This is a genomic window from Clostridium brassicae (genome assembly GCF_026738875.1).
GTDB lineage: Bacteria > Bacillota > Clostridia > Clostridiales > Clostridiaceae > Clostridium_H > Clostridium_H brassicae.
In genome coordinates this window covers 173,015-230,685 of the sequence record NZ_JAPQFJ010000004.1, presented here as the reverse complement: position 1 = coordinate 230,685, position 57,671 = coordinate 173,015, and the positions used below count along the sequence as shown (strand labels likewise).

The 57,671-nt window shown below is 28.4% G+C and carries 59 protein-coding genes and 9 tRNA genes (2 of these 68 running past the window's edge); 48 read left to right on the top strand and 20 right to left on the bottom strand.

Translation table 11 applies throughout. The features are described from left to right. The 6 genes from gyrB to dnaA all read right to left on the bottom strand — a co-directional run. Positions 1-1,544, bottom strand: the 5' portion of a protein-coding gene (gyrB, locus tag OW729_RS06305) for a DNA topoisomerase (ATP-hydrolyzing) subunit B (RefSeq protein ID WP_268060623.1). Its footprint begins 373 nt before the window's first position; only the first 1,544 of its 1,917 coding nucleotides appear in the window; its start codon is at positions 1,542-1,544; the stop codon falls past the left edge of the window. A 15-nt stretch (positions 1,545-1,559) separates the two neighbouring features. Beyond that, positions 1,560-1,829 (bottom strand): extracellular matrix regulator RemB, encoded by a 270-nt coding sequence (gene remB, locus OW729_RS06300; RefSeq protein WP_268060622.1) that lies wholly within the window; start codon positions 1,827-1,829, stop codon positions 1,560-1,562. A 25-nt stretch (positions 1,830-1,854) separates the two neighbouring features. Beyond that, a complete protein-coding gene (gene recF, locus OW729_RS06295; protein WP_268060621.1) occupies positions 1,855-2,940 on the bottom strand; it encodes a DNA replication/repair protein RecF in 1,086 nt (361 codons plus the stop codon). A gap of 55 nt (positions 2,941-2,995) precedes the next feature. Beyond that, positions 2,996-3,202 (bottom strand): RNA-binding S4 domain-containing protein, encoded by a 207-nt coding sequence (locus OW729_RS06290; protein WP_268060620.1) that lies wholly within the window; start codon positions 3,200-3,202, stop codon positions 2,996-2,998. A gap of 21 nt (positions 3,203-3,223) precedes the next feature. Continuing rightward, positions 3,224-4,327 carry a DNA polymerase III subunit beta gene (gene dnaN / locus OW729_RS06285; RefSeq protein ID WP_268060619.1) on the bottom strand — a complete coding sequence of 368 codons (1,104 nt, stop codon included), beginning with the start codon at positions 4,325-4,327 and terminating at the stop codon, positions 3,224-3,226. Positions 4,328-4,587: 260 nt separating this feature from the next. Further along, on the bottom strand, positions 4,588-5,937 hold the full coding sequence (dnaA, locus tag OW729_RS06280; protein ID WP_268060618.1) for a chromosomal replication initiator protein DnaA: 1,350 nt from the start codon (positions 5,935-5,937) through the stop codon (positions 4,588-4,590). Positions 5,938-6,504: 567 nt separating this feature from the next. Between dnaA and rpmH the strand changes: the two genes are divergently transcribed. The 9 genes from rpmH to noc all read left to right on the top strand — a co-directional run bounded on the left by rpmH (position 6,505) and on the right by noc (position 13,943). After that, positions 6,505-6,639, top strand: a complete 135-nt coding sequence (rpmH, locus tag OW729_RS06275) for a 50S ribosomal protein L34 (RefSeq protein ID WP_268060617.1) — start codon at positions 6,505-6,507, stop codon at positions 6,637-6,639. A gap of 71 nt (positions 6,640-6,710) precedes the next feature. After that, positions 6,711-7,052, top strand: a complete 342-nt coding sequence (gene rnpA / locus OW729_RS06270) for a ribonuclease P protein component (protein WP_268060616.1) — start codon at positions 6,711-6,713, stop codon at positions 7,050-7,052. Between the two features lie 10 nt (positions 7,053-7,062). Further along, positions 7,063-7,272, top strand: a complete 210-nt coding sequence (gene yidD, locus OW729_RS06265) for a membrane protein insertion efficiency factor YidD (RefSeq protein WP_268060615.1) — start codon at positions 7,063-7,065, stop codon at positions 7,270-7,272. 60 nt (positions 7,273-7,332) lie between these two features. Next, positions 7,333-8,019, top strand: coding sequence for a membrane protein insertase YidC (locus tag OW729_RS06260; protein WP_268060633.1), 687 nt, complete (start codon positions 7,333-7,335; stop codon positions 8,017-8,019). A 73-nt stretch (positions 8,020-8,092) separates the two neighbouring features. Further along, positions 8,093-8,722, top strand: coding sequence for an RNA-binding cell elongation regulator Jag/EloR (gene jag, locus OW729_RS06255; protein ID WP_268060614.1), 630 nt, complete (start codon positions 8,093-8,095; stop codon positions 8,720-8,722). Positions 8,723-9,116: 394 nt separating this feature from the next. Continuing rightward, positions 9,117-10,496 carry a tRNA uridine-5-carboxymethylaminomethyl(34) synthesis GTPase MnmE gene (mnmE, locus tag OW729_RS06250; protein WP_268060613.1) on the top strand — a complete coding sequence of 460 codons (1,380 nt, stop codon included), beginning with the start codon at positions 9,117-9,119 and terminating at the stop codon, positions 10,494-10,496. Between the two features lie 12 nt (positions 10,497-10,508). Next, positions 10,509-12,401: a tRNA uridine-5-carboxymethylaminomethyl(34) synthesis enzyme MnmG gene (gene mnmG, locus OW729_RS06245; RefSeq protein ID WP_268060612.1), complete on the top strand. Its 1,893-nt coding sequence runs from the start codon at positions 10,509-10,511 to the stop codon at positions 12,399-12,401. A 4-nt stretch (positions 12,402-12,405) separates the two neighbouring features. Next, positions 12,406-13,137, top strand: a complete 732-nt coding sequence (gene rsmG / locus OW729_RS06240) for a 16S rRNA (guanine(527)-N(7))-methyltransferase RsmG (protein WP_407647643.1) — start codon at positions 12,406-12,408, stop codon at positions 13,135-13,137. A gap of 26 nt (positions 13,138-13,163) precedes the next feature. After that, positions 13,164-13,943 carry a nucleoid occlusion protein gene (noc, locus tag OW729_RS06235; RefSeq protein WP_268060611.1) on the top strand — a complete coding sequence of 260 codons (780 nt, stop codon included), beginning with the start codon at positions 13,164-13,166 and terminating at the stop codon, positions 13,941-13,943. 95 nt (positions 13,944-14,038) lie between these two features. Here noc and OW729_RS06230 read toward each other — a convergent pair whose 3' ends face one another. Continuing rightward, positions 14,039-14,881, bottom strand: a complete 843-nt coding sequence (locus OW729_RS06230; RefSeq protein ID WP_268060610.1) for an MBL fold metallo-hydrolase — start codon at positions 14,879-14,881, stop codon at positions 14,039-14,041. Between the two features lie 374 nt (positions 14,882-15,255). On the opposite strand from OW729_RS06230, the gene OW729_RS06225 reads away from it, so the two are divergent. The 3 genes from OW729_RS06225 to OW729_RS06215 all read left to right on the top strand — a co-directional run bounded on the left by OW729_RS06225 (position 15,256) and on the right by OW729_RS06215 (position 17,519). After that, positions 15,256-16,029 carry a ParA family protein gene (locus tag OW729_RS06225; RefSeq protein WP_268060609.1) on the top strand — a complete coding sequence of 258 codons (774 nt, stop codon included), beginning with the start codon at positions 15,256-15,258 and terminating at the stop codon, positions 16,027-16,029. Further along, the gene (locus OW729_RS06220; protein ID WP_268060608.1) at positions 16,029-16,886 is read left to right on the top strand and encodes a ParB/RepB/Spo0J family partition protein; all 858 of its coding nucleotides are present in this window, start codon (positions 16,029-16,031) and stop codon (positions 16,884-16,886) included. Before OW729_RS06225 ends, OW729_RS06220 begins: the two co-directional genes overlap by 1 nt. Positions 16,887-17,021: 135 nt before the next feature. Next, complete coding sequence (locus OW729_RS06215) at positions 17,022-17,519, top strand: DUF4446 family protein (RefSeq protein WP_268060607.1); 498 nt, start codon at positions 17,022-17,024, stop codon at positions 17,517-17,519. Positions 17,520-17,569: 50 nt separating this feature from the next. Here the strand turns inward: OW729_RS06215 and yyaC are convergent, their stop codons facing one another. Beyond that, complete coding sequence (gene yyaC, locus OW729_RS06210) at positions 17,570-18,184, bottom strand: spore protease YyaC (protein ID WP_268060606.1); 615 nt, start codon at positions 18,182-18,184, stop codon at positions 17,570-17,572. 197 nt (positions 18,185-18,381) lie between these two features. After that, positions 18,382-19,032 carry a LysE family translocator gene (locus OW729_RS06205; RefSeq protein WP_268060605.1) on the bottom strand — a complete coding sequence of 217 codons (651 nt, stop codon included), beginning with the start codon at positions 19,030-19,032 and terminating at the stop codon, positions 18,382-18,384. A 169-nt stretch (positions 19,033-19,201) separates the two neighbouring features. Between OW729_RS06205 and OW729_RS06200 the strand changes: the two genes are divergently transcribed. From OW729_RS06200 to OW729_RS06155, 10 genes are all read left to right on the top strand, one after another. Then, complete coding sequence (locus tag OW729_RS06200; RefSeq protein WP_268060604.1) at positions 19,202-19,405, top strand: DUF951 domain-containing protein; 204 nt, start codon at positions 19,202-19,204, stop codon at positions 19,403-19,405. Between the two features lie 185 nt (positions 19,406-19,590). Next, positions 19,591-19,878: a 30S ribosomal protein S6 gene (gene rpsF, locus OW729_RS06195; RefSeq protein WP_268060603.1), complete on the top strand. Its 288-nt coding sequence runs from the start codon at positions 19,591-19,593 to the stop codon at positions 19,876-19,878. 11 nt (positions 19,879-19,889) lie between these two features. Then, positions 19,890-20,357 (top strand): single-stranded DNA-binding protein, encoded by a 468-nt coding sequence (locus tag OW729_RS06190; RefSeq protein ID WP_268060602.1) that lies wholly within the window; start codon positions 19,890-19,892, stop codon positions 20,355-20,357. Positions 20,358-20,383: 26 nt separating this feature from the next. After that, complete coding sequence (gene rpsR, locus OW729_RS06185) at positions 20,384-20,614, top strand: 30S ribosomal protein S18 (protein ID WP_268060601.1); 231 nt, start codon at positions 20,384-20,386, stop codon at positions 20,612-20,614. 201 nt (positions 20,615-20,815) lie between these two features. After that, positions 20,816-21,133 (top strand): MazG-like family protein, encoded by a 318-nt coding sequence (locus OW729_RS06180; protein ID WP_268060600.1) that lies wholly within the window; start codon positions 20,816-20,818, stop codon positions 21,131-21,133. Further along, on the top strand, positions 21,133-22,146 hold the full coding sequence (locus OW729_RS06175; protein ID WP_268060598.1) for a DUF2232 domain-containing protein: 1,014 nt from the start codon (positions 21,133-21,135) through the stop codon (positions 22,144-22,146). The genes OW729_RS06180 and OW729_RS06175 overlap by 1 nt, the downstream gene beginning before the upstream one ends. 1 nt (position 22,147) lies before the next feature. Then, positions 22,148-24,139: a DHH family phosphoesterase gene (locus OW729_RS06170; protein WP_268060597.1), complete on the top strand. Its 1,992-nt coding sequence runs from the start codon at positions 22,148-22,150 to the stop codon at positions 24,137-24,139. Continuing rightward, entirely contained in the window at positions 24,139-24,579 is a 441-nt protein-coding gene (gene rplI / locus OW729_RS06165) for a 50S ribosomal protein L9 (protein WP_268060596.1), read from the top strand. The genes OW729_RS06170 and rplI overlap by 1 nt, the downstream gene beginning before the upstream one ends. 104 nt (positions 24,580-24,683) lie before the next feature. Next, positions 24,684-26,555 carry a Lon family ATP-dependent protease gene (gene lonC, locus OW729_RS06160; RefSeq protein WP_268060631.1) on the top strand — a complete coding sequence of 624 codons (1,872 nt, stop codon included), beginning with the start codon at positions 24,684-24,686 and terminating at the stop codon, positions 26,553-26,555. Next, positions 26,555-27,889 (top strand): replicative DNA helicase, encoded by a 1,335-nt coding sequence (locus OW729_RS06155; RefSeq protein ID WP_268060595.1) that lies wholly within the window; start codon positions 26,555-26,557, stop codon positions 27,887-27,889. The genes lonC and OW729_RS06155 overlap by 1 nt, the downstream gene beginning before the upstream one ends. A 142-nt stretch (positions 27,890-28,031) precedes the next feature. Here the strand turns inward: OW729_RS06155 and hsp18 are convergent, their stop codons facing one another. Continuing rightward, positions 28,032-28,475 (bottom strand): heat shock protein Hsp18, encoded by a 444-nt coding sequence (hsp18, locus tag OW729_RS06150; protein ID WP_268060594.1) that lies wholly within the window; start codon positions 28,473-28,475, stop codon positions 28,032-28,034. 385 nt (positions 28,476-28,860) lie between these two features. Between hsp18 and OW729_RS06145 the strand changes: the two genes are divergently transcribed. The 7 genes from OW729_RS06145 to thrC all read left to right on the top strand — a co-directional run bounded on the left by OW729_RS06145 (position 28,861) and on the right by thrC (position 35,805). Further along, positions 28,861-28,936: transfer RNA gene (locus tag OW729_RS06145), tRNA-Thr, on the top strand. Positions 28,937-29,302: 366 nt separating this feature from the next. Continuing rightward, positions 29,303-30,115 carry a molybdate ABC transporter substrate-binding protein gene (modA, locus tag OW729_RS06140; RefSeq protein ID WP_268060593.1) on the top strand — a complete coding sequence of 271 codons (813 nt, stop codon included), beginning with the start codon at positions 29,303-29,305 and terminating at the stop codon, positions 30,113-30,115. Positions 30,116-30,124: 9 nt separating this feature from the next. Next, on the top strand, positions 30,125-30,796 hold the full coding sequence (gene modB, locus OW729_RS06135) for a molybdate ABC transporter permease subunit (RefSeq protein ID WP_268060592.1): 672 nt from the start codon (positions 30,125-30,127) through the stop codon (positions 30,794-30,796). Positions 30,797-30,944: 148 nt separating this feature from the next. After that, positions 30,945-31,577, top strand: coding sequence for an ATP-binding cassette domain-containing protein (locus OW729_RS06130; RefSeq protein ID WP_268060590.1), 633 nt, complete (start codon positions 30,945-30,947; stop codon positions 31,575-31,577). Positions 31,578-32,295: 718 nt separating this feature from the next. Further along, positions 32,296-32,493: a hypothetical protein gene (locus tag OW729_RS06125; RefSeq protein ID WP_268060589.1), complete on the top strand. Its 198-nt coding sequence runs from the start codon at positions 32,296-32,298 to the stop codon at positions 32,491-32,493. 497 nt (positions 32,494-32,990) lie between these two features. Then, entirely contained in the window at positions 32,991-34,286 is a 1,296-nt protein-coding gene (locus OW729_RS06120; RefSeq protein ID WP_268060588.1) for a homoserine dehydrogenase, read from the top strand. 25 nt (positions 34,287-34,311) lie between these two features. Continuing rightward, positions 34,312-35,805, top strand: a complete 1,494-nt coding sequence (gene thrC, locus OW729_RS06115; protein WP_268060587.1) for a threonine synthase — start codon at positions 34,312-34,314, stop codon at positions 35,803-35,805. 134 nt (positions 35,806-35,939) lie between these two features. Here the strand turns inward: thrC and OW729_RS06110 are convergent, their stop codons facing one another. Both OW729_RS06110 and OW729_RS06105 read right to left on the bottom strand, forming a co-directional pair. Then, positions 35,940-36,719 (bottom strand): EFR1 family ferrodoxin, encoded by a 780-nt coding sequence (locus OW729_RS06110; RefSeq protein WP_268060586.1) that lies wholly within the window; start codon positions 36,717-36,719, stop codon positions 35,940-35,942. Positions 36,720-36,953: 234 nt separating this feature from the next. Continuing rightward, positions 36,954-37,895 (bottom strand): 3-hydroxyacyl-CoA dehydrogenase family protein, encoded by a 942-nt coding sequence (locus OW729_RS06105; protein WP_268060585.1) that lies wholly within the window; start codon positions 37,893-37,895, stop codon positions 36,954-36,956. Positions 37,896-38,375: 480 nt separating this feature from the next. Between OW729_RS06105 and OW729_RS06100 the strand changes: the two genes are divergently transcribed. Continuing rightward, positions 38,376-39,737, top strand: a complete 1,362-nt coding sequence (locus tag OW729_RS06100; protein WP_268060584.1) for a TIGR00366 family protein — start codon at positions 38,376-38,378, stop codon at positions 39,735-39,737. A 111-nt stretch (positions 39,738-39,848) separates the two neighbouring features. Here OW729_RS06100 and OW729_RS06095 read toward each other — a convergent pair whose 3' ends face one another. Continuing rightward, on the bottom strand, positions 39,849-40,244 hold the full coding sequence (locus OW729_RS06095; protein WP_268060583.1) for a CoA-binding protein: 396 nt from the start codon (positions 40,242-40,244) through the stop codon (positions 39,849-39,851). 270 nt (positions 40,245-40,514) lie between these two features. Here OW729_RS06095 and OW729_RS06090 point away from each other — a divergent pair, with 270 nt between their 5' ends. Beyond that, a complete protein-coding gene (locus OW729_RS06090) occupies positions 40,515-41,501 on the top strand; it encodes a biotin--[acetyl-CoA-carboxylase] ligase (RefSeq protein WP_268060582.1) in 987 nt (328 codons plus the stop codon). Positions 41,502-41,593: 92 nt separating this feature from the next. Further along, entirely contained in the window at positions 41,594-41,806 is a 213-nt protein-coding gene (locus OW729_RS06085) for a DUF3006 domain-containing protein (RefSeq protein WP_268060581.1), read from the top strand. A gap of 36 nt (positions 41,807-41,842) precedes the next feature. Here OW729_RS06085 and OW729_RS06080 read toward each other — a convergent pair whose 3' ends face one another. Then, positions 41,843-43,099: a glutamate-5-semialdehyde dehydrogenase gene (locus OW729_RS06080; protein WP_268060580.1), complete on the bottom strand. Its 1,257-nt coding sequence runs from the start codon at positions 43,097-43,099 to the stop codon at positions 41,843-41,845. A gap of 152 nt (positions 43,100-43,251) precedes the next feature. Next, a complete protein-coding gene (gene proB, locus OW729_RS06075; RefSeq protein ID WP_268060579.1) occupies positions 43,252-44,379 on the bottom strand; it encodes a glutamate 5-kinase in 1,128 nt (375 codons plus the stop codon). Positions 44,380-44,599: 220 nt separating this feature from the next. On the opposite strand from proB, the gene proC reads away from it, so the two are divergent. The 4 genes from proC (at position 44,600) to OW729_RS06055 (ending at position 49,155) form a co-directional block, all read left to right on the top strand. After that, a complete protein-coding gene (proC, locus tag OW729_RS06070; RefSeq protein ID WP_268060578.1) occupies positions 44,600-45,406 on the top strand; it encodes a pyrroline-5-carboxylate reductase in 807 nt (268 codons plus the stop codon). A gap of 86 nt (positions 45,407-45,492) precedes the next feature. Next, a complete protein-coding gene (locus tag OW729_RS06065; RefSeq protein WP_268060577.1) occupies positions 45,493-46,017 on the top strand; it encodes a GNAT family N-acetyltransferase in 525 nt (174 codons plus the stop codon). 292 nt (positions 46,018-46,309) lie between these two features. After that, on the top strand, positions 46,310-47,719 hold the full coding sequence (locus OW729_RS06060; protein ID WP_268060576.1) for an NAD(P)/FAD-dependent oxidoreductase: 1,410 nt from the start codon (positions 46,310-46,312) through the stop codon (positions 47,717-47,719). Positions 47,720-47,871: 152 nt separating this feature from the next. Then, complete coding sequence (locus OW729_RS06055; RefSeq protein WP_268060575.1) at positions 47,872-49,155, top strand: adenylosuccinate synthase; 1,284 nt, start codon at positions 47,872-47,874, stop codon at positions 49,153-49,155. Positions 49,156-49,236: 81 nt separating this feature from the next. Here OW729_RS06055 and OW729_RS06050 read toward each other — a convergent pair whose 3' ends face one another. Then, on the bottom strand, positions 49,237-49,815 hold the full coding sequence (locus tag OW729_RS06050; protein WP_268060574.1) for a hypothetical protein: 579 nt from the start codon (positions 49,813-49,815) through the stop codon (positions 49,237-49,239). 65 nt (positions 49,816-49,880) lie between these two features. Beyond that, the gene (locus OW729_RS06045) at positions 49,881-50,357 is read right to left on the bottom strand and encodes a hypothetical protein (protein WP_268060573.1); all 477 of its coding nucleotides are present in this window, start codon (positions 50,355-50,357) and stop codon (positions 49,881-49,883) included. Between the two features lie 194 nt (positions 50,358-50,551). Between OW729_RS06045 and OW729_RS06040 the strand changes: the two genes are divergently transcribed. The 3 genes from OW729_RS06040 to OW729_RS06030 all read left to right on the top strand — a co-directional run bounded on the left by OW729_RS06040 (position 50,552) and on the right by OW729_RS06030 (position 52,174). Continuing rightward, the gene (locus OW729_RS06040) at positions 50,552-50,743 is read left to right on the top strand and encodes a DUF1858 domain-containing protein (protein WP_268060572.1); all 192 of its coding nucleotides are present in this window, start codon (positions 50,552-50,554) and stop codon (positions 50,741-50,743) included. Positions 50,744-50,882: 139 nt separating this feature from the next. Further along, positions 50,883-51,632: an acyl-[acyl-carrier-protein] thioesterase gene (locus OW729_RS06035; RefSeq protein ID WP_268060571.1), complete on the top strand. Its 750-nt coding sequence runs from the start codon at positions 50,883-50,885 to the stop codon at positions 51,630-51,632. 242 nt (positions 51,633-51,874) lie between these two features. Further along, positions 51,875-52,174, top strand: a complete 300-nt coding sequence (locus tag OW729_RS06030) for a hypothetical protein (RefSeq protein ID WP_268060570.1) — start codon at positions 51,875-51,877, stop codon at positions 52,172-52,174. Between the two features lie 304 nt (positions 52,175-52,478). Here OW729_RS06030 and OW729_RS06025 read toward each other — a convergent pair whose 3' ends face one another. Further along, positions 52,479-53,723: a BaiN/RdsA family NAD(P)/FAD-dependent oxidoreductase gene (locus OW729_RS06025; RefSeq protein ID WP_268060569.1), complete on the bottom strand. Its 1,245-nt coding sequence runs from the start codon at positions 53,721-53,723 to the stop codon at positions 52,479-52,481. A 417-nt stretch (positions 53,724-54,140) separates the two neighbouring features. Between OW729_RS06025 and OW729_RS06020 the strand changes: the two genes are divergently transcribed. The 9 genes from OW729_RS06020 (at position 54,141) to OW729_RS05980 (ending at position 55,774) form a co-directional block, all read left to right on the top strand. Next, positions 54,141-54,953 (top strand): pyruvate, water dikinase regulatory protein, encoded by an 813-nt coding sequence (locus OW729_RS06020; RefSeq protein ID WP_268060568.1) that lies wholly within the window; start codon positions 54,141-54,143, stop codon positions 54,951-54,953. A 160-nt stretch (positions 54,954-55,113) separates the two neighbouring features. Next, positions 55,114-55,188 (top strand) — tRNA-Glu (locus OW729_RS06015). A gap of 6 nt (positions 55,189-55,194) precedes the next feature. Then, positions 55,195-55,270 (top strand) — tRNA-Val (locus OW729_RS06010). A 6-nt stretch (positions 55,271-55,276) separates the two neighbouring features. After that, positions 55,277-55,353, top strand: a tRNA-Asp gene (locus OW729_RS06005). A gap of 3 nt (positions 55,354-55,356) precedes the next feature. After that, positions 55,357-55,432: transfer RNA gene (locus OW729_RS06000), tRNA-Thr, on the top strand. 23 nt (positions 55,433-55,455) lie between these two features. Continuing rightward, a tRNA-Glu gene (locus OW729_RS05995) sits at positions 55,456-55,530 on the top strand. A gap of 6 nt (positions 55,531-55,536) precedes the next feature. After that, positions 55,537-55,612 (top strand) — tRNA-Val (locus OW729_RS05990). Positions 55,613-55,618: 6 nt separating this feature from the next. Further along, a tRNA-Asp gene (locus OW729_RS05985) sits at positions 55,619-55,695 on the top strand. A 3-nt stretch (positions 55,696-55,698) separates the two neighbouring features. After that, positions 55,699-55,774: transfer RNA gene (locus OW729_RS05980), tRNA-Thr, on the top strand. A 170-nt stretch (positions 55,775-55,944) separates the two neighbouring features. On the opposite strand, the gene OW729_RS05975 is transcribed toward OW729_RS05980, so the two are convergent. After that, positions 55,945-56,931 carry an ATP-binding protein gene (locus OW729_RS05975; protein WP_268060567.1) on the bottom strand — a complete coding sequence of 329 codons (987 nt, stop codon included), beginning with the start codon at positions 56,929-56,931 and terminating at the stop codon, positions 55,945-55,947. Next, a protein-coding gene (locus tag OW729_RS05970) for a DnaD domain protein (protein WP_268060566.1) crosses the window boundary here: on the bottom strand, positions 56,924-57,671 show its 3' portion. It continues 242 nt past the right edge of the window; the window shows 748 of its 990 coding nt (coding positions 243-990); its start codon lies beyond the right edge, outside the window; it ends in the stop codon at positions 56,924-56,926. The genes OW729_RS05975 and OW729_RS05970 overlap by 8 nt, the downstream gene beginning before the upstream one ends.

Here is a 57,671-nt window from a genome sequence, read left to right as displayed (position 1 = left end):
AAAAATGTTAATAATAATGTTCTTATATGAGCACCATCTACATCAGCATCGGTCATTATTATAATGCGATTATATCTTATTTTTTCTACATCAAAATCTTTTCCTATTCCAGCTCCAAAAGCTGTAATCATTGCTCTTATTTCTTGATATCCAAGTATTTTATCCAATCTTTGCTTTTCAACATTCATAATCTTACCTCTTAATGGTAAGATGGCTTGAAATTTTCTATCCCTTCCTTGTTTAGCAGACCCTCCAGCTGAATCTCCTTCGACTAGGTATATTTCACATTCTTCTGGATTTTTTGAAGAGCAATCTGAAAGCTTTCCTGGAAGTGAAGTACTTTCTAAAGCTGTCTTTCTTCTTGTAAGTTCTCTTGCTTTTTTAGCCGCTTCTCTAGCTCTTGAGGCAACTAAACATTTTTCAATAACAATTTTACCTACACCTGGATTCTCTTCAAGGAAAGTACTTACACTTTCACTTACAATACTATCAACAATACCACGTACTTCTGTATTACCAAGTTTTGTTTTAGTTTGACCTTCAAACTGAGGTTCTGTAAGTTTTACAGATATAACTGCAGTCAGACCTTCTCTTGTATCATCTCCAGATAAGTTTTTATCATTTTCTTTTAAATAACCATATTTTCTAGCATAATCATTTAAAACTCTAGTTAAAGCCGTTTTAAATCCTGATAAATGAGTTCCACCTTCTATTGTATCTATGTTGTTTGCAAAAGAGAATATATTTTCGCTATAAGTATCGTTATATTGAAGAGCTAATTCTACAATGTAATCTTCCTTTATCCCTTCAACATAAATAGGCTCTGGATGAAGCCTTTGCTTATTTCTATTTAAGTAAGACACAAATGACTTAATTCCACCTTCATAATGAAACTCATGTTCTTTCTCACTACCTTCTCTTTCATCCTTTAAAATTATCCTAATTCCTTTGTTTAAAAAGGCTAATTCTCTTAATCTTTGAGCTAGTGTATCATAATCAAACTCTACTTCTTCAAAAATTTCATTATCAGGAATAAAATAAACTTTTGTTCCGTGAGAGTCACTATCTCCTATTATTGCTAAATCACTAGCTACTTTACCTTTTCTAAATTCTTGTTTCCATATATGACCTTCTCTTTTAACTTCTACCTCACAATACTCTGAAAGAGCGTTAACTACTGAAGCTCCAACACCATGAAGCCCCCCAGAAACCTTATAGCCTCCTCCACCAAATTTACCTCCAGCATGAAGAACAGTCATAATAACTTCAACTGTTGGTCTTTGCATCTTGTGATGTATTCCTACAGGCATACCTCTACCATCATCTATTACTGATATTGCATTATCCTTATGTATAACCACCTGTATATTTTTACAATAACCTGCTAATGCTTCATCAATACTATTGTCAACTATTTCATAAACTAAGTGATGAAGCCCTCTCATCCCCGTACTTCCAATATACATTCCAGGTCTTTTTCTAACAGCCTCTAACCCTTCTAGTACTTGTATTTGAGACTCATCATAAACTTGCTTCTTTTCCATTTATATCCTCCTAACTTACTCACGAGAATCATAGAACATGCTTTCGGTTCTTTTTGTTAATGTAGTAGAAGATATGGGTGATAAATATATCTTACTTTTTTTATCTACCTCTGCAACAACAAAGGACTTAGGATTATCTTTAGTAATCCTCTCTACAAATCCATCTTCTTCAGCCATTCTTAAAAATTGAATCGTATCTGTACTATACATCGTTGTTTCTAAATCAAATATACCTATTATGTCTTTTAATGGAACTACTACATTTTCTCCCAAGTGCAAAAACATAAATTATCCTCCTTAAAACTAACTTCTAGCTAACTGTTCCATCTTTAACATTGAATATTTTAACATGTTCATCTAAATAATCCTTTATATCCATTATTCCAGTACATGTTATTATAGTTTGCACTTTATTTATAGAATTTAATATATATTTTTGTCTGTTCAAATCCAACTCTGAAAGAACATCATCCAGTAAAAGAACAGGATACTCACCAATTTCATCTCTTATTATCTCTAGTGATGCAAACTTTATAGATAAAACTGAGGTTCTCTGTTGCCCTTGAGAACCGAACTTTCTAGCATCTATATCGTTTATATTTATTGAAAAATCATCTCTATGAGGACCTATAGATGTGACTCTCTTTTCCATGTCTTTTTCTCGACTTTGTGCTAAAAGATTGAATAATTCCTCTTCAATGTTATTATGATTTTTTATTGATGTAATGTAATTAAATTGTATATTTTCACTATTAGATGTTATATCTCTATGAATAATTTTTCCCTTTTCATTGAGTTTTTGTATATACTTTAATCTTTCTCTAATAATAAAATTTCCAAACTTACTCATTTGTTTATCATAAATTTCAATTATATCTGTATTATTGCCATTCCATTTTCTTAAAACAGCATTTCTGTCATTTAAAACTTTATTGTATTGAACTAGGTTATGATAATATTTTTTATTCAACTTACATAATTCAATATCCAAGAACCTCCTTCTAAATATTGGAGATTCCTTAACAATCTTCAAATCTTCTGGCGAAAAAATAACAACATTAAAAATTCCAATCAAATCTGATATAGTGTTTAATTTGATTGAATTAATTCTAATTCCTTTTTTCCCTTCTTTAAAGATTTTTATATCTATTTTTTTATCTAACCTATTTTTACAAACATAAGTGCTTATATAAGATTCTTTTGCATCCCATCTTATAAGTTCTTTGTCCTTATTTGTTCTATGAGATTTTCCTAAACTGCAATAATATATACTTTCTAAAATATTAGTTTTCCCTTGAGCATTATCCCCAATAAATATATTTATTCCCTCATTCAAAGAAAGAGATAATAGCTGATAGTTTCTAAAATCTTTTAAATATAAATTCTTAATATACATAAAAAACACCTATTTTTTATTATAACATAATATTACTCCCTAATGCTTTTTATTTCTAAATAATTTTATAAGACTCACCATCTAATTCTACAATATCACCTTTTTTAAGTTTTCTTCCTCTTTTTTCCTCAATAGAGCCATTTACTTTCACAGCACCATTAAGAATATACATTTTAGCATCAGAACCAACACTTACAGCTCCTGCCCATTTTAAAAAAGCATCTAACTTTATTATTTCCGTATTTATCTTCACATCTTTCATTATTTATCCTCCAAAACATAATTAAACATTTAGTAATCTAACAGGAAGAACCAAATATATATATTTACTATTTTCTTTATTTTTTATAATGCAAGGGCTTACACTACTAGAAAATTCCAAAATAATTTCTTCATCATCTATTATTTTTAAAACATCTATTAAGTATTTTGAATTAAATGCAATTTGCAATTCTTCTCCTTGCAAAATTATATTCATTTCCTCAACTACAGTTCCCAATTGAGAATTTGATGTGATTATTAAATTTTCTTCCTTGATGTCGAATTTTATCAAATTAGTGTTACCTTCCTTCGCCATAAGAGAAGCTCTTTCAATACAATTTAAAAGTTCTGCTTTTTTAGCAATAACTTGAGAATTGAATTCTTCTGGAAGAATGGCATTATATCTAATAAATTCTCCTTCCAAAAGTCTTGATATAATCTTAGTTTGACCTAAATTAAATAAAATGTGATTAGGTGTAAAAGTTATTTTTACACTTTCTTCGTCTTCACTCAATATTTTAGCTACTTCGTTTAGTGTTTTTCCTGGGATTACAGCATTTATTGTATTATCATTATCTATATTATTACTTCTTAAAGCTAATCTATAACCATCTAATGCAACAAGATTGAGTTTTTCATCTGTAACCTCAAATAATACACCTGTAAGTATTGGCCTTGTTTCATCTTGGGCAATAGCAAAGATCGTACCTTTTATCATATTCTTTAATATTTTTTGGGAAATACTAAAAATCATATTTTCATTTATATTTGGCAAATTAGGAAATTCATCTGCATCCATATGTATTAAAGTAAATTTAGATTTTTCACAAATAATCTCTATTGAATTATTGTCTACAGTATGTATTTCTACTGAGCTATTAGGAAGTTTCCTTATAATCTCACCAAATAATTTCGAGTCAACTACAATACTTCCTTCTTCTTGAATTTCTGCAACAACTTTAGTTTCTATGCTTAAATCTATATCAGAACCAATCAATGTTAGTTGGTCATTTTTAGCTGATAGATATATACCTTGAAGTATAGGCATTGGTGATTTTCCAGTTACTGCTTTTTGGGCTATTGATATAGCTTCTTGTAGTTTGTTTTTAGCACATATAAATTTCATTATAATAGGACCTCCTTATCCACATTATCAGTTTATTTAAATTAGGTAGGATTATATTATAAAAATAGTAGTAATAGTAGTAGGGCGTGTGAATATGTGGATAACTGTATTCAGCCGTTAAAACACGCAAAAATTAAAGCAAAAATTATTGTGGATAAGTAGTACACGAAAATATATACTTATCCACAATAAAAAAGTAGAATACTGAATTTATAGTTTATCCACATAAAGTTAGACATATATTATAAACAAATGTTAATTTATCTATTATTAATTTTTTTTGCAAGATCATTTACGACGTTTTTCAGTGATTCATCCTTTTTTAGATTTGTAGATATTTTTTCATAGGCATGGATTACTGTAGTATGATCTCTTCCACCGAACTCTTCACCTATTTTAGGCAATGACATATCAGTAAGTTTTCGACTTAAATACATAGCAATTTGCCTTGGAAATGCTATGTTTCTAGTACGTCTAGAGGATTTTAACTCCTCTACTTTTAAGTTAAAGTAATTTGCGACTGTATCTTGAATAAGATCTATTGTAATTTGTTTATTTTGTTCATTGGATATTATATCTTTTAAGGCTTCAGCTGCAAGTTCAACACTAATTTCTTTATTAGTAAGAGATGAAAAAGCTACGATTCTAATTAAAGCGCCCTCAAGTTCTCTAATATTTGATTTGATTTTAGTAGCTATGTATACCATGACTTCATTTGGAATATTTAAATTTTCAACATCAGCTTTCTTTTTTAGAATAGCTATTCTAGTTTCAAAATCTGGAACTTGTATATCAGCAATAAGCCCCCATTCAAATCTAGATCTTAACCTATCTTCTAGAGTAGGAATTTCTTTTGGTGGTCTATCACTGGATAAAATTATTTGTTTATCTGCTTCATATAGGGCGTTAAATGTGTGGAAGAATTCTTCTTGAGTTCTTTCTTTACCGGCTATAAATTGGATATCGTCTATTAATAAAACATCAACATTTCTATACTTATTTCTAAAATCAACATTTTTGTCATCTTTAATTGAATTTATAAGTTCGTTTGTAAATTTTTCAGAAGACACATATACTACTTTAGCTTTCGGATTATGCTTAAGTATATAGTGACCTATAGCATGCATTAAATGTGTTTTACCAAGCCCAACACCACCATATATAAATAATGGGTTGTAAGCTTTAGCTGGTGCTTCTGCTACGGCAAGAGATGCAGCATGGGCAAATCTATTACTGTTGCCTATTACAAAAGAATCAAAGGTGTATTTAGGATTTAAAGTACAAGACATCTCATCATTAACTATTATGTTATCTCTATTAGATGATCTAGGAGAGTTATTTAAATCAAAAGCAATTTCTCCTGAAGATATAAAAAATTCTATTTTATATCTCTTAGAAGTTAGTAATTTAATTGCATTAATAATTAATGATTTATATCTGCTTTCAAGGATACCTCTTGTAAAGTCATTAGGAACTTCTAATTTTATAGTGTCATTTTCTATAGAAAGAGGTACTATGCATTTTATCCATGTATTAAAACTAACTTCTGTTAATTCACCTTTGATTATATTTAAGGTTTTTGTCCATAATTGTTCTAGTTGGGCATTCATTTTTTACCTCCAAATTAAAGTATCCTCAATAAAAAAAATTTTTAAATATAAATCACAGCAAATAAACAAGAAATAAACAATATATCCACTAATTATTTAAGGTTGTTGACAATTAGGCAAAAAAATATTCACATGTGTATAATTATCTTGAAAATAAATGTATAAATAAATTTATTAACAAGAACAAAAAAAGATATATTCACATAGTACAAAAGTGAATAAAATAAGAAAATACGTCTAAAATATAAAAATAAAATAGTGGTTAATAAGGGAATTGACAAGTTATACACAAGTTTGTCCACAACCTGTGAATAAATAATTAAATTTAAAATTTATCAACAGTTCAAAATTAATAATAACAAAAGAGCAAGGTGTATTCAAGAATTTATCCACAAAAAAGTTAAAAATAAAAAATTATCAACATGTAAATGACTATCTTGACATTACTAAAGGGTATATATATAATTTAATAGTAAAACTATTTTTATGATAACATGCAATTCATTTGCTTAAAACACATAGTGATATACAGTGAATTGAGTAGTTGATAAAGGGGGTGTATTAGAAATGAAGATGACTTATCAACCAAAAAAGAGACAAAGAAAAAGAGAACATGGCTTCAGAAAAAGAATGAGAACTTTATCAGGTAGAAATATTCTTAGAAGAAGAAGACAAAAAGGAAGAAAAAGTTTGACAGCATAAGGGCCGCTATAGTGGCCTTTTTCTGCAACTGCAGGAAAAAAGGAGCATCTATAAGGAGCATCTATATAGTTATGAAAAAAGAAGAAAGAATAAGAAAAAATTTAGAGTTCCGAAGAGTATACAAAAGAGGTAAATCATATTCTAATCAATTATTAGTACTATATATATACAAAAATTATAAAAATGCAAATATCAATCGAGTTGGAATATCCGTTAGTAAAAAAGTAGGGAATAGTGTAGTTAGAAGTAGAGTTAAGAGATTGATAAGTGAAGGATATAGATTGAATTGTAATGATTTAAAAACAGGTTATGATTTAGTTTTTATTGCTAGAAATACTTCGAAAGACAAAACATATCAAGAAGTAGAAAAATCGATAATAAAGTTGCTTAGAAAAGCAGGTTTACAGGTTTAAATGATTAGTTATGAAAAAAATACTTATTTATATAATAAAATTTTATAGAAGATATATTTCGCCTATGAAAAGACCATGTTGTAAGTTCTATCCAACATGTTCTCAATATGCTTTGGAGGCTATACAAAAATATGGGGTTTTAAAAGGTGGTATTATGTCTATAAAGAGAATACTGAGATGTAATCCATTTAATAAAGGTGGATATGATCCTGTTAAATAGTCTTAAGGAGGGCTTACTTTGGAGCATTTTTTTATTAATTATGCAGCCGTTGCTTTAGAAATTAAGTGGCTAAATAATGCATTAATTAAATTTTTCAATGTAATACAAAATGCAGTACATTCTCTAATTCCAAATCCTAATTTTTCTTATGGGCTGTCTATAATTTTAGTTACCATAATTATTAGATTAATATTATTTCCATTAAATTATAAGCAAATAAAGTCTACAGTTAAAATGAATGAGCTTCAACCACAATTGAAGAAGATTCAAGAAAGATATAAAAATGACCCGCAGAGACAGCAACAAGAAGTAATGAAAGCTTATAAGGAAAATGGAGTTAATCCAGTAGGGGGATGTTTACCTCTATTACTTCAATGGCCAATACTTATAGCATTATATTGGGTGTTTATGAATTTACCTGGTATAAATGGAGTTGGTTTCTTATGGATTAAGGATTTATCAATGTCTGCAAGTATGGCAGATAAAACATCTTTAATTTTACCATTGTTATCAGGAGCTACAACTTATTTATCAACAAATTTAGTTGCTTCTAAAAGTGCTGATAATCCACAAGCAAAACAAATGGGTACTATGAACATATTTATGTCTATTTTTATGACATGGATGAGTTTTAGATTTACAGCAGCATTAGTATTATATTGGGTAACAAACAACTTGTTCCAAATAGCTCAAACTGTTGTAACTAAAAATATGGAGCTAAAGAAAAAGACTAAGGAAGTAATATAAAGAAATAGTTTTTATCTAATGGATTGGGTATGTGCCTTATTTTAGTGGTTTGGGGAAGGCAGGTGTCAAGAATATGAATTTTATAGAAATGAATGGTAAAACAGTAGAAGAAGCTATTCAAAAAGCTTTACAAGCTTTAAAAGCTACGGAAGATGAAGTAGATATTGAAATAATAGATGAAGGTAGTAAAGGTTTATTTAAAATATTTAGAGGTAAAGAAGCAAAGGTAAAAGTTACTGTAAAGAAAAACTACAAAGATGAGGCTAAAGATTTTTTAAGAAAAATTTTGAATACAATGGGAATATTAGCAGAGATAAAAGTTAATGAAGAAAACGATGTACTTAAAATTAATCTTATAGGTCCTAACATGGGATTAATAATAGGACATAGGGGAGAAACTTTAGACTCTTTACAGTATCTAGTTAATTTAGCAGTAAACAAAAATAATGAAGGCAAATATAAAAAAGTTACCTTAGATACTGAAAATTATAGATCTAAAAGAGAAGAGACATTAAAAAAACTTGCAGGAAAGATGGCTTATAAGGTTAGAAAAACTAATAAACCTATAAAGTTAGAACCGATGAATCCTTATGAAAGAAGGATTATCCATTCGGCTCTTCAAAATGATTTCTCTATAGTTACATATAGCGAAGGTGATGAGCCTTACAGAAGAGTTGTTATTGATTTGAAAAAGAAAGCCTAATGGGCTTTCTTTTAATTTTTTATTGATTTTATACACAAAATAATAAAGAATTAACTTAAGTTATAGTTTTGTATAATCTATATTATTTTAGGCTATGTTTTAATAAATTGTTGATTTCGTATAATTTGAAAAACAATTCTAAATTTAGTATAACTTAAGCAGCTAAGCCTTTGTAAACTCACTAAGGCTTAAACATACAAAAGTTTTTTACGCTGCAAAAGTTATACTAAATAACAATTATAATTTTTATTATAATGAACTCAACAATTTAAAATATAGCATTAGGACTACAAAAGGAAGTTTTAAAATAATGTAAAAAACAACATTCTTTTAAAACAGAGCTTTATTTTAAAACACAATGTATAATTAAAAAGATTATGAAGGGATGAATAGCATGAGAGAGTTTGATACCATTACTGCTGTTGCTACTAACTTAGGAGAAAGCGGAGTTTCTATAATAAGGGTTTCTGGTGATAAAGCTCTAAAAATAGTAAGTAGCATCTTTCAAGGTAAAAACGATAGGAAATTAGATGATATAAAAACTTATACAATGAGATATGGTTATATTGTTGATAAAGATACCGAGGAGCGATTAGATGAAGTAATAGTTAATTTTATGAAAGGACCGAAAAGTTTTACCGCTGAGGATACTGTTGAAATAAATTGCCATGGTGGAGTTACTGTAACTAAAAGAATTCTTGAAGAAGTAGTTAAGGCCGGTGCAAGGCTAGCAGAACCTGGAGAGTTTACTAAAAGAGCTTTTTTAAATGGAAGAATTGATTTATCACAAGCAGAAGCGGTTATTGATATAATAAATGCGAAGACAGAACTTAGTATGAAATCAGCTTTAGAGCAGTCTGAAGGTAAAATTTCCAGGGAAATAAGCAAAATGAGAGATAAACTACTAGAAATTATTGCTCATATTGAAGCTACCGTAGATTATCCAGAGGATGATTTAGAGGAAGTTACAGCAGATAAAGCTAGTGGAGATTTAACTAAATTATTAAAAGAAATAGATGAATTATTAGGAAGTGCTGATGAGGGTAAGATTATAAGAGAAGGATTAAATACTGTTATAGTAGGCAAACCAAATGTGGGAAAATCATCTTTATTAAACACGCTTCTTATGGAAACGAGAGCTATAGTTACAGATGTACCAGGTACTACAAGAGATGTTATAGAGGAATTTATAAACATAGATGGTATACCTGTCAAAGTAATAGATACAGCAGGTATTAGAGAAACAGAGGATATAGTAGAAAAAATAGGTGTAGAAAAGTCTATAGAAAAGATAGAGAAAGCAGATCTTATAGTGTTAGTATTGGATACTAGTAGAGAATTAGATGAAGAGGATAAGGAAATAATAGAATTTATTAAAGAAAAAAAATACATTGTACTATTAAATAAAACAGATTTAAATGGTAAAATAGATAAGGATTATATAGAAAGATTAAACTCTGATTATGTTATAGAAATTTCAGCAAAAACAGGAAAAGGCATAGAAAAATTCAAGGGTGCTATTAAGGAATTATTTTTCAGTGGTAAGATCACAGCGAAGGATGTTATGATAACTAACACAAGACATAAAGAAGCTTTAATTAAGGGAAAAGAGAGTTTAAATGCTGCTAGGGATGTTTTAAATAACACTTTTGCTATTGATCTTGCTTCTATTGATATTAGAAATGCTTGGAAAAATTTAGGTGAAATAACAGGAGATACTGTTGAAGAGGATATAATCGACAAAATATTTTCTAAGTTTTGTTTAGGAAAGTAAGGGGAGAGATTTATGAGTTATTTTGCAGGTGAATATGATGTTGTTGTAATTGGAGCAGGTCACGCAGGATGTGAAGCTGGCCTTGCTTCTGCTAGGTTAGGAATGAAAACATTGGTATGTGCTACAGATTTGGCTAGTGTTGCAATGATGGCTTGTAATCCTAACATAGGAGGAACTGCTAAAGGTCATTTAGTAAGGGAATTAGATGCTTTAGGTGGGGAAATGGGTATAAATATTGATAATAGCTATATTCAGTCTAGAATGCTTAATACATCTAAAGGACCTGCTGTGCACTCACTTCGTGCACAAGCAGATAAAGAGAAATATTCAAAAAGAATGAAGCATGTTTTAGAGACAACAGAAAATGTTTATTTAAGACAGGCAGAAATAATAAAGATAGATATCGAAGATAAGAAAGTAAAAGGTGTACTTACAAAAAATGGAGCTTATTACAATGCTAAAACTATAATATTAGCAACAGGTACTTATTTAAAATCTAGAATAATTATTGGGGATGTTAATTATGAAGGAGGACCAAGTGGACTTTCTGGTGCAAATTTTTTATCAGAAAGTTTAATTGAAAATGGAATCAGGTTAAAAAGATTTAAAACCGGAACTCCATCTAGAATTAATAGAAGATCTGTAGATTTTTCTAAAATGGAAGAACAGAGTGGAGATGAAAGAATCATACCATTTTCTTTTATAAGTGAAAATATAGATAGAGATCAAATTTCTTGTTATTTAACTTATACAAATGATGATACTAAAAATGTAGTTCTTGAAAATATACATAGATCACCATTATATAATGGTTCAATAAAAAGTGTTGGACCAAGATATTGTCCATCTTTTGAAGATAAAATAATGAGATTTCCAGAAAAGGATAGACATCAGCTTTTCATTGAACCAGAAGGTGAAAACACAGAAGAAATGTATGTTGGAGGGATGTCTAGTTCCTTACCAGAAGAGGTTCAAATTAAAATGATCAGAACAGTTCCAGGCCTTGAGAATGTTGAGGTGATGAGAACAGCTTATGCAATAGAATATGATTGTATAGATCCTACTCAATTAAAACTTTCTTTAGAGTTTAAAGAAATAGATGGATTATTCTCAGCAGGGCAGGCAAATGGAAGTTCTGGATATGAAGAAGCAGCAGCTCAAGGCTTAATAACTGGTATTAATGCAGCTCAAAAGATAAAAGGAAAAGCTCCTTTAATTTTAAAGAGGTCCGACGCTTACATAGGTGTACTAATAGATGATTTAGTAACAAAAGGTACAAATGAACCTTATAGAATGATGACTTCTCGTTCAGAATATAGATTACTTTTAAGACAGGATAATGCAGATTTAAGATTAACAGAGCTTGGGTATAAGGTTGGATTAGTTAGTGAAGAAAGATATAATAGATTTTTAAAAAGAAAAAATGCTATAGAAAATGAAATAGAAAGAATTAAGAATTTAAAAATAACTAATAAAAGAGAAGTAAATGAAATTTTAGAAAAACTAGAAACAACTCCATTAAAAAAGCCAATAAGTTTTTATGAATTAATTAAAAGGCCAGAACTAAATTACTTTATTACCTCAGAATTTGATGTTAATAGACCGGATTTACCATATGATGTGCAAGAACAAGTTAATATAACATCAAAGTATGAGGGATACATTCAAAAACAATTAGAACAAGTAGCTCAATTTAAAAAGATGGAAAATAAGTTAATACCTAGTGAATTTGATTATAATACAGTAAAAGGTCTTAGAATTGAAGCTATACAAAAACTAGAAAAAATGAGACCTGTAAATATTGGTCAGGCATCTAGAATTTCAGGAGTTTCACCTGCGGATATTTCTGTTCTTCTAATATTTCTTGAACAATATAATAGAAGGGTTACTAATAAGGAGGAATAATCTGTTGAGTGATAATAGAATATATTATGATATATTAGAAACTGCTTGTAATAGTTTAGGTCTTGAGCTAGATGAAAAAAAATATAATCAATTCATTCAGTATAAAAACTTATTAAAAGAATGGAATGAAAAGGTAAATCTTACTGCTATAAAGGAAGATGAAGAAATAATAAAAAAGCATTTTATTGATTCTATGAAGATTTTTCAATTTCATCCATTAAAAAATTCAAAGAAGATTATTGACATAGGTACTGGAGGGGGGTTCCCAGGTATACCTATGAAAATAATAAGGCCAGATATAGATATAGTTCTTCTTGATTCTTTAAGAAAAAGGATAAATGTTTTAGATGATATACTATATAAGATTGGAATAGATGATGTTATTACTATGCATGGAAGAGCTGAAGAGTATGGTGTAAGAGAGGAACATAGGGAACAATACGATGCTGTTGTTTCAAGAGCTGTAGCAAACTTGGCTGTCCTTAGTGAATTTTGTATTCCTTATGTTAAAGTTGGAGGATATTTTGTTGCTATGAAGGGTCCTTCAGTAGATGAAGAAATTGAAAATGCGAAAAAAGCAGTTTCAATTTTAGGAGGAAAAATTGAAGGTATTATAGAAGTTGATATAGAAGGTAGCGATTTAAATCACAATTTAGTGATAGTAAAGAAAGTGAAAAATACGCCTAGGAAATATCCAAGAAAAGCAGGTATGATTACAAAAAATCCTTTAGGATAGATTAATATGAAAAAGGATGGGATTACATGGAAAAGGATATTAAATACATATCTACTGATTTAATTATTCCAAATACTTATCAACCAAGAACGTATTTTGATGATAGTACTATTGAGGAACTCGCTCAGTCAATAGAGGCATATGGTATAATTCAGCCTCTTTCTGTAAGAAAAATAAGTGAATCAGAATATGAACTTGTTGCTGGAGAAAGAAGGCTGAGAGCCGCTAAAAAATTAAATTTGAAAGAAGTTCCTGCTATTGTTATAGATATAAATGACAGAGATTCAGCCGCTATAGCTTTACTGGAAAATTTGCAAAGGGAAGATTTGAATTATCTAGAAGAGAGTCAGGCATATTACAATCTTATAAAGAAACATAATTATACTCAAGAGCAATTAGCAAATCTTATTGGAAAAAAACAATCAACTATAGCTAACAAGGTTAGACTCTTAAAATTAGATGAAAGCATTAGAAAAATGTTATTAGAAAATAAATTAACGGAAAGACATGCAAGAGCATTACTTAAAATTCCTACTATTAAAATACAAAAGAAAATTTTAAATAGTGTTATAAAAAAATCATTAAATGTTAAACAAACAGAAGAATTAGTAAAAAAAGAGTTAGCTAAGATAAACGGAGAAGAAATAGCTTCTGATGGCAAGAAAAAAATCAAAGGAATATTTAGTCCAAGAGTATATATGAATACTGTAAAACAAGTATTCGATAAATATGGAATAGAGGCAACATATAGGACAAAAGATATGGAAGATAAGATTCAAGTTACAATAACTATACCTAAAAAATAATACTAAAAAATGTTTCACGTGAAACATTTTTGCTCTGTTTTAAAAAATATTATTTTTTAAAACAGAGCTTAGTTTTATAATAAATTAACATAAATTTATATAATAATTTTCATTCCATCATAAGCAAAACAAATATTTGTATATTGCCTTTCTAAATTTAAATAATCATCATAAGATTTTCCCCAGTCTTCTTCAAGATGAGTTATAATTATTTTTTTTATATTAAATTGATCTCTTAATTTTTTAATTTCTCCTATATTAAATAACTCATTATTAAGAGGATTATTTTCTTTTAGAATAAAATTATTTTTTAGAGTTTCTCCAACTATTGTATTTCCTATAATCATAATATCTGCATTTTTAAAAATATCATTTTGTGGAAATGGTTTTACATCACATGGAGCATAAATAACTTTTTTATCATTTTCTTCAAAAACAAATATAGTTGAATAACCAGTACTAACAAAAGTTAATTTTATATTATCTAAACAAATAAAATCTTTAACTATCTTTCTTTTTATTAAACATCTTACATTTTCATAATAATCTAAATAAGAACCATATTTGGAATGTATAGAATTTAAATCTTCCATAACATTTTTCAAAGCTAATACTGTTATAGGATTACTACATTCTTTTCCTTGTGATATTTCAAGCCAATTAAGACGTAATTGTTCAAAAACTCTCATACCAAGAGTATGATCAGGATCCATATGACTGAATAAAACTATATTAATTTGTTCTATATTAGCATAATTTAATGATTGTACTATATCTTCAGGTGTATCAACTAATAATCCTAAATCTTCTAAATATAAACTACATCCAAATCTTGAATAAGGCTTACCTTTTTTTCGTGCTTCTTTACAAATATTACATTGACATAATGGTTTAGGTAAAGCAGTACATCCACCACTACCTATTATTGTGAATTCCATAGTACACATCTCCTATTTTTATAAAATTTAAATTATTAAATCAGTATTAATTATAAAACAATTCAATAGTTAAATTATTAAAAAAAATATGCAAAATTAATATGTTTTTAAATGTTTCACGTGAAACATTATATATTTAATATATAAAAGTATTCAAAAAAGTTAATATATAGTAAAATACTTATTAAACAGTTTACTATATTAAATTAATTTTGAAAACATATTTATTAATTTTCTATAAGATATTATAATGGATATAAAGATGAAAAAGGAATAATTGTGTCAAAATCAGTTTAATATAAAAAGTTAAATACTAAATTAGTAGTATTTAATTGTCTCAGTATAGTCGAATATATGAGGAAAAGGGTGATAATATGAAAATTATATGCGTTTTCAATCAAAAAGGGGGAGTAGGGAAGACTACTACAAATATAAATTTATGTGCTAATTTAGCCTTAAATGGACATAAAGTTTTGTCAATTGATATAGATCCTCAAGGTAATACAACAAGTGGACTTGGAATCGATAAAAATAAAATTCAATATTCTATATATGATGTTTTGGCAACAAAAACGCCACTAAAGGAAGCGATTATAGAAAGTGAATTAATAAATAACTTTTTTATAGTTCCATCTAATATAGAATTGGCAGGAGCAGAAGTTGAACTTATAAATAAAGAGAATAGAGAAAGTATATTAAAAAACAAAATAAAGAAATTAGACAAAGAATTCGAATATATATTTATAGATTGTCCTCCATCCTTAGGATTTCTTACTATTAATGCTTTAAGTGTAGCTGATTCTGTTTTAATTCCTATACAATGTGAATTTTACGCATTAGAAGGAGTTGGACAACTAGTAAATACAATACAACTTGTTAAAAAGTCATTAAATAAAAATTTAGAAGTAGAAGGCGTAATTTTAAGTATGTATGATAATAGAACTAAATTATGCAATGAGGTATCTAACGAAGTAAGTAAGTATTTTAATGATAAGGTATATAAAACAAAAATACCTAGAAATATTAGACTTGCAGAAGCGCCAAGTTTTGGACTACCAATAATGCTTTACGATGATAAGTGTAAAGGAGCTACAGCATATGAAAAATTAGCTAAGGAATTTTTAAAAAGACAAGGAAGTGATAAATAATGGCTAAGAAATATGGACTTGGAAAAGGATTGGGTGCTTTGATACCAGAAGAAAAAGAAGACAATAATTCAACACTTAAGATAGATATAAATTTGATAAGAGCTAATGAAGAACAACCAAGAAAAAATTTTGATGAAGAAAAGATAATGCAATTAGCAGAATCTATTAAAGAACATGGTATAATACAACCTTTAGTTTTAAAAAAAGAAGGAAATATTTACGCTATAATTGCTGGTGAAAGAAGATGGAGAGCTGCTAAAATAGCAGGGTTGAAAGAATTACCTTGTGTTATATTAGAACTTTCAGAAAAAGAAGTGTTAGAGGTTTCCTTAATTGAAAATATTCAAAGAGAAGATTTAAATCCTATTGAAGAAGCTTTAGCTTATAGGAAACTAATAGATGAATTTAAATTAACACAAGAAGAATTGAGTAAAAGGATAGGAAAATCAAGAACATCAATATCAAATTGTATGAGATTATTAAATTTAGATGATAGAGTTCAACAGTATTTAATAGAAGGTATAATAAGTGAAGGACATGGTAGGACATTATTAGGTATAGAAAATAATGAAATGCAATATAAGTTAGCTCAAACTATAATTGATGAAGAATTAAGCGTAAGAGAAACAGAGTCATTGATAAAAAATCTTGGCAAAAAAAATAAATCTACACAGAAAAATACAAATGAAAACAATCCTTATTACAATGATGTAAAGTCAAAATTGGAACATTTATTTCATACTAAAGTTATTTTGAGAGATAATGGAAATAATAAAGGGAAAATTCAAATAGAATATTATTCAGAAGAAGATTTACAAAGGATTTTAGAAGTACTAAATTTAGAGTCTATTTCATAAGTAATGTTTTAAAGTATAGTAAAGGATAATTTGTAAATCGAAGTAAATCTTTAGTATTCCATAATTTTAAATAATATTAAGACTGTATTTTGAAATAATGTTTCACGTGAAACAATTCAAGAAAGGATGACGAAAATGACAGAAGTGATTTCAATTTTCAAACAATTTCAGCCCTATATAATTATAGCACTAATAATCGCTATAATAGCATTGTTAGTAGGTATGAGTATAATGTCAAAATCTATAAATAGGCTAGAGGCTAAATATAGAAAGTTAACAAGGGGTGTTAATAACAAAAATTTAGAAGAAGTAGTAGTAGAATATTTAGATAATATAGATTCTGTAAAATCAGATACAGAAGAGATAAAAAAACAACAAGATGAATTAAGTAAAAATTTAAAAGGATGTATTCAAAAGGTATCTGTAATGAGATATAAAGCTTTTGATGATATAGGAAGTGATTTAAGTTTTTCAATAGCATTACTAAATGACGATAATGATGGAGTAATACTTACAGGAATTTATGGTAGAGAAGATAGTACAGTTTATGCCAAACCAGTAGATAAGGGCATCTCAAGATACGATTTATCAGAAGAAGAAAAACAAGTTTTAAGGGAATCTAGTAATCAATAAATAAGTGAATATGAATAAAAAAGGGGTATGTCTTAAAAAGTCAGCCCCTTTTATGATTTTGCACTAATTTTTTTATTTATTTTGTTTAAGGCAATCTCAAAGTTGGATAGATTTCTAGTACCAATAGTTTTTAATATAGTATGATATATACCTCTAGAAATAACATCTGCAAGATGCATAACTGTATACAATCTAGTATTTTGTAAAACCATAAATTCTAAAGAACCAGATATGTTAACAATACCAGTTATACTTATGTTACCTACCTTAGGTAAATTTTTATTCATAGCAGCTCCAGGAGAGAGAGGCTTATCCTCGATGACTATATTTCCTATATTTTGTATGTTCCCAAGACATGCATCTATAGCTATAATATATGGATTTATATACTTTTGATTAATTTCTTTAAGTACTTTAGTAAGATTTTTAGCATGTACAGGATATTCCAAAGTTCCGTAGAGTATAAAATTATTTTTTACTATTGATTTGATTTTATTTCCGATAAGAGGGCCAAGGCTATCTCCAGTTGATCTATCAGTACCTATACATAAAAAAATAATAGGGCGTTTTGTTTTTAGTGTATCTTCAAGCTTTTCACATAAAATATCCCTTATTTTATATGGACATCCTATTTCCATTGAGTCTAGAATAATTTTATCTTCCATAGAGCAAACCTCCTTTTTTACATTATGTACAAAAAAGGAGGTTTATATACAAATTTACATTTTATATTATTAATTTAAATATTAGAAATTAATAATAATATCATACTAATTTTTAATGCTTTAAGTTAAATAATAATTTTAAGTACAAAGATCCAATTTAATAAAAATTATTTAGTTTAATTAAGCTTGTATTATTTTTAAAAAATTGAATATATAAGTTTAATTAAGCCAAATACTACAAACGCAATTCCTAAAAATAAGATGAACCACTTCATATATATAGATGCTTTTTTAGGATTACTATTTTTAAAAATATTAAATCCTTTATAAGCCATATAATTTAATGTTGCAAACCAAAAGATCATTCCAATTAATATAGCTAAAAGAAATATGTGATAAGCAATAATGCTTTCATTTTTCCATAAATTTATTACTGTACCACTAAGCCCAAGCCATAAGGTAGGAGTCATAGGGTTAGTAAAGGTTAATACAAATCCAGATAAAAAAGGGTGAGTTGCATATTTTTGTGAATTAGATTCACTATAATCACCTAATTTTTTTAAATCATTATATTGCATTATAACAAGTATAAATCCTGAAATAATCCAAAAAATACCTTCTGTTACTTTATTATACTGCAAAAGTTTAGCTAGACCACAGTTTATTAGAAATAAATATGTCATATCTGCGCTAATAGCTCCAAGGGATACTATAAATCCATTTTTAAAGCCTTTAGATATAGTATGATTGACAGATTCAATTGCTGCAGGTCCTAATGGAAGAGAAATTAGTATGCCTGTAGTAAAACCACTAATTAAAGCTTTTATTATGTTGAATAAGGTTCCCATGAAAATACCTCTTTGTTTTATTTTTATGTGACAATTTTACATACTATTATATTATAGCTTAATTCATTATATAATTGTATAATCATTTATAGTTTAATATTATATATTTATGGTTTATAATTTAATATTATGTTTTATAGTTTAATATTTTTGAGGAGTGTTGATATATATGAATAAAGAATTTTTTATTGGGGATATTGTTGAAATGAAAAAAGACCATCCTTGTGGAAGCAAGGAATGGGAAATTATAAGATTAGGGGCAGATATAAAAATAAAATGTTTAGGCTGTAATAGAATAGTAATGATTCCAAGAAATAAATTTGAAAAGGGAATTAAGAAAATTATAAAACAAAATAAAGCACAAGAAGAGTAAAAAAGACATTTTTCAACTTAATAGTTGAAATTATAATGAGAGAATTAAAAAAATGATTTATAAAATATTTTTATGTCAATAAGAATAAAATGTTGCTTTTTGTATACTGAAATGATAAAATTAAAAGATGTGATCCCTGCTGTGATATTTTGCAGCCGTTAGTCCAAAGGGAGGAGGTGAAATCAATGAGAAATTACGAAACATTATTTATATTAAACCCATCATTAGATGAAGAAGCTGTAAAAGCTGGCATCGAAAAGTTTAAGGGTATAATAGAAAATGGTGGAGGAGTAGTAGAAAACGTTGATGAGTGGGGTAAGAGAAAACTTGCTTATCCAATAAACAAAATCAATGAAGGATATTACACTCTAATAAATTTCAAATCTAATCCTGAATTACCAATGGAATTAGAAAGAAATTTCAGAATCACTGATGGTGTTATGAGATTCATGGTAATAAATCCTGAAAAATAGGCGGTGTTTTTATGAATAAAGTTGTTTTGATAGGTAGGCTAACTAAAGACCCAGAGTTAAGGTTTACTCCAGGAAACGGAAAAGCTGTTGCAAGCTTTACTGTAGCTGTAGATAGGAAGTTCTCTTCTAGTGGTCAAAAAGAAGCAGACTTTATTCCGATAGTAGTGTGGGGAAAGCAAGCTGAAGCCACAGCTAACTATATGAGTAAAGGTAAGCTAATAGGGGTTTCTGGAAGAATTCAAACTAGATCTTACGAAGCTAAAGATGGAACTAGAAGGTATGTTACAGAAGTAATTGCCGATGAAGTTCAATTTTTAGAGTGGGGAAATTCAAACAACAGAGGAGAAACGCCATTCGACAATACAGGTTTTAGTACTGGAAACAATAATCCATCAACTGGATTTTCTAATGACTTTAATCATACGGCGGAGTACGAAGAAGAAATTACTCCAATAGATGATGGTGATATTCCATTTTAATTTTGATAAGGTAAGGAGGGAAAGATATGGCTTTCAAGAAGAATAGAAGAAGAAGAAAGAAAGTTTGCGCTTTTTGTGCTGAAAAAAGTACTGGTATAGATTACAAAGATGTTAATAAATTAAGAAAGTACATCACAGAAAGAGGAAAGATACTTCCTAGAAGAATTTCTGGTAACTGTGCAAAGCACCAAAGAGAGTTAACTACATCAATTAAAAGAGCTAGAAATATGGCATTACTACCATTTACAACGGACTAATGGATTTAACAAGCAGTGTTTAATAACAGCACTGCTTTTTTTATTATATTTTTCTAGGCTTATATTGAAAAGGTAATATATTCTATATTATATTTATATAGTAACTTAAAATCAGTATTTTCCTAATATTTCAAATCTAAAGTTGCATATAAGGTTGAAAATAACTAAAATAGTATATATAGGTTATAGGGAGATGATATGGTGAAGAATAGTGATTTTAACATAATGTCAAATATTAAAATAATAGAGAATTTAAAAGCTGATTTATTATGCATAATAGGAGATCTATTCAAACTCCTTGCAAGAGGAAGTAATGTAGTTCAAGAATCCATTTTAGAATGTATTTCCGGGGCAATAATAGTATTATATTTACTTGCAAAGAAGTTAGGCTACAATTATGAAGAGGTAGATGAAAGTATGAAAACAAAATTAAAATTAGGTATAGCAGAAGAAGATATTATAGAAAAACAGAATAAAGATTTAAGTAAATTATATTCACATATAAGAGATAGGAGCTAATGGAGAAAGTTATGAAGGGTAAAAGCTTTAACAATAAGTCAGTATTAGAAATAATTTTATCAATTATAATTGTAGTTTTAGTTTTGGTTAACACTATGTATTTACCTTCTTTAGCTGTATTGTTTATGTGTATTTTTACTATTCCTATAACCGCAATTTATGTATTGAGAGGATATAAAAGTATTTTATCTATTCTCGTTATAGGAGCTTTTCTAGTAAGTTTAAATTATATGAGTTTAATCCCATTTTTTTACGCTTTTTCTTATGGAATTGTAGGTATTAGTCTAGGTTATTGTATTAAGAAGAAAAAGAAAAACTCAGCTAGTATAATTACAACAGCTATATTTATTGCTATCAGCAATATTAGTCAATTTATAGTATATTCTATTTTCATTTATAAAAAGACCATATCAAGTTCTATAAATGATATTGTATATGGAATCAAGAAATCCTTTACAATGACAAGAGATACTTATGTAGCTTTAAATGCTCCAAATGAGTTTATTGACGGATTAAATGAAATAATTAAGCTAATTACAATTCAAAAATTGATTGTTATTTTACCTATGATTATATTGGCTAATAGTATTATACAAGCATATATAAATTATTATTTTACTAGTAAAGTTCTTCAAAAATTAGATTGTAAAGTAGATAATATTACTAAATTCACACGAATATATATTCCTAATTTATTAGTAGCGTTTTTAATAATAGCTTTTTGTCTGGGAATAATAATAAACTCAAAGGGAATATCTATAGGAAATTACATTTCAGAAGTTACAGGGTATATTTTAAAATTTCTAATTACTTTAAATGGAATTGCTTTTTTTGCTTACATACTTAGAAATAAGCTTAAGCTGTCTAAAATAATATCTGTTATAATTCTTTTAGTGGGATTAATCATGCCTATTTTTACAGATATATATCTTGTATCTGGTATAATGGATGTAATCTTGAATTTAAGAGAATTAGACCCTAATCCAATAAGAAAAATTAAGAAGAGGGAATAATATGGAAAAAAAATATTTTATTCCAAGTGATAAATTTAATTTAGCTATAATAGGTTTTCTTATATTAGTTTTATTTATGTTTAGACATTTTTATGTTGCAAGCGCATTTTTAATTTTATATATAGTATTTTTAATTTATAATTTTAAGATATATAATAGTAAAAAAGATGAATGGGAAAAGTTTATAGAAGGTTATACATCTCAAATGGAAATTTCAACGAGAAGCGTAATTAACAGTGTACCTTTCCCATTGACTATTATTAGTGGAAAAGGTAATATACTATGGTATAATCAAAAATTTTTCAATATATTTGAAAAGGGTGAGATATTAGGTAGAAATATTAGTGAAATAATAAATGAAGTCAATATAAATAGAGTTTTTGCTAAAGATAAAAAATTATTTAATTATGTAAAAATTAGAGATAAATATTATAATATATTTGTTAACATAAAAGAAGATAGGGAAGGTATAAGTGACAAAAATAAAACAGTGTTCCTATATTTTTCGGATGTAACAAATGAAGTCAATTCTGAAATATATAGGAGTGAAAGTGAAGAAGCAATAATTCTTGTAGAAGTAGATAACTTAGATGATGTGCTTAAAACCACTTTAGAAGATAAGTCTTTACTTTTATCTGCAGAGATAGAAAGAAAGTTAAAAGCTTATGGTCAAAGTTTACATGCAATGGTTACTAAATACTCTTCAAGTAAATATATAATGGTAGTCCATAAAAAAGATATTAAAAAAGAAATGGATAAAAATTTCGATATACTGGATGAAATAAGAGAAATAAATCTAGGAAATAAGCTTACAGTTACATTGAGTATAGGGGTAGGTTTAGGAGCACAGACTCCACTTGAAAATCACAATCTTGCAATATCTGCTAAGGAATTAGCTCTTAGTAGAGGCGGAGACCAGGTAGTTGTAAAGGATAAAGATAAATTATATTTTTATGGAGGAAAAACAAAAGAAGTTGCGAAAAGAACTAAAGTAAGAGCAAGAGTTATAGGTCATGCATTGGTTAATACAATAAAAGAGAGTAGCAATGTTTTTGTAATGGGGCACACAAATCAGGATATAGACAGTATAGGAGCTTCTATGGGAATAAGTAATGTTGTAAAAGCTTTAGGTAAAGACTGCTATATAATACTTGATAAAGTAAATTGTGGTATAGAGAAAGCAGTAGAAAAAATAAAATCTGAAAATATGTATAATGGTAAATTTGTTAATAAACAAAAATGTTTAGATATATATGATAAAAATAGTTTACTGATATTAGTAGATGTGAATAGTAAAGGATACGTTCACAGCAAAGAGATTGTGGAGAAAATCAATAGAAAAGTTATAATAGACCACCATAGAAAATCAACAGATGCAGTAGAGGATACATTACTAAGTTATATAGAACCATATGCATCTTCTACTTGTGAACTTGTTACAGAAATGTTTGAATATATGTTAGAAAGTCCTAAAAAATATATAGATGCCTTAACTGCAGAAATGCTTCTAGCTGGTATTTATGTAGATACTAAAAATTTTTATTTTAAAACAGGAGTTAGGACTTTTGAGGCAGCAGCATATTTAAGGCAACTTGGAGCCGATATAATAGAAGTGAAAAGAATGTTCTCCAATGATTTAGAAACATACTTAAAAAAGGCTAAAATCATAAGTCTTGCGAATTTAGAAAAAAATATATGCATTACTGTCTGTCCACCAGAAATACAAGATAATGTTCTAGCAGCCCAAGTAGCGGATGAACTACTAAATATTACAGGTGTTCAAGTATCATTTGTTCTTGTTAAAATAAAGAAGGATGTATTTATTAGTGGCAGATCAAATGGTGATATAAATGTGCAACTTATAATGGAGTCATTAGGTGGAGGGGGACATTTAAATATTGCAGGTGCTAAATTAAATAATGTTTCAATAGATGAAGCTAAAGAAAAATTAAAAAATGCTATTAATAAATACTTAAGGGAAGGTGAGGAGTAATGAAATTAATATTATTAAAAGATGTAAAGGGACAAGGAAAAAAAGGTGATGTAATTAATGCATCTGATGGATATGCAAGAAACTTTTTAATACCAAAAGGATTAGCTGAAGAAGCAACAAATAATAATATGCATATTTTAAATAAGCAAAAAGAAAATGAGAGAAAGAAAAAATTAGAAGAAACTGAAGCAGCTCAAAAGTTAGCAGAAGAATTAAGAAATAAAGAAATAAAGATTGTTGCTAAAGCAGGAGATAATGGTAGATTATTTGGTGCAATTACTACAAAAGATATAGCAGCAGAGCTTAAAAAACAATATAAAGTAGAAGTTGACAAGAAAAAAATAGTTGGAGATACAATTAAATTACTTGGAACTTATGATATGGAAATAAAATTATATCCTGAAATATCTACAAAAATAAAAGTAATTGTAACAGAATAACGGTAGAATATAAATTTAGATAAACAGTTCTATTTTAGAATAGAATTTTACGGAGGTTTAGAATATTGAAATATTCTTTGATTAATGATAAATCCAATAACGAAATGGATAATTTTAATGAAAAAATACCGTTGAATACTCATGTAGATGCATTAGATGAGATGATGAAGAAGGTAGTAAGTGAAAAAACTATAAGATCAAGAATTATAAAATATAAACTAAACAAACATATTCATAGTAATGATATGTATAAAAAAATATATGCTATAAATAAAATAATAAGCGATGGAAAAGGAATTGAAATAGTACCAAATGAAAGTAATATAGAAGAGGCTATAGAGAATACACATAAACATCTGACTGACACTATAGCAAAAAGATATATTGAAAATAGTCTAGAAAAAGAAGTTGAACAGGCTGTTATGGAGAAACAGGAAAAATATATCGATGAAGTAAGGCTTGGAATTATAAAAAAGAAAAAAGGCTCAGAAAATGCAAAAACTCTAAAGAAATATGCCAAGCTTGAAGTATTAGATTCCAGAAGGCTTTCAAATAGTATTATGTCAATGTTAAGACCAAAAGATTTTTCAGAAATAGTTGGTCAAGATAGAGCTATAAAATCATTACTATCAAAAATAGCTTCACCATACCCTCAGCATATTATCCTTTATGGACCTCCAGGGGTTGGGAAAACTACTGCTGCAAGACTTGCACTAGAAGAGGCTAAAAAATTGAAATATACGCCTTTTCATGAAGATTCAAAGTTTGTAGAAGTAGATGGTACAACGTTAAGATGGGATCCAAGGGAGATAACAAATCCTCTTTTGGGATCAGTTCATGACCCCATATATCAAGGAAGTAAGAGAGATTTAGCTGAAATTGGTGTTCCTGAACCTAAGCCAGGGCTTGTAACAGAAGCTCATTGTGGAGTTTTATTTATAGATGAAATAGGAGAACTTGACTCAATACTTCAAAATAAATTATTAAAAGTATTAGAAGACAAGAGAGTAGAATTTTCATCATCTTATTATGATCCAGATGATGAAAATATTCCTAAGTATATTAAATATCTTTTTGAAAAGGGAGCTCCAGCAGACTTTGTTTTGATAGGCGCAACAACAAAAGAACCAAAGGATATAAATCCAGCATTAAGGTCAAGATGTACAGAAGTATATTTTGAGCCATTATCTTCTAAGGATATTCAGAATATAGTGGAAAACGCTGCAAATAATTTGAATATACAATTAGAGGAAGGTGTGTCTGAATTAATCAGTAAATATACTATAGAAGGTAGAAAAGCAGTAAATATACTTTCAGATGTATATGGATATGTGCTTTATAATAGTAATTCTAAGTCAGACAATGTAAAAATAACTATACAAGACGTTGAAGAGTTAATAGCTATAAGTAGAATTACTCAAATGGACGATGCTTCAATAGAAGAAGGATACGAAGTAGGTCATATATATGGACTTGGTGTTAGTGGTTATATTGGTTCAACCATTGAAATAGAAACTGCAGTTTTTGAAGCTAAGGAAAAGGGCAAAGGTGTTGTAAGGTTTAACGATACAGCAGGAAGTATGGCAAAAGATTCTGTATTTAATGCTGCATCGGTTATAAGAAAATTAACTGATAGAGATATAAGTGATTATGATATTCATGTAAATGCTATAGGGGGAGGGCGTATAGATGGTCCTTCAGCCGGTGCAGCTATAACTATATGTATAATAAGTGCACTTTTAAATAAACCTATAAGGCAGGATATTGCAATAACTGGAGAAATATCTTTAAGAGGTAAGATAAAACCAGTTGGAGGTATTTTCGAAAAAGTTTATGGTGCAAGAAGAAAGGGTATAAAACTTGTTGTTGTTCCTAAAGCTAATATTAAAGAAGTACCTCAAGGATTAGATGACATTGAAGTTACGGCAGTTGAGGATATTGAACAATTAATAAAAATAGTATTTGGTGATGAATAATGGAAAACCAACTTAGAAGTTTGCCTAATAATGTAGAGGCAGAACAAACAGTTCTTGGATGTATGCTTAAAGATAAGACTTCTATAGCACAGGCAGTAGAGGCATTAAATTCCGAGGATTTTTATAGAGAAGCTCATAAAATTATATATGATACTGTACTAGAACTGTATAGAAAAGATATTCCTGTTGATATGATTACTGTAATAGAGCATCTAAGGTCTACAGAGAAACTTCAAAGCGTAGGGGGAATTACCTATGTAACTGAACTTAGTAATTCTGTAGAATCGACATTAAATATTGGTACTTATGCTAAAATTGTTAAAGATAAAGCTATTTTAAGAAAGCTAATAAAAGCATCAGTTGACATAACAGAGGAGTGTTATTCTAGACAAGATGATGTTGAGGATGTTCTTGATACTGCTGAAAAAAAAATATTTGATATAGCTCAAAATAGAACTACAAGTGATTTTGAATGTATAAGTGATGTACTTGAAAGAGGTTTTGAGCAGATAGAAAAAATATTTAATAATAAAGGTCAAACTACAGGAATAGCTACTGGATTTCCAGAGTTGGATACTAAAACATCAGGTCTTCAACCGGGAGATATGATTCTTATTGCAGCGAGGCCATCTATGGGAAAAACTACTTTTGCCATGAATATTGCTCAATATTCAGCATTAAGGGAAGGAAAAAGTGTTGTTGTATTCTCTTTAGAAATGGCAAAGGAGCAGTTAGCTTATAGATTACTTTGTGCAGAAGCTAATATAGATATGCTTAAGCTTAGAACAGGTGATCTGGATGAAGGAGCTTGGGAAAGAATAGCCAAAGCTTCTGGACCTATTGCTAGTTCAAAGATATATATTGATGATACAGCTGGTATATCAGTAATGGAAATGCGTTCTAAGTGTAGAAGAATAAAAATGGAATATGGTATAGACTTAATAGTAATAGATTATCTTCAGCTTATGAGTGGAAGTAGTAGATCTGAGAGTAGACAACAAGAAGTATCTGAAATCTCAAGATCTATAAAAGCTCTTGCAAAAGAAATGCATTGTCCTGTTATAGCTTTATCTCAATTATCTCGTGCACCTGAGCAAAGAGCGGATCATAGACCAATGCTTTCTGACCTTAGAGAATCAGGTTCTATAGAGCAAGATGCGGATATTGTAATGTTCTTATATAGAGATGAATATTACAATAAGGAAACTGAAGACAAGAATGTGGCAGAATGTATAATTGCTAAGCAGAGAAATGGTCCTACAGGGACTGTGAAACTTGCTTGGCTTGGACAATACAGTAAATTTGGAAGGTTAGATGTAATACATCAGGAATAGAATATTAGTAATGAACTATTAGGTTGTAGGTTCTATTAGAGAGCATTTAGATACAGTTAATGGTGAAAAATTTTCAGATAAAAAACCTAGTAAAAGCTTAGCTTTTACTAGGTTTTTTATCTCCATTTCCTGGGTAATATTATTAATGAATATCAATTTTTCTCTTATTAGGTTTACCTTTCTCCTTTTTGGGAAGTGTAAGTTTCAAAACTCCATCATTAAACGTAGCTTCTATTTTATCTTCTTCTACATTGTCGATATAAAAGCTTCTGCTGAATTGACCATATCTTCTTTCACGTCTAACATAATTGTCTTGTTTTTCTTCTACAATGTCATCTCTTTTAGCACGAATGGATAAGTAATTATTTTCATAATCGATTTCTATAGCTTCTTTTTTTACTCCTGGTAGGTCAGCATCTACTATATAAGAAGTCTCAGTTTCTTTTACGTCCACATTAAATTCATTGTTTGCAAGAGCGCTTGGAAAAATAGAGTCATTGAATAAATCATCAAATAATCTATCTACATAATTGTCAGTTCTTTTTCTTAATCCGTTATTTCTTCTAAAAGGAACCATTTCAAACATAAAAATTACCTCCTAATAATGAAATATTTATTTTATTAAACAGTAATATTATTTACTGTTTGTACCTTCTTTATTTATATAATAGATCCAAAGTCAAAGAAAGTCAAAGTCTAAAAACTAACATAACTATAAATATAATATAAATATCTTTAGGAAATTTAATATAAATTTGAAAAATAGCTCTAAATTATAATATAAAGCTATTTTTCAATTAAAATAAATTATTTATATAAATCTTAAAAATATAAATATCTTAAAATATGATTTTATTATTATGATAAGTATAATTAAATTATTTAAAAACAATGATATTCAAAAATATATTATTTACAATAATTGATATTTAAAAGATAATATAGTAAAGTTATTAATATATTGATAATTTGCTCTTGTAGCACAGTTGGTAGTGCAGCTGATTCGTAATCAGCAGGTCGCAGGTTCAAATCCTGTCAAGAGCACCATATATAATTTTAAAATTAATAAAAAGAACTAAAATATACGTTGTAGATTTTAGTTCTTTTTTTATTAATAATATTATTATCAAATATAATGTATAAAAAAGTATAAATTAATATTATCTACAAAAATTAGACAAGATGAAAAGGTAATATATGCTTATATTAATAACTTTTATTAAATAAAAATTTATTAAAATAGTGTAAAATTATTATAAAATATTACATTAGTATATTAAGAAATATAGAAAAAAATAGATTATTTAGAAGTATATTAAAGAACATTCACTAAAAAATGGTTAAAAAAACGTTTGCAAAAAGTGGTAGTACAACCTATATTTAAGATATATGAAGAGATAAGGGGGAATTACTTTGAAGAAAATGTTTAGCATTTTAATTGCAGCGACTCTAGTTCTAGGGGTATTTGGATGTGGTAATCCTAAGGTAGATGAAAAAAAAGATGTAGCAACTAGTAAAGATACTAGTAAAGAAAATTTAAATATAACTATATCAGCTGCTGCAAGTTTAACAGAATCTTTAACAGAAATACAAAAAAAATATGAAGAAAAGACAGGAGCTAAACTTTCTATTACTTTTGATGCTTCTGGAACGCTACAAAAACAAATAGAACAAGGTGCTCCAACGGATTTATTTATATCAGCTTCCAAGAAAAATATGGATAAATTGCAAGAACAAAAATTAATAGACGATGATACAAGAAAAGATTTATTAAGAAATAAACTTGTACTAATTGTATCAGAAGAAAATAAGGATAAAGTTAAAGAACTTTCTGATTTAAAGGATATGAATGTTAAAATAGCTATTGGACAGCCAGAGTCTGTTCCAGCAGGAAAATATGGAAAAGAAGCTATGGAATATTATAAAGTTTGGGATTCCCTAAAAGGTAAAATTGTATATGGAAAGTCTGTAAAACAAGTAGGAAAATATGTAGAGAGTGGAGAAGCAGCTGCAGGTATTGTTTATAATAATGATGCTAAAGTATTAAAGAAGAGCCACATAAAACAAACTTTTGATGAAAAATCACATAAACCTATTGTTTATCCAATGGCAGTAGTTAAAAATAGCAAAAACAAAGAAGGAGCAAAGAAATTTGCAGAATATATTGCAACAAAGGAAGCACAAGATATATTTTTAAAATATGGATTTGATTCTATAACAAAATAGGACGTTATTATGATATTAGAACCAATTATTTTATCATTAAAGGTAGCTTTTATATCTACAATTTTTACATTTATATTTGGTATATTATTGGCTAGGGTATTTACTAAGTATAATTTTAGAGGTAAAGATGTCCTTGAATGTTTAATTATTATGCCAATGGTTCTTCCACCAACTATCACAGGTTATGGATTGCTTATTTTAATGAGTAGAAGAGCTTTTTTAGGCAAATTTCTGTATGAAAGCTTTGGGGTGACCCTTATATTTACTCCTATTGCGGCTTGTGTTGCGGCAACAATAGTATCATTGCCTTTAATGTATCAAAGCTCCAAAGCGGCATTTATAAATATTGATCATATCTATGAAAATGCTGCAAGAACTCTTGGGGCAACTGAATGGAAGATTTTCATAAAGATAAGTTTTCCTTTGGCTTGGCCTGGTATAGTAAGTGGAATAGTTTTATCTTTTGCGAGGGCTTTAGGGGAATTTGGAGCTACTTTAATGGTTGCGGGAAATATTCCAGGGAAAACACAAACTATTCCTACAGCTATATATTTTGCTGTAGATAATGGATATACAAAGGTTGCAAATACACTTTTAGGTGTAGTTGTGTTATTTAGTTTTGTTTTGATATTTTCCCTAAATTCATGGCTAAAAAAGAAGGATTATAAAAAGATGAACTAAATATATGTAGGTTGTTAATTTGCGTTTTACTATGAATTATTCAACAATCTAATGTAAATAAAGGCAGTAGTGTCGTGTTGGTACATGGTTACTGTCTTTATTTAATTAATTAGCTTTTAGAGTGTAAAACCAAGAGGAGTGAGTATGAATGGTTGAATTAGATATAGTTAAGAGTTTGAATTATTTTGATTTAAAATGTAAATTAGCTTTAGATAATGAAGTAGTAGCACTACAAGGCTCTTCAGGTTCAGGTAAGACAACTATTTTGGATTGTATATCAGGTATTAAAACTCCAGATAGGGGAATTATCAAAATTGACAATAAAATTGTATTTTCCTCATTAGAAAACATAAATATACCAATAAAAGATAGGTATATAGGATATTTGTTTCAAAGTTATGCACTATTTCCTCATATGACAGTAGAGGAAAATATATTATTTGGAGTAAAAAGACGAAAAGGGTATGATGAAAATTACATAAAATATATAATGGAAACATTTAAGATAGAGCATCTCAAAGATAGAAAACCCAATCAAATATCAGGAGGAGAAAAGCAGAGAGTGGCATTAGCAAGAGCTTTAGCAATAAAGCCCAATGTGCTAATGTTAGACGAGCCATTTTCGGCATTAGATAAATCCACAAAGGAAATAGTTTATAAAGAATTCCTAGAATATAAAAATAAGTTCAAGATAAGTATTATTTTGGTAACTCATGATCTTTATGAAGCAAAATTACTTGCAGATAGAGCCATAATTATTGATGATGGAATTTGTGAATAATAAATTAGTGCTAATATCTACAATGAATAAAGATATACAATCAATAATTTAATGAGTATTAGCAATACACAAGAAAATATTCTAAATATTCTGAAAATAATACTTCCGTTTATTAGAATTTTGTAGTAAAATATAATTAGAAAGAGTGCTCATAATATACTGATGATACTAGGTTAGCTTTAAATAGGTATATTAAAATCATAAGTTATTCAAAATGAATTAATATATAAAAATGCAAATACTGAAGTTGCTAAATTCAAAAGGCTAAAAATTTAAAGGTTAAACTTTTTATATGATATAATGCCTAATGTAAATAGTACTTTTTAAAAAAGTACAGTACTATTTAGGAGCTTATTGTATAAATAGGGTTCTTGTCTTCAGATGAGGTTTTAAACTTTATTTGAGGTTTAGAAGCCATTATCCAGAGATATGTACCATTTACTCTAATCTATTAAAAAGCAGAGAACTCAAATTTTTCATTTGGTGTGAATTGCTTTCACAGTGTGTATTGGAGTATTAGTAATAGTAGACATCGGATAAATAGCAACGTGTGTAAAAACATCAAGCTTATAATAGGCTTGATGTTTTTTTATGAGCTAAAAAATGAATAAAATTAGGTTGTTTTTTAAGAAAATGTTTTAAAATAAATATTTTTTTCAAATATAACCTAATAGTAAATAGCAGAATAAAAAATTTTAATAATAAAGGGGAGAAGTAAATGAAAATTCATGAGATTATTGAAGCTTCAGGGAGAAAAATAGCCAAAGTAATAGAAGAAAGTGAATATGGAATAAGATACTATCGAGAAGAAAATTGTTTAAGTAGCGATTATAGCATTGGAATAAAAGAAAAAAATCATATTTATATTAGAAATGCTGAAGGAATGCTTGTTGATAAAATAAAAATTGAGGTGTAAGTTTGTTTATGGTAAAAGTATGCTAAGATTTTTGACTATAAGTTAGTAAAGGTAAAAAAGAGTTCGGATTTGATATTATAGTAAAATGAATAATTTTAAATATGGTGAAGAATAAAGTAAAGGTATATGTAAAATATGTCTTTACTTTATTTTTTTATAAGTGGGATTATTGGATTGAAATGGTCTTTTAATTATATTTATGGTTTATGACAGATATTGTATAAATTATGCAATATAGATTACACTAATGATTATAAATTAAAAATTATTAATAGAGAAAATTATAAATATACAGAAAAAATCAAACAAATACTTTATTATTTTCAAAAGAGAAAGTATAATAGAATTTAAATCGTAATTTTATTAATATATAATAACTTGGGGCAAAGTAATTAAAAAATATAGTTAATAAAGGTAGTTTTAAGTAAATATTAATTTAAAAATATTTATTTGAAACAAATCCTAATAAATATATATAAATTTAAGGGGGCAAAAAAATGAATAAGGTAAAGATTGCATTACTGGGATTTGGAAATGTTGGAAGTGGGGTTTGGAAAATACTAAGTTCCAATGAAGAGGAAATTACAGAGAGAGCAGGTTACAAAGTAGAAGTAGCTAAGATTTTAGTTAGGGATTTAAATAAAAATAGAGGGGCAGAAGTACCAAAAAATCTTTTTACAACAAATCCAGATGAGATTTTTGAAGATGATGACATAAAAATAATAGTAGAAGTTATGGGTGGAATGGAACCTGCAAAAGATTATATGGAAAGAGCTATAAAATCCAAAAAACATGTGGTTACAGCTAATAAGTTGGCCATTGCAACAATAGGGGATGACCTTTTAAATATGGCAGATGAAGAAGGCGTAGCTCTTAGATATGAAGCTAGTGTTGCAGGAGGAATTCCAATTATTCATGGAATAGAAGAGTGCTTAACAGCCAATAAGATAAAAGAAATTGTTGGAATAATAAATGGAACAACTAATTACATTTTAACAAAAATGTATTTAGAGAATATGAGTTTTAATGATGCTTTAAAAGAAGCTCAAGAAAAAGGGTATGCAGAAGCAGATCCTACTTCAGATGTAGAAGGATATGATCCTTTATATAAGCTTAGAATTTTAACTTCATTAGCTTTTGGTGAAAGAGTTGATGTAAATTCAATATACAGAGAAGGAATCAGTAACATAGAAGCTATAGATGTAGAATATGCAAAAGAATTTGGATATGTAATAAAGCTATTAGCAATTGTAAAAGATGTAGATGATGTTCTAGAACTTAGAGTTCACCCTACAATGATTCCAGCAAGACACCCATTAGCAAATGTTAATGACTCTTTTAATGCAGTTCTAATTAAAGGAAATGCGGTTGGAGATTTAATGTTCTATGGAAGAGGAGCAGGAGATTTACCAACAGGTAGTGCTGTTGTTGGAGATGTAATATCTATATTGAGGAATAATATGGATTTAAATAAAGTTGTAGATAAACCTAATAGAGTTTCTAAAAAGAAGGTTAATAATATAGAGAACGCAGAAACTCAATATTATATAAGAACTACTGTAAAAGATGTTCCTGGTGTACTAGCTGAAATAACAACTATTTTAGGAAAAAATAATGTGAGTGTTTTATCTGTTATTCAAAAGGGAAAGGGACAAGAATATGTTACTTTAGTATTTGTTACACATAAGACTTTTGAAGGCAATATGATGAAATCTTTAGAAGAAATTAAAGAGCTTTCTAGTGTTCAAAAAATAGATAATGTAATAAGAGTTGAAAATGGTTATAAAGGATAGTTTATGTAGATAGGAAGTGGACGCTATGAATAGAATCTATTATAAAAGTACAAGAGGGAATGAAAAGAAAGTCCAATCATCAGAAGCAATTTTACAAGGAATTGCAGAGGATGGAGGATTATTTGTTCCTTGTGAAACTCCTAAAGTAGAAATTGACCTTAATAAATTATCAAAAATGAATTATAAAGAAGTTGCTTATTTTGTTATGAGTAAATTTTTTACTGATTTTACCGAAGACGAATTAAAAAGTTGTATAAATAGAGCTTATGATTCAAAATTTGATACAGAAGAAATAGCTCCATTAACAAAGGTAAATGATGAATTTTTCTTAGAATTGTATCATGGACCTACTCTCGCATTTAAAGATATGGCTCTTTCAATATTGCCACATTTAATGACAACTTCAGCTAAAAAATTGAATTTAAATAAAGAGATTGTTATACTTACCGCTACTTCAGGAGATACTGGCAAAGCAGCATTAGAAGGTTTTACAAATATTGATGGGATTAAGATTGTAGTATTTTTCCCAGAACAAGGAGTTAGCCAAGTTCAAAAATATCAGATGGTTACTCATAAAGGTAATAATACTTATGTAGTGGCAATTAAGGGTAACTTTGATGATGCTCAAAGTGGAGTAAAAGAGATATTTGCAGACAATGAATTTAAAGAGATTTTAGAGAAAAATCAGTATATGTTTTCTTCAGCAAACTCTATAAATATAGGTAGGCTTATTCCTCAAATAGTATATTATTTTTATGCATATATAAATTTATATAAAAATAATGAGATAAAAGAGAAGGAAGACATAAATGTAGTTGTTCCAACAGGTAACTTTGGTAATATTCTTGCAGCTTATTATGCAAAACAGATGGGACTTCCAATAAATAAGCTTTTATGTGCTTCTAATGATAATAAAGTATTGCATGATTTTATAGATACCGGTATTTATGATAAAAACAGGGAATTTATAACTACAATATCTCCTTCAATGGATATACTAATTTCAAGTAATTTGGAGAGATTATTATATTCCTTAAGTAGAGGAAATTCCTTAGAAATAAATAAATTAATGAAAGAATTAAAGCAGAATGGAAAATATAAAATTGAGGAAGATATGAAAAAATCTTTTCAAGATTTTTATGGAAACCATGCTTCAGAAAAAGAAACAAAAGATGCTATAAGAAAGGTATATGAGGAAAGCAAGTATCTTATAGACACTCATACTGCCGTTGCTTATGTAGTAAATGAAAAATATAAAAAACAACAAAAAGATTTAAGAAAAACAGTCATTGTATCTACAGCAAGCCCATATAAATTTACTAATTCTGTTATGAATTCTATAGATGATTGTTATAGTGACTTAGATGATTTTACTTTATTAGAAAAGATGAGTGAGCTATTAAATGAAGAAATCCCAAAGAATATAAAGGATTTAAACAAGAGGGAAGTTATCCATACTGTAATTTGTGAAAAAAATGAGATGGATAATTGTATAAAAAAATTATTAGAAATAAAATAAGATTATGTTTTGATAAATTATTAAATTGATGTAATTTCAAAAGTAACATTTTTTAAAAGCATTGCTTAAAATTTAATGTGTTAGTCAGGAGATTAGTTATTACTGGCTAACACATTAAAGTATATTTTAATATATTATCTTAAGTTTAGTTGTTTTAAATTATAATTATATTGATTAACTTTTCTATTTTTATATATAATTGCATTTTTAGGACAAAAATTAATACAACGAGTACAAAGAACGCAGTTATTTTTAAAAATTATTTTATCATCTATTAATTCAATATTATTAGTAGGACAATTTCTTATACATTGAGTACATTTTGTGCAATTAGAATTTACTGAAAAATTTTTACTTTTATGTTTAGCAGATTTACAGAAATAGTAACTTACTTTTTCACACATAAAGCCTATCAATGGATTTATTTTTTCTATATTATAAATATTATCTAAAAAATCTTGAACCATAAGTCCAATTTTTTCAAAGTTCCATTTAGAATAAATACTATATTTATCTTTATCAGTAGGGTTGAAAAGCCCTATTAAATAGTTATTAGGCATCTGAAACGTTTTAGTAGTTACTACAGAGAGATGTTTTTTCTTAAGAATTTTTTCAAGAGATTTAAAACTAGTAGCTATGGCAGCACTTCCTGTACAAAATAAAATACAGTTTGCCCCATGATTTAGTGTAGGTACATTTTTTTTAATCCAATTAATAAAAAATAATGGACTATATTCGTAATACTTAGGGCTTCCAAAAATAAAAAATTCATAATTATACCAATTGATGGGCGCTTTGCTCTCTATTGAATAAAGCGTAATATTATGACCTCTTTTACTAAATTCTTTTTTTATACATTCAGCAATAAATTTACTATTGCCAGTTCCACTAAAATAAACAAGTAATCCTTCCAATAACATTTCATCCTTAAAAAGTGCTATAGTTAATGATATTCTTTAAACTGCATTAAAATTCGAAATCCTATTGTTTAATAGATTAATATTTTGTTAATTAGAGAAAATGAATAATTAAAAACTTATATTAATCTATATGTTGTAACAATTATACAAGTTTTTAATTATAAAGTTAAATAATATAAGCGAAAATAAATAGTATATTGTTTATTTTCGCTTATATTATTTATATGTTTATTTATTTATTTTGTCCTGCTCTAAAAAATATAATAAAAGATCCGTTCTTTTCTTTGTTATATCGTCTATTGCTTCTTGTGACCACTTATAGTTTCCTTCACCACTCTTAGTTCCACATTTTTCAGCATCTACTTTTTGTTTTAAGTATTGAGATGCTTCAGTAGAATTACATAAATCTTTGAATAGGTAAGTAGAGATATTATAGAATATGTCAAGTCCACCAAGGTCTGCACTTTTTAATGGTCCAGTAGCAGGAAGACGACGACCTAACCCATATTCTACAGCCTTGTCCACCTCTTCTGGATCAGCCCAGCCTTGTTCAACTATATATATAGCTTCTCTTAAAAGAGCTAATTGCAAACGATTTCCTATAAAGCCTAAGCATTCTTTATTCATTTTAACAGGTTGTTTATTTATTTGTTTTACCCAAGCCATGGTTCTTTCAACTGTTTCAGTAGAGGTCTTTTCTCCTGGAACAACTTCAACTAGGGGAATTAATTCAGCGGGACACCAAAAATGAGCTACAACAACTCTCTCAGGATGTTCAAGATCTTGAGAAATAGCGGATGGGCTTAAACCGGAAGTATTAGTAGCAAGGATAACTTCTGGTGAACACAACTTATCAAGTTTTCCAAATAAGTCTTGTTTTATAGGCAATTTTTCAGCAACACATTCAACTATCATTTCAGCATTTTCAATAACCTTTTCTAAGTTATTTGTTAAGCTTATTTTAGACATTACTCTTTCATAATCTTCCTCAGTTATTTTTCCATTAGATAGAAGCAATTTTAAACTCTTTTTTATATTTTCAAAACCATTATTAAGATTTTGTTCTGAAATATCAAACATACTTACTTGAAGACCAGCTTCTGCACAAAGTTGTGCAATACCATGTCCCATTGTACCAGCACCGATAATAGCAACTTTTTTAATTTCCATATCTACCTGGATTATATAGTAATATAACCCAGAATACACCTCCCTTAAGTATATTATTAGTTAATCGGATAACAAATAAATAGTTAAATTAAGTCAAATTATATAATAATTATAGTATATATGTAATTATTAGTAAATACATATCGTTAAAATATTATTGAAAAGTTATAAAATCAATTTAAAAACATGATTTACATTTAAAGTAATAAATTATATATTTTCTAAAAAAAAACATAAAAGTATAGATTTAAAGGGCAATATGATATATAATTATGGTATAAAAGGTTTACAAGGAAATATTATGAAAATTTTTTAACATAAAAATGCATATATATTCGGAATATTCTTTAATGGATTGATAAAAACAAAACAATTATTTAAACGTATACATAAATATATATGAACAAATAAAGATATTTATGTTAAATAATTAACCAATGATTATATTATTTTTATAATAAATTAAAAGGAGTTGAAGATATGTTTAAAAAATTTTCACAGGGTTGTGTATCTCTTGTTCAAAAGTACTTACCTGACCCATTTATATTCGCAATCATATTAACTTTTTTTGTATTTCTAATAGGAATACCAATAACTCATCAAGGTCCACTTGGGATGATTCTTGGATGGGGAAAAGGGTTTTGGAAATTATTAGGGTTTTCAATGCAAATGGCATTAGTCCTTGTTACTGGACATACCTTAGCTAATGCTCCCTCATTTAAAAGAGGACTTCAAAATTTAGCAAGTAAGCCTAAAGGCCCAGCACAAGCAATTATATTAGTGACTGTTATATCTACTATAGCTTGTTGGATAAACTGGGGATTTGGACTTGTTATAGGAGCTATTTTTGCAAAAGAAATAGCTAAAAAAGTTAAAGGTGTTGATTACAGGTTATTAATAGCTTCTGCATATTCAGGATTCTTAGTATGGCATGCAGGACTTTCAGCATCTATTCCTCTTACTGTAGCTACAGGAGGAAAAGATGTAGAAGTTGCAACAGCAGGGGTTATAAAGACAGCTATACCAACAAGTCAAACTTTATTTTCAAGATATAATTTAGTAATTATAATAGCATTATTAATAATTCTTCCTTTATTAAATAAAGCTATGATGCCTAAAGAAGAGGACACTGTAGTTATAGATCCTAAATTATTAATAGATGAAAATGATGATGAAGCAGCAGCTGTAGTTGCTAAAGCAGATATGACTCCAGCTGATAGACTTGAAAACAGTAGAATAATATCAATGCTTACAGGATTAATGGGAATAATTTATATAATTTATTATTTTGCTACAAAAGGATTTAATTTAAATCTAGATATAGTTAATTTTATATTCTTGTTTTTAGCAATAATTTTACATGGAACTCCAAAGAGATTTATAAAGGCTATAGGCGAAGCTACTAAAGGTGCAGCTGGAATTATCCTTCAATTTCCATTCTATGCTGGAATTATGGGAATGATGACTTGTAAAGGCCCTACTGGAGTTTCACTTGCTGGAGCAATGTCAACTGGATTTGTTGCAATATCGAATAAAACAACTTTCCCACTATTTACATTTTTAAGCGCAGGGCTTGTTAACTTCTTCGTACCATCAGGTGGTGGACAATGGGCTGTTCAAGCTCCTATAATGATGCCAGCAGCGCAAGCTTTAGGAGTACCATTAGGGAAAACAGCGATGGCTATTGCTTGGGGAGATGCATGGACGAATATGATTCAACCATTCTGGGCATTACCAGCGCTAGGTATTGCAGGACTTAACGCAAAAGACATTATGGGATTCTGTTTAGTTGACCTATTATGTTCTGGGGTTATAATAGCATTAGGAATTGTATTGATATAAAGATATTGAGATAATAAAAAGGATGAATTCTAATTTCATCCTTTTTATTATTTTTATATTAAGTTTACAAATACATATAGTTATTACAATAGATATAAAAATATTTACATTTTAAAATTGATTTACATCAATATTATAATAAACTGATAACTGTACAAGAGCGCATCCTTCTATAGCAACTATTCCATTAGCTTTACAATAATCTAGTATTTCCTCACTTTCTGCTCCAGGTTGAACAAGTACTTTATCTATATTAAGTTCCTTAGATTCTTTAAGTATACCTATTCCTAAAGAAGGAGTTATACATAAATCTATTACATCAATTTTATAAGGTACATCACTTAATGATTTATAAACATTTTCTGATTCGTCTAATGGATGTACTCCTGACACATTAAATTTAGCTGCATCTAGAGATTTTAAAATTTTATATGCATATTTTGATGTATCAGAAACTTTTCCTACAACAACCCAATTTTCATAATCAAAAAACTTTCTTATGTTCACAATAAAGCCTCCTTATAATAAATAACTAGTATTATGAATATGCAACTTTTTAAAACAAAAAGTATGATTTACAATAATATTAATTATAAACCTATATATTAAATTAAAAAGTAATAAAAGAAAATACTAAGCTTATTATATTAGTATATAATTTATTATATTATAATACATAGTCAAAATATAGAAAAGACAAATTTTAGTTTATATAGAGTAAGTTTATTTGAAAACATAAAATGATATAATTATTAGTAAGATTGGGAGGTATAATAGATGAAAGAAAAGATAATAGAGTTGCTAAAACAAAATAAAAATAATTTCATTTCTGGTCAAAAGATAAGCGAAAGTCTTGGAGTTAGTAGGGCTGCCATATGGAAATATATAAATTCAATAAAAGAGGATGGCTACGAAATAGAATCTGTATCTAGAAAAGGATATAAACTTGTAGCTTCACCTGATTTACTTACTTTTGAAGAAATAAAAGATACTCTTAATACCAAATATATAGGGAGAAATATTGTTCATTTAGAATCTGTTGATTCTACTAATAATGAAGCAAAAAAACTTGCTAATAAAGATGTGATAGAGGGAACTGTTGTTATTGCAGAAGAACAAACCATGGGAAAAGGAAGATTAGGAAGAAATTGGGTATCACCTAAATATAAGGGAGTATGGATGTCTATTATATTAACACCAGATATAAATCCTATGAATGTTCCAAAGGTTACTCAAGTAGCAGCAGCTTCAGTTATTATGGGATTCAAGAAAAATGGAATTGAGGCTTTTGTAAAATGGCCTAATGATATAGTTATAAATGGCAAAAAAGTATGTGGTATATTAACAGAAATGAGTGGAGAAATAAATAAGGTTAATTATGTTGTAATAGGAATAGGTATAAATGTAAATATAAATGAAGAAGAGTTTCCTAAAGAAGTAAGTGCTGTAGCTTCTTCCTTAAAAATACAAAGTGGTAAAACAATAAGTAGGAAAGAAGTGGTGAGTAGTACATTAAATTATTTTGAGGAATTATATGAAGAATTTATTACCAAAGAAAATATAGATACATCCATTAAGATTTGTAAAGAAAACTCAATATTATTAGGTAAAGAAATTAAGGTGATAGAAAGAAATAAAAAACTCCTGGCAAAGGCATTGGACCTAAGTGATGAAGGAAGACTAATTGTTCAATATAGTAATGGGAAAGTAGAAGAGATAATGTCTGGCGAGGTTTCAGTAAGAGGCATAAATGGATATGTTTAAAATATAGTATTAGTTACTAAAAGATGTATTATGAGAATTTATTTGTATTTATTTAAAATGGATATAAGAGTTTAAAAATAAGGAGGGGTAATATGTTTGGTGTAATTGATAGGTTTGAGGGGGATTTTGCTGTGATTGAGTTGGATGATGGAAAAATAATTAATGTGAAAAGAAATATGCTTCCTAAAGAAATGAAAGAAGGATATGTACTTAATATGGATGAAAAAATTACTTTTAATAATGAAGAAACTAAAAAAAGAAAAGAGGAAATAGAAAAAATGATGGCAGATCTCTTTGAAAGTTAGCCATAATATGTTAGAGAATAATGTTGCTTAGCAACATTATTCTCTAATCTGTCCTTCACCATAAATTATGTATTTTGTAGTCGTAAGTTCCTTTAATCCCATAGGACCTCTTGCATGAAGTTTTTGAGTACTTATACCTATTTCTGCTCCAAATCCAAATTCACTTCCATCTGTAAAACGAGTTGAGGCATTGATATATACAGCAGCAGCATCTACTTCGTTTAAAAATCGTTCAGAATTTTTATAGTCATTAGTAAGTATAGCTTCTGAGTGTTTAGTTCCGTATTTATAAATATGTTCAAGAGCTTCATCTATATTGTTTACGACTTTTGTTGCTAATATTAAATCAAGATATTCTGTAGAAAAATCTTCTTCACTAGCTGATTTTGCAGAACTAATGATGCTCTGTGTCATAGGACATCCTCTTAATTCTACGCTTAAAGGAATTAGTTTTTCTGCTAGCTTAGGAAGAAATTCTTTTGCTATATTTTTATGGACAAGCAGATTTTCCATTGCATTACATACAGCAGGTCTTTGTGTTTTAGCGTTTATTATAATGTCTATAGAATTATCTATGTTAGCAGTTTCGTCTACAAATATGTGACAATTTCCAACACCTGTTTCTATAACTGGAACAGTAGCGTTTTTAACTACAGCATTTATAAGACCAGCTCCACCTCTTGGAATAAGAACATCTATGTAACCATTCAATTTCATCATTGTATTTGCAGCTTCTCTGTCTGTTATTTCAATAAGATTTATAGAACCTTTAGGAAGACCTGCTTCTTCCGCAGCTTGTGAAATTGTTTTAGCTATAGCTTTGTTAGAGCTTATAGCTTCAGATCCGCCTCTTAATATTACTGAGTTGCCTGATTTTATACAAAGGCCAGCAGCATCAACAGTAACGTTTGGTCTTGCTTCATATATTATTCCAATAACTCCTAAGGGAACTCTAATTTGACCTATTTTAAGATTATTTGGACGTTTCCACATAGTAAGAACTTCACCTATAGGATCATCAAGATAAGATATTTCTCTTAGTCCTTCAGCCATAGAGTTTATTCTTTTTTTATCAAGCATAAGTCTATCAAGCATAGCTTTTGAAAGACCCTTCGCTTCTCCGTTTTTCATATCAAGCATATTAGCTTTTAATATTTCATCAGTATTTTCTATCAATGCATTTGCCATTGCAACTAAAGCATTATTTTTAGTTATAGTATCTATAATAGATAATTTTCTTGCAGCTTCTTTTGCTAAAGAGGCTTTTTCAATAACATATTGTTCTTGATTCATTTTAAATCCTCCTCTTCATATTTCAATATATTACTAGATATATTTATTGTTTATTTAACTTATAATTTGTATTTTAAATATTCAAGTTTATGTTTAATAGCATGAATATATTGAGTTATATTAAATTAATAGTTTTTATAATATAGTCTGATTTAAAAGATAGACATGTTATCAGCATGAATAATTACATCATAAGTTTTATAGCCTAGTTTATCTTCTATATCATGGGAATCTAGGCCTTTTATCAATTCTATATCATCAGAGTTATAGTTTGATATACCGTGAGCAATTACTTGGTTACTTGTATTTAGGATTGCTACTACATCTCCTTGTTCAAAACTTCCATTTGCAAATAAAATTCCTTTAGGTAAAAGGCTTTTATGATTTTGGATTAAAGCTTCTTCTGCACCTTCATCTACTATTATGTGTCCGTTTGTATTTGCACTAAATGCCATCCAGTGTTTTCTAGCTTGAAGAGGATGAGTTTTTCCTTTAAACAAGGTTCCAACTTCGCTACCATTTAATATTTCATTTAAAATATTAGGAGTGCTACCATCTACGATAACCATAGATGAGCCTGAATAAGTAGCTATTTTAGCTGCATTAATTTTAGTTATCATTCCTCCAGTACCAAGTTTGCTTCCAGAGTCTCCTGCACAACCTTCTATTTCTTCAGTTATGTCTTCAACAAACCTAATAAGTTTTGCATCTGGATTTGTATTAGGATTAGAATCATATAATCCATCAATATCAGTAAGAAGAATGAGCAAATCGGCTTCAGCTATACTAGCTACCATAGCTGATAAGGTATCGTTATCGCCAAACTTTATTTCATCTATAGATATGGCATCATTTTCATTTACTATCGGAATAACTCCTTGTTCTAATAATGCAAAAAAGGTATTACGGGCATTTAAAAACCTAGTTCTATGAGAGACATCTTCTCTTGTTAATAGTATTTGAGCGGCTATTTTCCCATATTCAGAAAAAAGTTTTTCATACATATGAAGTAAAATACCTTGACCTACAGCGGCGGCAGCTTGTTTTTGAGGAATTGTTTTTGGTTTTTCTTTAAGACCTAATTTGCCAATTCCAGCTCCGATTGCTCCTGAAGATACTAATATAACTTCTATGCCTCTATTGTGAATATCTGAAATTTGTCTAACTAGTTTTTCGATTCTATTTAAATTTAATAACCCAGTAGAGTGAGTTAAAGTAGAAGTACCTACCTTTATTACTATTCTTTTTACATTTTCCAAATAAGCTTTTCTATTAATCATTTTAAACGACTGATATTCAGTCTTTGCCCCTTTCTATGGTAAAATATAGTGAATGTAAATTTAAAACAGAGACTTGTATTTATATATCTATTATAAGGTATAATTAATAAGTAGTTAAGGTATTTCGTTGGTTAAGAAAGTTTTGCTGTCAATTTAACAAATTATATCATAAAAGTATTTTAATATTCAATGAATAAGAATAATCAAAGGAGGCATAAATATGCAAAGCAAGATTGGTTTTATAGGTTGTGGAAATATGGCGAGTGCTATGATAAGAGGAATAGCTAACTCTAATTTGATTAGCCCTGAGTGTATAATAGCGAGTAATCCAACTGAAGAGAAATTAATAAAAATAAAAGAAGAAACAGGTATTATGGTAACTCAAGATAACTTAGAAGTTGCCAAGTTTTCAAATATAATAGTTTTAGCAGTTAAACCTAATAAATATAAGGATGTAATAGAAGAAATAAAAGATAATATAAATGAAAATACCATCATTATAACTATTGCTGCTGGTATAAGTATATCAAAAGCAGAAGAATTATTTGGATGGGATATTAAGCTTATTAGGACTATGCCAAATACTCCTGCTTTAGTAGGAGAAGGTATGAGTGCATTGTGTGGCAACGAATATGTTACAGAGGAAGATATTAAGAAAGTAATGAAAATTTTCAAGTGTTTTGGAAAAGTTGAGGTTGTTGAGGAAAAAGATATTGATACAATTATAGGACTTACAGGATCCTCTCCAGCATACGTATATATGTTTATTGAAGCATTAGCAGATGGAGCAGTATTAAAAGGGCTTCCAAGACAAAAGGCATACAAGTTAGCAGCTCAAGCTGTTTATGGTTCTGCTAAAATGGTTTTAGAAACAGGAAAACATCCAGGTGAGCTTAAAGATGATGTATGTTCTCCTGGAGGAACAACAATTGAAGCTGTATACTCTTTAGAAAAGAGTGGATTTAGGGCGGCAGTTATAGAAGCTATGGGTACATGTGTTGAGAAAGCAAAAAATATGAATAAATAGAGTACATATTTAAATTATAATTTAATGAATAGTAATATTTATTTTAAAAATTTAAATGAATGTACATTTAAACAAGGGAGGAATTAATGAATATACGTATTGAAAAAATTGAAACCCTAAAAGATGATCACTTAAGAATAATTACAAGTTGGTATAATGATTCTCAGATTAAGTATTTTTTAACTCCTAATTTTAAAGAAACAGATTTAAAGGAAAATACAATAGACGAAGTAAAACTATGGTTATTAAATAATAGAAGTGAAAAAGAAAGGTATTTAGTATTTCATAATCAGATTTTAATTGGTGAATTTTCTATTGATTTTAATTTTTTCAATTTATTTATAAAGGATGAAAAATCAGCTTGGATAAGTTTATGTATAGGTAATAAAGAATACTGGCATAAAGGTATTGGCAAAATAATCATAAGTGAATTAGAGAAAATTGTAAAAGATAAGGGAGTTAATCGTATCGAATTAGGTGTATTTGAATTCAACTCAAAGGCAAAGGTATTGTACGAAAAAATGGGATATAAACAGATAGGTATAAATAAAAATCTAACTTATTTTAATGGAAAATGGTATGACGATATAAGGATGGAAAAATTAATATAATAATGATTTGTTAATAGATATTTATAAAGGATAAGTAGTCTGTCTGAAAAGAAATTTTAGGCATAATATAATTGGTGTTTTAATATAAAAATAATCAATATATTATGCTATTTTTATATTTTAAGACGGCTTTTTAGTATATTTTTTTATTTAAAGCAAAAGATAATCTTGGGAAAAAATGTTTAGCAGTAGGGAAATATGCGAATTATATAAAAAAATATATATAAAATATTCGTATTTATTATTGACGAAATAATATAGCTTTGATAATATTTAGAGGGAGGGGATGACTTTGAAAAATAATTATGATGTTATTATAATAGGGGCTGGACCAGCTGGTATATTTACAGCTTTAGAGGTCACAAAATTAAATTCTAAACTTAATGTATTAATAGTAGATAAAGGAAGGAATATTGAAAAAAGAAAGTGTCCTGCAAGGGATACGGGAAAGTGTGTGAATTGTAATCCGTGCGGGATAACATTCGGATGGTCAGGAGCAGGTGCTTTTTCAGATGGTAAGCTTTCATTAAGTCCTGAAGTTGGAGGAAGGCTTCTAGAATATCGTTCAGAAGAAGAAGCTCAAGAATTGATAAACTATTGTGATAAAGTATACTTAAAATTTGGAGCAAATGAAAAAGTACATGGGCTAAATAATGAAAAAGTTGATGAGATAAAGTATGAAGCAAGTAAACATAATATTAGGTTAGTTGAGTGTCCAGTAAGACATCTTGGAACTGAACTCGCTTATGATGTTTTAAAAGGAATGTATCATCATTTAATAGATAATACTAATACTGATTTTTGTGAATTAAGTGAAGCAAAAGAATTAATTATTGAAAATGGAGAAGTTTTAGGAATAAAAATCAATTCAAAAGATGGATGCCAGGAGATAAGAGGAAAGTATGTTGTTGTTGCTCCAGGTCGTGGCGGTGCTGAATGGCTTTCAAATGAAGCTAAAAATCATAATATGAAAACTAAAAATAATGCTGTAGATATTGGAGTTAGAGTAGAGGTTCCTAATTCCATAATGGATCATTTAACAAAGGATCTATATGAAGCTAAGCTTGTTTATTATTCCGATACCTTTGATAATATGGTAAGAACTTTTTGTATGAATCCAGGTGGAGTTGTATCAGAAGAACATTATGATGGTGAAATTGCTGTAGTAAACGGTCATAGTTATTCACAAGAGGAACTTAGAACAGAAAATACTAACTTTGCTATGTTAGTTTCTACTACATTTACAGAACCATTTAATCAACCTATAGATTATGGAAAATATATTGCTCAGCTAGGTAACATGCTAACAGGTGGGCCTATAATGGTGCAAAGATTAGGGGATCTTTTAAATGGACGTAGAACTGACGAATCTAGGATTAAAAAGTCTACTACAAGACCTACTTTAAAATCAGCAGTCCCTGGGGATTTGAGTTTTGTACTTCCACAAAGACATTTAACATCAATTGTAGAAGCATTGAAAGCTTTTGATAAAATTGCGCCAGGGCTTTATAGTAAGAATACATTACTTTATGGAGTTGAAGTTAAATTCTATTCAAGTAAATTTGAAACAAATAAATATTTTGAAACTGATATAAAAAACCTATATACAATAGGAGATGGAGCTGGAATTACTAGAGGATTAATGCAGGCCTCAGTTACAGGAGTTATAGTAGCTAGAGACATTATAAGTAAAGAAAAATAGTAAATATTGTAATATTTATCATATAAAATCAAGTTAATACGAACAATATTGAAAAAATATATTAAAACATTAACTATTTAAGTAGAAAAACTGCATAAAAGATGTTAAAATATATTTGTTTGCAATCTTTTTATGAAAGTGAGGAATGCTTCATGTCAGCATTTGTTGTTTTAGGAGCCCAATGGGGAGACGAAGGAAAAGGAAAAATGACAGATTATCTTGCTGAAAAAGCGGATGTTGTTGTTAGATTCCAAGGAGGAAATAATGCTGGGCATACTGTTGAAGTTGGAGAAAAACAGTATAAATTACATTTAATACCTTCAGGAATATTATATGATAATAAATTAAATATAATAGGAAATGGCGTTGTTTTAGATCCAAAAGCAATGTTTGAAGAAATTGACTATTTAGAAGGACTAGGAGTAGAGGTTACTCCAGAAAAGTTATTAATAAGTGATAGGACACAAGTTATAATGCCTTATCATAGGATATTAGATGGATTAAAAGAAAGAGCTAGAGGAAAAAATGATATAGGAACTACAGGAAAAGGAATAGGACCTTGCTATACAGATAAAGCGGAAAGAAGCGGTATAAGAGTTTGTGACTTAATGCACGAAAAAGAATTTGAAGAAAAGTTAAGAAAGAACATAGAAGATAAAAATGCAATCATAAGTCTTTATGGTGGAGAAACTTTAGATTATGATACTGTATATAACGAGTATATGGCTTATGCAGAAAGAATGAGACCTTATGTTCAAGATACATCTGTAACAATATATGATGAAATAAAAGCAAATAAGAATGTATTATTTGAAGGTGCACAAGGTTCATTACTTGACATAGACTATGGAACATACCCATATGTAACTTCTTCAAATACTGTAGCAGGTGGAGTATGTACTGGTACAGGAGTAGGGCCTACAATGATAACAAATGCTGTAGGTATTGCTAAAGCTTATACAACAAGAGTTGGTAAAGGACCTTTTCCAACAGAATTAAATGATGAAATTGGTGATTGGATAAGAGAAAAAGGTCACGAATATGGTGTAACTACAGGTAGATCAAGAAGATGTGGATGGCTTGACCTTGTAATACTAAAGAGTACAGCAAGAGTTTCAGGACTTACTAGTTTCGCAGTAACAAAGATAGATACATTAGGTGGTCTTGAAAAAATTAAAATGTGTACTGGATACAAATTAGGAGACAAGGTAATAGATTATTTTCCAGCAAGTTTAGAAGATTTAGCAAAATGTGAACCTATATATGAAGAGTTTGATGGTTGGGATGATAGTGTAGCAGATGCTAGAAGTTATGATGAACTACCAAAAAATGCTAAGGCATATTTAAACAGAATTGCTGAATTTACAGGAACTAGAATATCGATTATAGGTGTTGGACCAAAAAGAGATCAAACTATAACAATAGATGAGTTATAATATAATAATAGGTTATTATTTAAGCTGTTGACAGTGTAAAAGTCAACAGCTTTTGTTTTTTATAATCTTAATAGCTTAAAATTATTCATGGGCTATAGTACTTTTAAAAAGAGAGCACTGTTGAGTTTTTTTTAGTTCTCCACATTTATTTAAGCTAATTTCCTTATATAATAAGTCACGATGCATATATTCATTTAATAATAATTCCATCTCAAGTTTTTTAGTGTCATCTATGATTAGTTCAAGTTCAAAAGAATTTAGCCTTGTTTCTCCTTTAAATAATATTGCATTAGGAGACGACCAGGTATAACTAGTGAAAGAATTCCATTTTTTAAATCCATCATCAAAGAAGATACCTTTATCAGTGACCTTTGAATAATTAAATTTATTAACAAAACTGTTTGCACAAGAAAATAAAATTGGTAAAACAATACCAAATATTAAGTTGCTAAAATCTGCTTGTTTTGAAAAAATAGCATATAAACATATACAAACAATAGCAGTACAACTGACTATTTTGAATATTGAGTATTCTTTTGATGTATTCATCTTGTTTAATTTTCTACCGTGCCTATAGGGCATAATAGATAAATTAGAAATAATATTTAGTAAAGGTATCACTATGGTTAGTATAGGAGCCCAATTTTCTTTGAAAAACAATATTATATTACTCATGTTTGATTAGTGAGATATCATAAAAATCCCACTAAATTCCCCCCTCCATTTTAAAGAAAAATATTTTCTCTAAATAATAAATCAGCTTCAAGCTTTTTATCTAGGGTTACTGTTATCTCAGTTTTAAAAGGAATTAATTTTAATCTTTTTCCTTTAAGTTGTACAGTATTATTTGATATCCATTTATAGTTTTTTAATTGTTTCCAATTATAAAAACCTAATTCAGCATAGATCCCTTTTTCTGTTACTTTTGAATAATTATGTGTGAATATTAATAACATAAGAGTACCATTTGTAATTGCTATAAGGTCTAGAATTATAGGAAACATATATTTATCATTTTGAGTAGTTAAGTAAATGTATATGGTTAATCCTATTAGTAAAACAAGAGCAAATATAATAAAAGGTGATTTAGATGAAGAAGTATTTAATTTAGCAATAACTTTTCCATGAATATTAGATATATTTAAATTATTGATACAATTTAAAAACATAAGAATTATACAAACTATTACTAATATTCTCATTATAATATCCTCCTAAGTTAATCATTATATATAGAAATTATATACTAAATTTCATAAAATTTCATCAAGAATGTCATCATTATAAAAAGTAGAAAAAAATTTCAAATAAATTCAATGTATAAGTTGTATAAAGTGGCACTATTTTGGTATAATTTTTGTGAAGAAATAAATCTATAGTAAAAGAGGTGACTAAAATGGCAATAACAAAGGATATGACTATTGGACAATTAGTTATGAACCATCCTAAAACTCCTGCGATTCTAATGAACTTTGGTATGATGTGTGTTGGATGTCCTTCAGCACAAGGAGAAACTATTGAAGAAGCAGCAATGGTTCATGGAATGGATATCGAAAAATTATTAGAAGAATTAAATAAGAATGCTTAATACCAAAATTAAAAGCACTCCAATTTATGTACATAAATTGGAGTGCTTTTAATTTTTTGTGAATTATATCTAATATTGTAGATAATAAATGAGAATAGTATATAATCATATTTATAAAGGTTGAATGGGAGGATATTGAATGAGTGGAGTATTAACAGGAAAAGAGTATGAGGTACATTTCTATGAAGTTGATTATAAAAAGAAGTTACTAATGACAAGAATTATAGACTATTTTAATGACGTTGCTATATATCAAAGTGAAGAGCTTGGAATAGGTTTTGATTATATGATTGAAAATAATATAGCATGGATACTATATAAATGGGATATAAACATTATTAGATACCCTAAATATGGTGAGAAAGTAACAGCTAGGACAATACCAAATGCTTTTAAAAAATTTTACGGATGTAGAAGATTTGATGTTTTAGATAGTAAAGGAGATACATTGGCTTGGGCAAACTCTATTTGGCTTCTTGTTGATACTAAAAACAAAAAGCCTATAAAAATACCTAAAGAGCTTAGAGAAGTTTATGGTCTAACAGAGGAAGACAACCATATTTTAAAAATCGGAAATATAGATAAAATAGAGCAAGTACATAACTCAGTTGAATTTAAAGTCAGATATAGTGATATAGATACAAATGGACATGTAAATAATGAAAAGTATGCAGCGTGGATAATAGAGAGTGTTCCTGTAGAGACGATTTTAAATTATACATTAGTGAATATAAAGATAACATATAAAAAAGAAAGTGTATATGGAGAAAAAATACAGGTATTAACAGACAAAATGGAAAAGGAAGATTTATTAGTGTTTAATCACAAGATTATAAAGAGTGATGGAGAAGAACTTACATTAGGACAAACTGTATGGAAGAAGAATTAAGAGTACATAGATTTTGTTATTATATAAACAAATTAAGGTAGTTTTTATGACTAAAGTAAAAATTTAAAAAAAATTAATATAAGGAGTACCTCCTTAAAGATAAGGTTAATAGTAATAGAAGAACAAATTGGTAGTAAATTCTATTACATAAACAATTGTATTACATTTAACAATCCTTCAAAAATGTGGAGGGAGTGATATAATTAAAGTATAAATAACCTTTTAAAAGGGGGAACTTTATTATGAAAATAACATTGGAAGTACCAGAGACTATGTATGACTACTGTAAAAGGCAATCAGGAAAATATTTCAATTGCAATGTACAGGCGTATTTAAGTTATGTTTTAAGAAAAGAAGAAGAAAAGAAACAAGCAAGAATAGTTCAAGTCTATGATGAACATGTATTAGGCAAAATAGATGTTGAATTGGTAAAAAAATTAAAGGAAAAGGATGATAAGGAATATTGGGTAGTAGATACTGGAATAGGATATACCCTAGAAAGATGGATTCCTAAAACAGAAATAGAATATGTATTAAGTTAATTTAATATATTATAGTATATTAGTTTAGTAGTATGAAAGTTTTTAATAATTAGGGTTCTGATTAGTAAAGGAAGAATTTTAAAAAATTAACTATTGATATATAAGTTTTCATAGAAAAAGACATAAGTTTGAACTTAAGAAGTATATGTTATGAACTTTATTGATGGACAATAGATTATATTTAGACAAAAATTTTTATACTAATGCACTAAAGTACTGATAAAAAAGGTTGGGATTTATATTCTATTGTAAGTTTAACTTGCTACAATAGAATAATAGATAATAATGCTTTAAAAGAGCACTATTATCTATTTTTATTTTTTGAAGCTATAGTTTTTGCAGCTATAAAACCAGAAGCCCATGCCCATTGAAGATTAAATCCGCCACAGTCACCATCTACGTCAATTATTTCCCCAGCAAAATAAAGATTTTTCAAAATCTTAGATTCTAAAGTAAGAGGATTTATTTCTTTGGTGTTTACTCCTCCAGCAGTTACTTGAGAATTATTAAAACCGTTAGTGCCTGTAATTTGAAATTCCCACTCTTTTAGTAATTTAAAAATATTTAGTTTTTCATTCCAAGTTAATTCCCAACAAGGTTTATGTATATTATCTATACCACTTTCTTTTAAAAGTACAGGTATTATTTTTTTGTTTATAATACCTATAAAAGAATCATGGATACTTCGATAACCAAATATTCCCCAATGATTTTCTAAAAAGTCTTGTAGCTCTTTTGAAGAAAAATTATTCATCATATCTATTTTAATAGTTGTATTTTTCCCTTTTGATAAGGCATAAGAAGCTGTTCTGCTTAACTGCAATATAGGCGGACCGGATATACCATAGTCTGTAAAAAGTATTTCTCCAAAGTCTTCTTTAATAGATTTTCCATCCACTAAGATTTCGGCCTTACCGTCAAATTTAACACCAGACAATGCTTTTATCTTTTTATACCCTAATTTTAGCTGTACAAGAGCAGGAATTGGATTTACAATGCTATGACCTAATTTTTTAGCTAAGGTAAATCCAGAGCCATCTGAGCCGGTATTAGCAGCAGATTTGCCGCCACAACAAATTAAAAGCTTCTCACAGTCAAATACGTCACTAGTATTTGTTATAATTTTAAAATAATTATTTTCATGTTTAATACTTGAAACTTTAGTTTCAATATAAACTGGAATTTCTTTTTCATCTAAAGTTTCTCTTAAAATATCTAGTACAGAGGAGGCTTGCAAAGACATAGGATATATTTTACCTTCATCTAAAGTTATCAATGGTAAACCAAGTTCATTGAAAAAGGTTAATGTATCATTTATAGAGAAAGAACTTAGTACTGGTCTAAAAAAGTCTATGTCCTCACTATGATATCTATCTAATGAGATATTTTCATTAGAGATGTTACATCTCCCATTACCAGTGGCTAATATTTTTTTGCCTATTCTATTATTAGAATCTATTAAAGCTACATCTATTCCAAAATTTTTAGCAGTTATTGCAGCAGTAATACCTGAAGCGCCTGCACCTATTATTATAAGTTCATGTTTCAAATTTATCGCTCCTTGTTCAAACTATTGTATATTTAACTTTCCTAGTAATTTATAAGATGTCAAATAAAGCTTATTTGAAATTTTTGTACTGAGAAAGTTGAATTATATATTATTGTATCACATATTATAACAGAGTTTTTTATATAATTATAATATAGACGACTATATATCAATATAAAATAATCCTTTTAGATTGTGAGTTGATTAATGTGAATGGAATTGTAGGTTTAAAAATAAGATATAATACTTCAAATTCAATAATAAATTATAAAAAGTTGACTATTGAAATATATTTAAAATAGGTATATTATGCAGTTGAGAGGATATTTTTGTTGGCTTATAGATTACATAACTTTAACCCATAGATATAATAAAGCAAGGTATATTTCGTCTAAACCATAAGAAAGGAGAATTTTTATGTTAACAGTGTATGCAGTATCAGATTCAATAGGAGAAACTGCAGAGTTAGTTGCGAGGGCTTCAGCTAATCAATTTAGAGCAGACATACAAGTAAAAAGAATACCTTATGTAAAAAGTCCAGAAGATGTTAATGAATTTATAAATAGTATAAAAGAGCCTAAGAATGCTACTGTTATTTCTACAGTGGTTTTAGTAGAAGTAAGGGAGTTTTTAGTAGAAAGGTGTATAGAAAGAGGAATCAATATAGTAAATATTTTAGGACCTTGCATAAGTACTATATCAAGATTGATAGGTATACAACCTCAATATGCTCCAGGAGCAGTATGGGAAATGGATGAGAAGTATTTTAAGAAGATAGAAGCTATGGAATTTGCAATTCAGTATGATGATAGTAAAAATGTTAGTGGAATAAAACATGCAGATGTTGTATTAATAGGACTTTCACGAACTTCAAAAACTCCTTTATGCATGTATTTAGCTAATAAAGGTATAAAAGCTTTAAATATTCCATTATTGCCAGAGATACCTATACCAGAAGATTTATTTGAAATAGATAGAAAGAAGATAGTTGGACTTACGATAGACCCTATACAGCTTATGGAAATTAGAAAACATAGGATAAGTAAAATAAGAACTGCTTATAAGGAAATTGAATATGCTAATGTTGAAAGAGTTTTTCAAGAAATAGATTTTGCTGAAAAGTTAATGAGAAGGCTAAGATGTAAAACTATAGATGTAACAAAAAGAGCTATTGAAGATACAGCTTTAATAATAATGAAACAAATAGGACATAATTTTGATTATAAATAGCAAAAATAAGCAAAAATATAAGGAAAATATAAAAAAACATAAAAAAAAATAAAAAAATATAGAAAAGATGTTGACACTTGATCAAATTTAAGGTATTATAATCTTCGTCGGGTGACGAACTCCACAAATGAGTTTGAAACCTAAAACGAAAGCTAATTAAGGCTCCTTGGTCAAGCGGTCAAGACACCACCCTTTCACGGTGGTAACAGGGGTTCGATTCCCCTAGGAGTCACCATTTTGTGGGCGCATAGCTCAGCTGGGAGAGCATCTGCCTTACAAGCAGGGGGTCACAGGTTCGAGCCCTGTTGTGCCCACCACAATTTGGCCTAGTGGCTCAGTTGGTTAGAGTACCGGCCTGTCACGCCGGGGGTCGAGGGTTCGAGTCCCTTCTAGGTCGCCAAATGCTGGCATGGCTCAACTGGTAGAGCAACTGACTTGTAATCAGTAGGTTCCGGGTTCAAGTCCTGGTGCCAGCACCAATTTTAAAATTAATATATTATTTGGCTCCTTGGTCAAGCGGTCAAGACACCACCCTTTCACGGTGGTAACAGGGGTTCGATTCCCCTAGGAGTCACCATTTTGTGGGCGCATAGCTCAGCTGGGAGAGCATCTGCCTTACAAGCAGGGGGTCACAGGTTCGAGCCCTGTTGTGCCCACCACAATTTGGCCTAGTGGCTCAGTTGGTTAGAGTACCGGCCTGTCACGCCGGGGGTCGAGGGTTCGAGTCCCTTCTAGGTCGCCACACGCTGGCATGGCTCAACTGGTAGAGCAACTGACTTGTAATCAGTAGGTTCCGGGTTCAAGTCCTGGTGCCAGCACCAAAACCTTAAGCAAAAGCTTAAGGTTTTTTTATTTATATAAAAATTACTATAATTAGCTTTTAATATAATGTATTTAATTAAAAAAATAGGTTATTCAAAAGTGAATCTTTTGAATAACCTATTTTGCAAAGACGATTTTATATTGCTAGATGTAAATATAAAAGAAAATATTAAAGGCTTTTCATTCTATGCAGATTTACTTTAACTCTAATGTCTTCGCCGTAGAATTTACATAAAGTAAAATTTCCAAAGAGCCTCGATGTGATTCTTTCAGAATAAGTTTTAGAGAGCTCTTCTATATTATAGTTCGTTGATACAATCATATTTTTACGTTTTAGTAGTTTAGCATTTAAAAGATTGAATAATTCTGTTTTAGAGAAATTATTTATTTGCTCTGTACCTAAATCATCAATAATTAAAAGATCACAATTAGTAATTAAATCCTCTAACTCTTCATTATTGTTCAAACGAATTTCTCTTAAATTTTTAATAAGTTCTTCAGCTGTTTTATATATTACCAAATACCCTCTATCTAATAACTCTTTTGCAATGCAATTAGTTAAGAATGTTTTGCCAGTCCCAGAGTTACCATAAAAAAGTAGATTATCATTTGTATCTGGAAAGGTTTCAATAAAGTACATTGAAGTTTTAACTATTTCCTCAATGTTCTTTCTTGGACTTTTCAAACCATCGTGAGTTCTATTTGAAGAATAACAATTATACTTAAAATTATTAAAGTTATTATTCTTTAACATTGAATTTAACTCTGAATCCTTATAATAAAGGCTTACAAGTTTTTGTTTGTAACAATCGCATTTTCTAGTACCTATAAATCCTGTGTCTTTACATTTTTTACATCTATAATGGAGGTTTAAATATTCAATGTCATAACCGTTAGATACTAATGTTTCAGATTTTTCAATTCTTAAATCTGTGATTTGTTGTTTAAGTTTTTTTAAGTGATCTTCTCTATTTTCAATGTCTTTAAAAGTGCTTATAGATAATTCAATGCAGAGCTTATTAATTTTTTTATCTAATTCTGATATTATAGGAAGTTTTTTGTTTAGGTCTTCCTTTCTTTTTTTTAGTGCATTTTCTTCATAAGTTCTAATTTCATCATACATTTTTAATATTTCAGATTGGTAGCCTTTAATCATTATTATCCCATCCTAATAATTTTTTTTCTAATTCATCGTAGTCATAAGAACGCTGTTCGTAATTATTAAAAGAATCATTTCGTGAATTATTGTAATAGTTATTTTTTTTGTAACCTGATCTTAATGTATCCTTTTTCTCTATATCTTCTAAAGTTTTTATATTTGCTTTAAACCAATTGTTTAAGATAGCATCTATATATTTAAAATCTGCTTTATTTATTCTCTCAAAGCAAATGTCGCAAGCTTTATAAATTATATCTAAAGGAAATCTGTATACATTAATCCACTTTTCAAGAATTTGTTCTTGAGGTTTCATTACCTCATTACCTTGAACCCCTAGGTATTTTAGTATTTTTTTTATGTTTAGCCACTTATCTTCATGCTTTTTAATGAAATTTTGTGCATCATCAATAGTTCTTATTTTTGCATCGTGCCAAGTAATAGCTATTTTTTCTATATACCTGTAGTCAGTTTTACCTTTAGATATGCTGTATTGAATTAAAAGCAGTATGATTTCAGGTGTATAATTGAAATCTTTTTGCCAACTTAAGTACATAGACATTTCTTTGGATGATAGGGGTCTTCCAAGAAGTTTTTCTATATCATGCATCATATCCTTTATAGAACTGTCTTCTAATTCATATGTAATACTTGAGTTGTTTGTAGACATATCTTTATTAGATAATTTAATTAAGTTTAAAAATTCTATAGAGTAATTTCCCATAGAATCTATTTGTGTA

What these genes read in the sequence shown, in the direction of transcription:
- remB (WP_268060622.1), bottom strand. Translation starts at nt 1,829, where the DNA reads ATGTTTTTGCACTTGGGAGAAAATGTAGTAGTTCCATTAAAAGACATA.
- recF (WP_268060621.1), bottom strand. Translation starts at nt 2,940, where the DNA reads ATGTATATTAAGAATTTATATTTAAAAGATTTTAGAAACTATCAGCTA.
- OW729_RS06290 (WP_268060620.1), bottom strand. Translation starts at nt 3,202, where the DNA reads ATGAAAGATGTGAAGATAAATACGGAAATAATAAAGTTAGATGCTTTT.
- dnaN (WP_268060619.1), bottom strand. Translation starts at nt 4,327, where the DNA reads ATGAAATTTATATGTGCTAAAAACAAACTACAAGAAGCTATATCAATA.
- dnaA (WP_268060618.1), bottom strand. Translation starts at nt 5,937, where the DNA reads ATGAATGCCCAACTAGAACAATTATGGACAAAAACCTTAAATATAATC.
- rpmH (WP_268060617.1), top strand. Translation starts at nt 6,505, where the DNA reads ATGAAGATGACTTATCAACCAAAAAAGAGACAAAGAAAAAGAGAACAT.
- rnpA (WP_268060616.1), top strand. Translation starts at nt 6,711, where the DNA reads ATGAAAAAAGAAGAAAGAATAAGAAAAAATTTAGAGTTCCGAAGAGTA.
- yidD (WP_268060615.1), top strand. Translation starts at nt 7,063, where the DNA reads ATGAAAAAAATACTTATTTATATAATAAAATTTTATAGAAGATATATT.
- jag (WP_268060614.1), top strand. Translation starts at nt 8,093, where the DNA reads ATGAATTTTATAGAAATGAATGGTAAAACAGTAGAAGAAGCTATTCAA.
- mnmE (WP_268060613.1), top strand. Translation starts at nt 9,117, where the DNA reads ATGAGAGAGTTTGATACCATTACTGCTGTTGCTACTAACTTAGGAGAA.
- mnmG (WP_268060612.1), top strand. Translation starts at nt 10,509, where the DNA reads ATGAGTTATTTTGCAGGTGAATATGATGTTGTTGTAATTGGAGCAGGT.
- noc (WP_268060611.1), top strand. Translation starts at nt 13,164, where the DNA reads ATGGAAAAGGATATTAAATACATATCTACTGATTTAATTATTCCAAAT.
- OW729_RS06230 (WP_268060610.1), bottom strand. Translation starts at nt 14,881, where the DNA reads ATGGAATTCACAATAATAGGTAGTGGTGGATGTACTGCTTTACCTAAA.
- OW729_RS06225 (WP_268060609.1), top strand. Translation starts at nt 15,256, where the DNA reads ATGAAAATTATATGCGTTTTCAATCAAAAAGGGGGAGTAGGGAAGACT.
- OW729_RS06220 (WP_268060608.1), top strand. Translation starts at nt 16,029, where the DNA reads ATGGCTAAGAAATATGGACTTGGAAAAGGATTGGGTGCTTTGATACCA.
- OW729_RS06215 (WP_268060607.1), top strand. Translation starts at nt 17,022, where the DNA reads ATGACAGAAGTGATTTCAATTTTCAAACAATTTCAGCCCTATATAATT.
- yyaC (WP_268060606.1), bottom strand. Translation starts at nt 18,184, where the DNA reads ATGGAAGATAAAATTATTCTAGACTCAATGGAAATAGGATGTCCATAT.
- OW729_RS06205 (WP_268060605.1), bottom strand. Translation starts at nt 19,032, where the DNA reads ATGGGAACCTTATTCAACATAATAAAAGCTTTAATTAGTGGTTTTACT.
- OW729_RS06200 (WP_268060604.1), top strand. Translation starts at nt 19,202, where the DNA reads ATGAATAAAGAATTTTTTATTGGGGATATTGTTGAAATGAAAAAAGAC.
- rpsF (WP_268060603.1), top strand. Translation starts at nt 19,591, where the DNA reads ATGAGAAATTACGAAACATTATTTATATTAAACCCATCATTAGATGAA.
- OW729_RS06190 (WP_268060602.1), top strand. Translation starts at nt 19,890, where the DNA reads ATGAATAAAGTTGTTTTGATAGGTAGGCTAACTAAAGACCCAGAGTTA.
- rpsR (WP_268060601.1), top strand. Translation starts at nt 20,384, where the DNA reads ATGGCTTTCAAGAAGAATAGAAGAAGAAGAAAGAAAGTTTGCGCTTTT.
- OW729_RS06175 (WP_268060598.1), top strand. Translation starts at nt 21,133, where the DNA reads ATGGAGAAAGTTATGAAGGGTAAAAGCTTTAACAATAAGTCAGTATTA.
- OW729_RS06170 (WP_268060597.1), top strand. Translation starts at nt 22,148, where the DNA reads ATGGAAAAAAAATATTTTATTCCAAGTGATAAATTTAATTTAGCTATA.
- rplI (WP_268060596.1), top strand. Translation starts at nt 24,139, where the DNA reads ATGAAATTAATATTATTAAAAGATGTAAAGGGACAAGGAAAAAAAGGT.
- lonC (WP_268060631.1), top strand. Translation starts at nt 24,684, where the DNA reads ATGGATAATTTTAATGAAAAAATACCGTTGAATACTCATGTAGATGCA.
- OW729_RS06155 (WP_268060595.1), top strand. Translation starts at nt 26,555, where the DNA reads ATGGAAAACCAACTTAGAAGTTTGCCTAATAATGTAGAGGCAGAACAA.
- hsp18 (WP_268060594.1), bottom strand. Translation starts at nt 28,475, where the DNA reads ATGTTTGAAATGGTTCCTTTTAGAAGAAATAACGGATTAAGAAAAAGA.
- modB (WP_268060592.1), top strand. Translation starts at nt 30,125, where the DNA reads ATGATATTAGAACCAATTATTTTATCATTAAAGGTAGCTTTTATATCT.
- OW729_RS06130 (WP_268060590.1), top strand. Translation starts at nt 30,945, where the DNA reads ATGGTTGAATTAGATATAGTTAAGAGTTTGAATTATTTTGATTTAAAA.
- OW729_RS06125 (WP_268060589.1), top strand. Translation starts at nt 32,296, where the DNA reads ATGAAAATTCATGAGATTATTGAAGCTTCAGGGAGAAAAATAGCCAAA.
- OW729_RS06120 (WP_268060588.1), top strand. Translation starts at nt 32,991, where the DNA reads ATGAATAAGGTAAAGATTGCATTACTGGGATTTGGAAATGTTGGAAGT.
- thrC (WP_268060587.1), top strand. Translation starts at nt 34,312, where the DNA reads ATGAATAGAATCTATTATAAAAGTACAAGAGGGAATGAAAAGAAAGTC.
- OW729_RS06105 (WP_268060585.1), bottom strand. Translation starts at nt 37,895, where the DNA reads ATGGAAATTAAAAAAGTTGCTATTATCGGTGCTGGTACAATGGGACAT.
- OW729_RS06100 (WP_268060584.1), top strand. Translation starts at nt 38,376, where the DNA reads ATGTTTAAAAAATTTTCACAGGGTTGTGTATCTCTTGTTCAAAAGTAC.
- OW729_RS06090 (WP_268060582.1), top strand. Translation starts at nt 40,515, where the DNA reads ATGAAAGAAAAGATAATAGAGTTGCTAAAACAAAATAAAAATAATTTC.
- OW729_RS06085 (WP_268060581.1), top strand. Translation starts at nt 41,594, where the DNA reads ATGTTTGGTGTAATTGATAGGTTTGAGGGGGATTTTGCTGTGATTGAG.
- OW729_RS06080 (WP_268060580.1), bottom strand. Translation starts at nt 43,099, where the DNA reads ATGAATCAAGAACAATATGTTATTGAAAAAGCCTCTTTAGCAAAAGAA.
- proB (WP_268060579.1), bottom strand. Translation starts at nt 44,379, where the DNA reads ATGATTAATAGAAAAGCTTATTTGGAAAATGTAAAAAGAATAGTAATA.
- proC (WP_268060578.1), top strand. Translation starts at nt 44,600, where the DNA reads ATGCAAAGCAAGATTGGTTTTATAGGTTGTGGAAATATGGCGAGTGCT.
- OW729_RS06065 (WP_268060577.1), top strand. Translation starts at nt 45,493, where the DNA reads ATGAATATACGTATTGAAAAAATTGAAACCCTAAAAGATGATCACTTA.
- OW729_RS06055 (WP_268060575.1), top strand. Translation starts at nt 47,872, where the DNA reads ATGTCAGCATTTGTTGTTTTAGGAGCCCAATGGGGAGACGAAGGAAAA.
- OW729_RS06045 (WP_268060573.1), bottom strand. Translation starts at nt 50,357, where the DNA reads ATGAGAATATTAGTAATAGTTTGTATAATTCTTATGTTTTTAAATTGT.
- OW729_RS06040 (WP_268060572.1), top strand. Translation starts at nt 50,552, where the DNA reads ATGGCAATAACAAAGGATATGACTATTGGACAATTAGTTATGAACCAT.
- OW729_RS06035 (WP_268060571.1), top strand. Translation starts at nt 50,883, where the DNA reads ATGAGTGGAGTATTAACAGGAAAAGAGTATGAGGTACATTTCTATGAA.
- OW729_RS06030 (WP_268060570.1), top strand. Translation starts at nt 51,875, where the DNA reads ATGAAAATAACATTGGAAGTACCAGAGACTATGTATGACTACTGTAAA.
- OW729_RS06020 (WP_268060568.1), top strand. Translation starts at nt 54,141, where the DNA reads ATGTTAACAGTGTATGCAGTATCAGATTCAATAGGAGAAACTGCAGAG.
- OW729_RS05975 (WP_268060567.1), bottom strand. Translation starts at nt 56,931, where the DNA reads ATGATTAAAGGCTACCAATCTGAAATATTAAAAATGTATGATGAAATT.